This is a genomic window from Sphaerisporangium sp. NPDC049457 (assembly GCF_055586705.1).
This window is the reverse complement of record NZ_JBVJHR010000025.1, coordinates 61483-117582: the sequence shown is the minus strand read 5'-3', so window position 1 is coordinate 117582 and position 56100 is coordinate 61483. Positions and strand designations below refer to the sequence as shown.

Annotated in this window: 54 protein-coding genes (2 of these 54 cut by a window edge); 32 read left to right on the top strand and 22 right to left on the bottom strand. The window is 70.3% G+C overall.

All coding sequences use genetic code 11. The annotated features are described in order from the left end of the window. Window positions 1-118, bottom strand: the beginning of a protein-coding gene (locus ACZ6QO_RS32875) for a DUF4328 domain-containing protein (RefSeq protein ID WP_465856511.1). Its footprint begins 560 nt before the window's first position; the window shows 118 of its 678 coding nt (coding positions 1-118); its start codon is at window positions 116-118; its stop codon lies off the left edge, out of view. Between the two features lie 199 nt (window positions 119-317). Here ACZ6QO_RS32875 and ACZ6QO_RS32870 point away from each other — a divergent pair, with 199 nt between their 5' ends. Then, window positions 318-638 (top strand): antibiotic biosynthesis monooxygenase, encoded by a 321-nt coding sequence (locus ACZ6QO_RS32870; protein ID WP_465856510.1) that lies wholly within the window; start codon window positions 318-320, stop codon window positions 636-638. 58 nt (window positions 639-696) lie between these two features. On the opposite strand, the gene ACZ6QO_RS32865 is transcribed toward ACZ6QO_RS32870, so the two are convergent. Further along, window positions 697-1341: a response regulator gene (locus ACZ6QO_RS32865; protein ID WP_465856508.1), complete on the bottom strand. Its 645-nt coding sequence runs from the start codon at window positions 1339-1341 to the stop codon at window positions 697-699. Window positions 1342-1465: 124 nt separating this feature from the next. On the opposite strand from ACZ6QO_RS32865, the gene ACZ6QO_RS32860 reads away from it, so the two are divergent. From ACZ6QO_RS32860 to ACZ6QO_RS32845, 4 genes are all read left to right on the top strand, one after another. Further along, window positions 1466-2206 carry an ABC transporter ATP-binding protein gene (locus tag ACZ6QO_RS32860; protein WP_465856506.1) on the top strand — a complete coding sequence of 247 codons (741 nt, stop codon included), beginning with the start codon at window positions 1466-1468 and terminating at the stop codon, window positions 2204-2206. Then, window positions 2203-3930: an FtsX-like permease family protein gene (locus ACZ6QO_RS32855; RefSeq protein ID WP_465856504.1), complete on the top strand. Its 1728-nt coding sequence runs from the start codon at window positions 2203-2205 to the stop codon at window positions 3928-3930. Before ACZ6QO_RS32860 ends, ACZ6QO_RS32855 begins: the two co-directional genes overlap by 4 nt. A gap of 116 nt (window positions 3931-4046) precedes the next feature. After that, on the top strand, window positions 4047-4676 hold the full coding sequence (locus ACZ6QO_RS32850; protein WP_465856502.1) for a GNAT family N-acetyltransferase: 630 nt from the start codon (window positions 4047-4049) through the stop codon (window positions 4674-4676). Between the two features lie 114 nt (window positions 4677-4790). Continuing rightward, window positions 4791-6221, top strand: coding sequence for a hypothetical protein (locus tag ACZ6QO_RS32845; RefSeq protein WP_465856500.1), 1431 nt, complete (start codon window positions 4791-4793; stop codon window positions 6219-6221). A gap of 178 nt (window positions 6222-6399) precedes the next feature. Here ACZ6QO_RS32845 and ACZ6QO_RS32840 read toward each other — a convergent pair whose 3' ends face one another. Further along, window positions 6400-7224 carry a hypothetical protein gene (locus ACZ6QO_RS32840; RefSeq protein ID WP_465856498.1) on the bottom strand — a complete coding sequence of 275 codons (825 nt, stop codon included), beginning with the start codon at window positions 7222-7224 and terminating at the stop codon, window positions 6400-6402. 56 nt (window positions 7225-7280) lie between these two features. Between ACZ6QO_RS32840 and ACZ6QO_RS32835 the strand changes: the two genes are divergently transcribed. The 4 genes from ACZ6QO_RS32835 (at window position 7281) to ACZ6QO_RS32820 (ending at window position 9638) form a co-directional block, all read left to right on the top strand. Next, window positions 7281-8186, top strand: a complete 906-nt coding sequence (locus ACZ6QO_RS32835) for a sensor histidine kinase (RefSeq protein WP_465856496.1) — start codon at window positions 7281-7283, stop codon at window positions 8184-8186. Then, window positions 8183-8362, top strand: a complete 180-nt coding sequence (locus ACZ6QO_RS32830; protein ID WP_465856558.1) for an ATP-binding protein — start codon at window positions 8183-8185, stop codon at window positions 8360-8362. The genes ACZ6QO_RS32835 and ACZ6QO_RS32830 overlap by 4 nt, the downstream gene beginning before the upstream one ends. Further along, window positions 8359-9015 carry a response regulator transcription factor gene (locus ACZ6QO_RS32825; RefSeq protein WP_465856494.1) on the top strand — a complete coding sequence of 219 codons (657 nt, stop codon included), beginning with the start codon at window positions 8359-8361 and terminating at the stop codon, window positions 9013-9015. Before ACZ6QO_RS32830 ends, ACZ6QO_RS32825 begins: the two co-directional genes overlap by 4 nt. Window positions 9016-9329: 314 nt before the next feature. Further along, entirely contained in the window at window positions 9330-9638 is a 309-nt protein-coding gene (locus ACZ6QO_RS32820) for a response regulator transcription factor (RefSeq protein ID WP_465856492.1), read from the top strand. 30 nt (window positions 9639-9668) lie between these two features. Here ACZ6QO_RS32820 and ACZ6QO_RS32815 read toward each other — a convergent pair whose 3' ends face one another. The 9 genes from ACZ6QO_RS32815 to ACZ6QO_RS32775 form a co-directional block, all read right to left on the bottom strand. Next, entirely contained in the window at window positions 9669-10382 is a 714-nt protein-coding gene (locus ACZ6QO_RS32815; RefSeq protein WP_465856490.1) for a S26 family signal peptidase, read from the bottom strand. Further along, window positions 10379-12289 (bottom strand): ABC transporter ATP-binding protein, encoded by a 1911-nt coding sequence (locus tag ACZ6QO_RS32810; RefSeq protein ID WP_465856488.1) that lies wholly within the window; start codon window positions 12287-12289, stop codon window positions 10379-10381. Before ACZ6QO_RS32810 ends, ACZ6QO_RS32815 begins: the two co-directional genes overlap by 4 nt. After that, complete coding sequence (locus tag ACZ6QO_RS32805) at window positions 12286-12834, bottom strand: TlpA disulfide reductase family protein (RefSeq protein WP_465856486.1); 549 nt, start codon at window positions 12832-12834, stop codon at window positions 12286-12288. Before ACZ6QO_RS32805 ends, ACZ6QO_RS32810 begins: the two co-directional genes overlap by 4 nt. Continuing rightward, the gene (locus ACZ6QO_RS32800) at window positions 12831-13409 is read right to left on the bottom strand and encodes a MauE/DoxX family redox-associated membrane protein (RefSeq protein ID WP_465856484.1); all 579 of its coding nucleotides are present in this window, start codon (window positions 13407-13409) and stop codon (window positions 12831-12833) included. Before ACZ6QO_RS32800 ends, ACZ6QO_RS32805 begins: the two co-directional genes overlap by 4 nt. Window positions 13410-14288: 879 nt before the next feature. Further along, complete coding sequence (locus ACZ6QO_RS32795) at window positions 14289-16049, bottom strand: hypothetical protein (RefSeq protein ID WP_465856482.1); 1761 nt, start codon at window positions 16047-16049, stop codon at window positions 14289-14291. 135 nt (window positions 16050-16184) lie between these two features. Further along, the gene (locus ACZ6QO_RS32790) at window positions 16185-17204 is read right to left on the bottom strand and encodes an LLM class F420-dependent oxidoreductase (protein WP_465856480.1); all 1020 of its coding nucleotides are present in this window, start codon (window positions 17202-17204) and stop codon (window positions 16185-16187) included. A 102-nt stretch (window positions 17205-17306) separates the two neighbouring features. Next, on the bottom strand, window positions 17307-18263 hold the full coding sequence (locus tag ACZ6QO_RS32785) for an MBL fold metallo-hydrolase (RefSeq protein WP_465856478.1): 957 nt from the start codon (window positions 18261-18263) through the stop codon (window positions 17307-17309). Continuing rightward, a complete protein-coding gene (locus tag ACZ6QO_RS32780) occupies window positions 18247-18843 on the bottom strand; it encodes a helix-turn-helix domain-containing protein (protein ID WP_465856476.1) in 597 nt (198 codons plus the stop codon). Before ACZ6QO_RS32780 ends, ACZ6QO_RS32785 begins: the two co-directional genes overlap by 17 nt. 155 nt (window positions 18844-18998) lie before the next feature. Then, the gene (locus ACZ6QO_RS32775; RefSeq protein WP_465856474.1) at window positions 18999-19784 is read right to left on the bottom strand and encodes a FadR/GntR family transcriptional regulator; all 786 of its coding nucleotides are present in this window, start codon (window positions 19782-19784) and stop codon (window positions 18999-19001) included. A gap of 105 nt (window positions 19785-19889) precedes the next feature. On the opposite strand from ACZ6QO_RS32775, the gene ACZ6QO_RS32770 reads away from it, so the two are divergent. The 12 genes from ACZ6QO_RS32770 to cobA all read left to right on the top strand — a co-directional run bounded on the left by ACZ6QO_RS32770 (window position 19890) and on the right by cobA (window position 32443). Continuing rightward, entirely contained in the window at window positions 19890-20666 is a 777-nt protein-coding gene (locus ACZ6QO_RS32770) for a (Fe-S)-binding protein (RefSeq protein WP_465856472.1), read from the top strand. Between the two features lie 73 nt (window positions 20667-20739). Then, entirely contained in the window at window positions 20740-22140 is a 1401-nt protein-coding gene (locus ACZ6QO_RS32765; protein ID WP_465856556.1) for a lactate utilization protein B, read from the top strand. Further along, entirely contained in the window at window positions 22137-22754 is a 618-nt protein-coding gene (locus ACZ6QO_RS32760) for a LutC/YkgG family protein (protein WP_465856470.1), read from the top strand. The genes ACZ6QO_RS32765 and ACZ6QO_RS32760 overlap by 4 nt, the downstream gene beginning before the upstream one ends. Before the next feature lie 183 nt (window positions 22755-22937). Next, window positions 22938-23408, top strand: coding sequence for a hypothetical protein (locus ACZ6QO_RS32755; protein ID WP_465856468.1), 471 nt, complete (start codon window positions 22938-22940; stop codon window positions 23406-23408). Further along, entirely contained in the window at window positions 23405-23725 is a 321-nt protein-coding gene (locus tag ACZ6QO_RS32750; protein ID WP_465856466.1) for a winged helix-turn-helix domain-containing protein, read from the top strand. The genes ACZ6QO_RS32755 and ACZ6QO_RS32750 overlap by 4 nt, the downstream gene beginning before the upstream one ends. Continuing rightward, window positions 23718-24632: an ABC transporter ATP-binding protein gene (locus tag ACZ6QO_RS32745; RefSeq protein WP_465856464.1), complete on the top strand. Its 915-nt coding sequence runs from the start codon at window positions 23718-23720 to the stop codon at window positions 24630-24632. Before ACZ6QO_RS32750 ends, ACZ6QO_RS32745 begins: the two co-directional genes overlap by 8 nt. Next, the gene (locus ACZ6QO_RS32740; RefSeq protein WP_465856463.1) at window positions 24629-25801 is read left to right on the top strand and encodes an ABC transporter permease; all 1173 of its coding nucleotides are present in this window, start codon (window positions 24629-24631) and stop codon (window positions 25799-25801) included. The genes ACZ6QO_RS32745 and ACZ6QO_RS32740 overlap by 4 nt, the downstream gene beginning before the upstream one ends. Before the next feature lie 214 nt (window positions 25802-26015). Then, window positions 26016-27125 carry a GNAT family N-acetyltransferase gene (locus ACZ6QO_RS32735; RefSeq protein ID WP_465856461.1) on the top strand — a complete coding sequence of 370 codons (1110 nt, stop codon included), beginning with the start codon at window positions 26016-26018 and terminating at the stop codon, window positions 27123-27125. A 232-nt stretch (window positions 27126-27357) separates the two neighbouring features. Beyond that, complete coding sequence (locus tag ACZ6QO_RS32730; protein WP_465856459.1) at window positions 27358-28401, top strand: sirohydrochlorin chelatase; 1044 nt, start codon at window positions 27358-27360, stop codon at window positions 28399-28401. A 396-nt stretch (window positions 28402-28797) separates the two neighbouring features. Continuing rightward, window positions 28798-29937 carry a nicotinate-nucleotide--dimethylbenzimidazole phosphoribosyltransferase gene (cobT, locus tag ACZ6QO_RS32725; protein ID WP_465856457.1) on the top strand — a complete coding sequence of 380 codons (1140 nt, stop codon included), beginning with the start codon at window positions 28798-28800 and terminating at the stop codon, window positions 29935-29937. A gap of 171 nt (window positions 29938-30108) precedes the next feature. Further along, complete coding sequence (speB, locus tag ACZ6QO_RS32720; RefSeq protein WP_465856455.1) at window positions 30109-31152, top strand: agmatinase; 1044 nt, start codon at window positions 30109-30111, stop codon at window positions 31150-31152. 55 nt (window positions 31153-31207) lie between these two features. Then, window positions 31208-32443, top strand: a complete 1236-nt coding sequence (gene cobA / locus ACZ6QO_RS32715) for a uroporphyrinogen-III C-methyltransferase (protein WP_465856453.1) — start codon at window positions 31208-31210, stop codon at window positions 32441-32443. Between the two features lie 179 nt (window positions 32444-32622). On the opposite strand, the gene ACZ6QO_RS32710 is transcribed toward cobA, so the two are convergent. Next, window positions 32623-32934, bottom strand: a complete 312-nt coding sequence (locus ACZ6QO_RS32710; protein WP_465856451.1) for a hypothetical protein — start codon at window positions 32932-32934, stop codon at window positions 32623-32625. A gap of 12 nt (window positions 32935-32946) precedes the next feature. On the opposite strand from ACZ6QO_RS32710, the gene ACZ6QO_RS32705 reads away from it, so the two are divergent. The 5 genes from ACZ6QO_RS32705 (at window position 32947) to ettA (ending at window position 41303) form a co-directional block, all read left to right on the top strand. Next, the gene (locus tag ACZ6QO_RS32705) at window positions 32947-35211 is read left to right on the top strand and encodes a GTPase (protein ID WP_465856450.1); all 2265 of its coding nucleotides are present in this window, start codon (window positions 32947-32949) and stop codon (window positions 35209-35211) included. After that, a complete protein-coding gene (locus tag ACZ6QO_RS32700) occupies window positions 35208-36854 on the top strand; it encodes a GTP-binding protein (RefSeq protein WP_465856448.1) in 1647 nt (548 codons plus the stop codon). The genes ACZ6QO_RS32705 and ACZ6QO_RS32700 overlap by 4 nt, the downstream gene beginning before the upstream one ends. Window positions 36855-37051: 197 nt before the next feature. Continuing rightward, window positions 37052-37669 carry a single-stranded DNA-binding protein gene (locus ACZ6QO_RS32695; RefSeq protein WP_465856446.1) on the top strand — a complete coding sequence of 206 codons (618 nt, stop codon included), beginning with the start codon at window positions 37052-37054 and terminating at the stop codon, window positions 37667-37669. A gap of 496 nt (window positions 37670-38165) precedes the next feature. Then, a complete protein-coding gene (locus ACZ6QO_RS32690; protein WP_465856554.1) occupies window positions 38166-39485 on the top strand; it encodes a GGDEF domain-containing protein in 1320 nt (439 codons plus the stop codon). A gap of 153 nt (window positions 39486-39638) precedes the next feature. Continuing rightward, window positions 39639-41303 carry an energy-dependent translational throttle protein EttA gene (gene ettA, locus ACZ6QO_RS32685; protein ID WP_465856444.1) on the top strand — a complete coding sequence of 555 codons (1665 nt, stop codon included), beginning with the start codon at window positions 39639-39641 and terminating at the stop codon, window positions 41301-41303. Between the two features lie 280 nt (window positions 41304-41583). Here the strand turns inward: ettA and ACZ6QO_RS32680 are convergent, their stop codons facing one another. From ACZ6QO_RS32680 to ACZ6QO_RS32665, 4 genes are all read right to left on the bottom strand, one after another. Continuing rightward, a complete protein-coding gene (locus tag ACZ6QO_RS32680) occupies window positions 41584-43125 on the bottom strand; it encodes a glycoside hydrolase family 13 protein (RefSeq protein ID WP_465856442.1) in 1542 nt (513 codons plus the stop codon). A gap of 30 nt (window positions 43126-43155) precedes the next feature. Beyond that, on the bottom strand, window positions 43156-43545 hold the full coding sequence (locus ACZ6QO_RS32675; RefSeq protein WP_465856440.1) for a globin: 390 nt from the start codon (window positions 43543-43545) through the stop codon (window positions 43156-43158). Between the two features lie 14 nt (window positions 43546-43559). Continuing rightward, complete coding sequence (locus ACZ6QO_RS32670) at window positions 43560-44549, bottom strand: mechanosensitive ion channel family protein (protein ID WP_465856552.1); 990 nt, start codon at window positions 44547-44549, stop codon at window positions 43560-43562. A 612-nt stretch (window positions 44550-45161) separates the two neighbouring features. After that, a complete protein-coding gene (locus tag ACZ6QO_RS32665) occupies window positions 45162-45431 on the bottom strand; it encodes a hypothetical protein (protein WP_354850584.1) in 270 nt (89 codons plus the stop codon). 511 nt (window positions 45432-45942) lie between these two features. On the opposite strand from ACZ6QO_RS32665, the gene ACZ6QO_RS32660 reads away from it, so the two are divergent. From ACZ6QO_RS32660 to ACZ6QO_RS32650, 3 genes are all read left to right on the top strand, one after another. After that, a complete protein-coding gene (locus tag ACZ6QO_RS32660; RefSeq protein WP_465856550.1) occupies window positions 45943-47325 on the top strand; it encodes an XRE family transcriptional regulator in 1383 nt (460 codons plus the stop codon). Then, window positions 47322-47819: a GNAT family N-acetyltransferase gene (locus ACZ6QO_RS32655; RefSeq protein ID WP_465856438.1), complete on the top strand. Its 498-nt coding sequence runs from the start codon at window positions 47322-47324 to the stop codon at window positions 47817-47819. The genes ACZ6QO_RS32660 and ACZ6QO_RS32655 overlap by 4 nt, the downstream gene beginning before the upstream one ends. A gap of 177 nt (window positions 47820-47996) precedes the next feature. Then, the gene (locus tag ACZ6QO_RS32650) at window positions 47997-50036 is read left to right on the top strand and encodes a tetratricopeptide repeat protein (RefSeq protein ID WP_465856436.1); all 2040 of its coding nucleotides are present in this window, start codon (window positions 47997-47999) and stop codon (window positions 50034-50036) included. Window positions 50037-50150: 114 nt separating this feature from the next. Here the strand turns inward: ACZ6QO_RS32650 and ACZ6QO_RS32645 are convergent, their stop codons facing one another. The 3 genes from ACZ6QO_RS32645 to ACZ6QO_RS32635 form a co-directional block, all read right to left on the bottom strand. Beyond that, entirely contained in the window at window positions 50151-50606 is a 456-nt protein-coding gene (locus ACZ6QO_RS32645; RefSeq protein WP_465856435.1) for an NUDIX hydrolase, read from the bottom strand. Window positions 50607-50617: 11 nt separating this feature from the next. Continuing rightward, window positions 50618-51070, bottom strand: a complete 453-nt coding sequence (locus ACZ6QO_RS32640; protein WP_465856433.1) for a hypothetical protein — start codon at window positions 51068-51070, stop codon at window positions 50618-50620. A 102-nt stretch (window positions 51071-51172) separates the two neighbouring features. Next, complete coding sequence (locus ACZ6QO_RS32635) at window positions 51173-51337, bottom strand: hypothetical protein (RefSeq protein ID WP_465856431.1); 165 nt, start codon at window positions 51335-51337, stop codon at window positions 51173-51175. Window positions 51338-51591: 254 nt separating this feature from the next. Between ACZ6QO_RS32635 and purU the strand changes: the two genes are divergently transcribed. Then, window positions 51592-52440 (top strand): formyltetrahydrofolate deformylase, encoded by an 849-nt coding sequence (gene purU, locus ACZ6QO_RS32630; protein ID WP_465856548.1) that lies wholly within the window; start codon window positions 51592-51594, stop codon window positions 52438-52440. 200 nt (window positions 52441-52640) lie between these two features. Here the strand turns inward: purU and ACZ6QO_RS32625 are convergent, their stop codons facing one another. After that, window positions 52641-54713 (bottom strand): prolyl oligopeptidase family serine peptidase, encoded by a 2073-nt coding sequence (locus ACZ6QO_RS32625; RefSeq protein ID WP_465856429.1) that lies wholly within the window; start codon window positions 54711-54713, stop codon window positions 52641-52643. A 369-nt stretch (window positions 54714-55082) separates the two neighbouring features. On the opposite strand from ACZ6QO_RS32625, the gene ACZ6QO_RS32620 reads away from it, so the two are divergent. Further along, complete coding sequence (locus ACZ6QO_RS32620; RefSeq protein ID WP_465856427.1) at window positions 55083-55592, top strand: HNH endonuclease; 510 nt, start codon at window positions 55083-55085, stop codon at window positions 55590-55592. Window positions 55593-55713: 121 nt separating this feature from the next. Further along, window positions 55714-55926 (top strand): FmdB family zinc ribbon protein, encoded by a 213-nt coding sequence (locus ACZ6QO_RS32615; protein ID WP_465856425.1) that lies wholly within the window; start codon window positions 55714-55716, stop codon window positions 55924-55926. Window positions 55927-55956: 30 nt separating this feature from the next. Here the strand turns inward: ACZ6QO_RS32615 and ACZ6QO_RS32610 are convergent, their stop codons facing one another. Next, window positions 55957-56100, bottom strand: the end of a protein-coding gene (locus ACZ6QO_RS32610) for a helix-turn-helix transcriptional regulator (protein ID WP_465856423.1). Its footprint extends 384 nt past the window's final position; 144 of the gene's 528 nt are visible here — the last part of the coding sequence; its start codon lies beyond the right edge, outside the window — the gene reads right to left on this strand; the stop codon is at window positions 55957-55959.

The window sequence follows — 56100 nt, the reverse complement described above, 5'->3', positions numbered from 1 at the left end:
GCAGCTTGCCGCGTGCTTCCTCGAACACGACCAGGCAGGTCAGCGTGGCGATCTGGGCGGCCAGCGCCAGGTAGACGCCGACCGCCGACCGGCTCACCGCGGATCTGGCATAGCGCATGAGTGTCTCCCCCCGGCATGCGCTGAAAGTCGTGGTTTCATGTGCGACGTAGCGCGACGCCTGACTCACTCCTATCCCGCGCGCCTCTCCGTTAATCGGCGGTGCGGCGGAGAAGATCCTGGATCTCCACGAGATGATCTATGGTTTGCCCGACCCTGCCCAACCCCCGGCGAAACCATCCGAATCGGAGGAGAGCGTGATGATCGCGAGAATCTGGCGTGCGACCGCCACCACCGAGGGCGCGCACGCATACCAGCGGCACTTCACCCAGGCGGTTCTGCCCGCGCTGCGCGGCCTTGAGGGCCACCGGGGCGCCTACCTGCTCAACCGCGACAGGGACGGCCAGGTCGAGATCGAGGTGATCAGCTTGTGGGCGTCCATGGACGCGGTGCGCGACTTCGCCGCGCCCGACGTGGACGCCGCCGTCGTCGAACCCGAGGCGAGGGAGGTGCTCACGGGCTTCGACACGACCGTCACCCACCACACCGTCGTCAGCGACACCGTCACCGCCCAGTCCTGACCGGCCCGCGAGCCCGGACCGGTGCCGTCGGTGGCCGAGCCGTCAGCGGACATGCCCGTCAGCGGACGATGCCGGCCTCCCAGGCCCAGGCGGCGATCTCCACGCGGTTGCGGGCGCCGAGCTTGGCGAAGATGCTCGCCAGGTGCGTCTTCACCGTGGACAGCGAGATGAACAGCTCCCCGCAGACCTCCTGGTTCGTCCTGCCCCGGGCGACCAGCCGCACGACGTCCATCTCGCGCTCGGTCAGCGGCTCGCGCGGCGGCCTGGACTGGACGGGCATCGGCGCGGCCAGGTGCGACAGCAGGCGCACGGTGATCGACGGTGAGACCAGGGCGTCACCGTTGGCGGCGGCCCGCACCGCCTCGATCAGCAGCGTGGGACCGCTGTCCTTGAGCAGGAACCCGCACGCGCCCGCGCGCAGCGCGCCGTAGACGTACTCGTCGAGGTCGAAGGTCGTCACGATGACCACGCGCAGCGGCTCGGGCACCCCCGGGCCGGCCAGGATCCTGGTGACCTCCAGGCCGTCCAGCCGGGGCATCCGGATGTCCAGCAGGCAGACGTCCGGACGCAGGCGGCGGGCCTGCTCGACCGCGGCGACGCCGTCGGCGACGGCCGCGACCACCTCGATGTCGGGTTGGGCGTCGAGGATCATCTGGAAGCCGGTGCGCACCAATTCCTGATCATCCGCGACGAGTACCCTCACCCGCCCGATTCTGCCAGTAAGCGGCGGGCGCCACGCCAGATCGGCATTTCGGCCGATGGGCCCACCCGAGGATCGGGCGGCCGGCCGATCCGGCGGCCACCGGCCGCGGGAGAGGCTCTGCTCCATGTCGTCGCAGAATGTTCTCCACGGACTCGGCCTGAGGAAGAGTTTCGGCCCCACCGTCGCCCTGGCGGGCGTGGACCTGGCCATCCATCGAGGTGAGGCCGTCGCCATCATGGGGCCGAGCGGCTCGGGAAAGTCGACCCTGCTGCACTGCCTGGCCGGGATCATGAGACCGGACGCCGGCGAGGTGTACCTGCTCGGGGAGCGCATCGACACCCTGGGGGAGCGCCGGCGCAGCGCGCTGCGGCGCACCCGTTTCGGGTTCGTCTTCCAGTTCGGCCAGCTCCTGCCCGAGCTGCCGGCCGACGAGAACGTCGCGCTCCCGCTCATGCTCGGGGACGTCCAGCGCGCGCAGGCCGTGCGGCAGGCCCGTTCGTGGTTCGGCCCGCTGGGGCTGGCCGGCATGGAGGGGCGGCGACCGGGCGAGCTGTCCGGCGGGCAGGCCCAGCGGGTCGCCATCGCCCGCGCGCTCGTGACCCGGCCCGCGGTGGTCTTCGCCGACGAGCCCACCGGCGCGCTCGACCAGGCCACCGGGCACGACACGATGCGCCTGCTGGTCGAGGCGACCAAGCACAACGACGCGTCGCTGGTCGTGGTGACGCATGATCCGCACGTGGCCCGCTGGTGCGACCGCGTGATCGAGGTCCGCGACGGCCACATCCTGCCCACCGCCGGCGCCGGGCACGCCGAGCCGCCCGCCCCGCACGCTTCCCTCCGCGGAGCCGAAGGGAGCGGACGATGAGCAACCTCCTCGGTCTCACCTGGCGGCTGCTGCGCGGGGGCGGGCGGCGCGGGCTGCTCGGGTCGTCGCTGATGCTGGCGGCCGTGGGCGTGTCCACCGCGCTGCTGCTGTTCGCGGTGGCGATCAACTTCGCCTTCGCCGGACGGGCCGAACGGGGTGCCTGGCGCAACCCCGAGCCGCCGCCCGGGGCGCGGATCGGCGGGCCGCCGCGCGCGGTCGAGGCCGTACGCAGCGACTTCTCCGGCGGCCGGCGGATCACCGTGGTGCACCTGGCGGTCCTTTCTCCGGGCGTCCGCCCGCCCCGCGGGATCTCCCGCCTGCCCGAGCCCGGCGAGGTCGTGATGTCGCCCGCGCTCGCCGCGCTGGCCAGGGACGACGGCTCGGTGGGCCGCCGCTTCCCGCAGAAGAGGGCCGGGACGATCGGCGACGAGGCCCTCGTCCACCCCGGCGAGCTGGTCGCCGTCGTCGGCCACGCGCCCGGCGACGACATCATGACGGCCGGGTGGAAGGGGGACCATCGCCTGGGCACGGCCGCGACGAAGGTCCCCGACCTCACCGGGAGCCCGTCGCCGGACGCCGGGGCGTACCAGGCGCTGGCCGCCGTCGCGAGCGTGCTCATGGTCGTGCCGCTGCTGGTGTTCGGCGGCGCGGCGGCCCGGTTGAGCGTCGCCCGCCGCGACCGGCGGCTCGCGTCCCTGCGCCTGGTCGGCGCCACGCCCGGTCAGGTCGTCGCGATGACCGTGGCCGAGGCGGTGATCACGGCATTCGCGGGGGCGGTGCTCGGGTTGCTGCTGTACGCGGTGGCCATCCCGCCGCTCAGCCAGGTGACGATCGCCGGGGGCACCTGGTTCGCCTCCGACATCTGGCCGGGGCCGCTGCCCATCGCGGCCGTGCTGCTCGCGGTGCCGCTGCTGGTCGGCCTGTCGGCCGTGGTGGGACTGCGGCGGGTCGTGGTCAGCCCGCTGGGAGTGGCCCGGCGCGAGACCCCGCCCGCGATGCGGTTCCTGCGCGTGGTCGCCCTGCTGGCCTGCCTGGCCGCCGTGCCCGCCTTCGGCGCCGGGGTGAGCGTGACGGTCGTCGTGGTCGTGCTGAGCCTGTGCTTCCTGGCCGTCAACCTCGTCGGACCGTGGGTGGTGGGGATGATCGGACGGCTCACCGCCCGCACCGCGAGACGGCCCGCACGGCTGCTCGCCGGGCGGCGCCTCGTGGACGACCCCAGGTCCGCCTGGCGCACGGTCAGCGGGGTGGCGCTGACCGGGTTCGTCGCGGGGTTCATCGGGCTGCTCACCCCGAGCGCGTCCCTGTCCGTCGAGGACGACCCGGTGTCGGCCTGGCTCCTGCAGGACATCAGAACGGGGACGCTGATCGTTCTGGTGGTGTCGTTCCTCGTGGCCATCGTGAGCGCGGGCATCACCGCCGCCTCCTCGGTCCTGGACCGCAGGCAGACCTACGCCCTGCTCCGCCTGGCCGGCACCGACCTCGACGTGCTCGACAGGGCCCGCCGCCTGGAGACCCTCATCCCGCTGACCGTCATGGGCGGCGGCTCCATCGCCACCGGCATGTTCTGCGCTGCCCCGTTCGCCAGTCTGGGCATGAGCGCGACCGGCGCGCTCACCCTCGTGGTCTGCGCCGTCCTCGGCTTCGCCGGCGTCATCGCCGCCGGCGCCCTCAGCCGTCCCCTCCTGCGCTCCGTCACCACCGACCCGGCCCCCCGCCCCGACTGACCTTCCTTTCCCGCGCATCGCCGTGAATTCCGGCCCACGAAAGGGGCGGATCGGCTTTTCTATGACAGATCGGCCGTTCTATGTACGAGCCGGGCGGCAGCGGTACGGTTCTCCTCATGAGCCGGGGCGATTATGTCGACGCGGTCGCGCGGACGACGGCGGAGATCGAGGCGTTCCTGTCCGACCGGCCGGAGGACTCCTCGCGGGTCACCTTGCGGGCGCTGACCCCCGGCGACCAGGAGGAGTTCACCGCGCTCACCCGGGCCAGCGCGCGCCTGCACCATCCGTGGGTGTCGCTGCCGGACACGCCGGAGGACTACCAGGCATACCTCGGCAGATTCGACCACGTGACGGCGCAGGGCCTGCTGGTCCGCCTGCGCGACACCGGGGCGCCCGCCGGCACGGTTTTCCTCAACAACATCATCCGGGGCCGCTTCCAGAACGCCTCCCTCGCCTACGCCGCCTTCGCGCCCACCGCCGGCAGGGGGTACATGTCCGAAGGAGTGCGCCTGGTGATGCACTACGCGTTCGAGCGGCTGCGGCTGCACCGGCTGGACGCCCAGATCCAGCCCGGCAACCACGCGTCCCTGAAGCTGGTCCAGCGGCTCGGCTTCCGCTACGAGGGCATCTCACCGGCCCTGCTCTTCATCGACGGCGTCTGGGAGGACCACGAACGCTGGGCCATCACCAACGACATGTTCGCCCCCGGCCCCTGGCCCCCGCACCCATCCCAGCCCGCGCGCTGACCCTGTCCCGGCTCAACGGAACAGCCCGCCAATCCGGACGCGAGCGCGACGCACACCTTGCCGACCGCCCCGGCCGAAGCCGTGAGTCGCGTCGTATCCGGGAGGCGTTGAGCGATGTCAGGTGAGGGGATTCAGGTGCTGCTCGAATGCCGGCGGCGCAGTGAGGCGTTGCGTGCCAAGGGCTACGGCTTCGAGCACTGGCCGAGGCGCGGCAAGCGGCCCACCGCGCGCACGGTCGCGCTGTTCGCGCAGGTCTACCAGACCGCCGCCCGGCGACTGATCACCGACGAGGTGTACGCCTCCTACAGCGTGCGCGACCGGCAGCTCATCGACCGGACGGATCACCGGAACCTCCCGGCACAGCGGCCTTCTCGCGTCCCGAGCCCGATTCCCGGTCATGTCACCATGAGTCTGGAAGCGGCACGTGACATGGTCCCTGCCCCCACGCCGCAGGACTGCGCCTCGTTGCTGCGTGCCCTCGGAGCCGAGGAGGCCGATGTGAAGCGCCGCGATCTGCTGTTCGAACTGGCCCTCGCGCTCGGCGGAGCTCCCGCTCTGGTCCTGCTCAGGCACCTGTCCCCGCCGGAGAAGGACCGGCTCGCGTCGGCGGTCCGAGCCGCCACCCGGGTGGACTCCGGCACCGTGGAGGTGATCGAGAAGCTCACCGCCCGATGCCGCCGCCTGGACGACGACTTCGGCCCCGACACCGTCCTGCCCATCGTCGACGGCCAGCGCCGCCTCGTCGCCGACCTGCTGCGGCGAGAAACCTTGCTTCCCGGCCTCCGCGACCGGCTCACCTACGCCTACGCCGAACTCAACCAACTTGCCGGCTGGCTCCACCACGACTTGATGGACTATGCCGGAGCGCATCAGCGCTACAAGGAGGCACTGACGGCGGCTCACGAAGTCGGAGATCCTACGTTGATCTCATACCTGCATACCTGTTTGAGTGGGATGTCTCTTCATCAAGGCCGCGTAGGGGAAGCTCTCGATCATGTATTCGCGGCACAGGGTTGGGCACGACAGAGCGCGAGCACGGTCTTGAGGTCGGTTCACGCGATAGACCTGGCGCGAGCATTGGCCACAGGCGGCAGCGTCCGAGAAAGCGAGCGCGCGCTCGCGCAGTCGCGGCATTTCATCGACCAGCCGAGAAGTGAGGCGGACCCTTCATATCTCTACTGGTGGACTTCGAACGGGGTGCGGAAGAACACTGCTTTCTGCATGCTCGCCTGGGGGCGCCCCGATGATGCGATCGACGCGGTCGAGAGGACCTTGGCGGCACCCATCACGCGCAAGCTGGCGCGCGGTGAAGCCCTGCTGTACTACGCCAGGGCTCTGACCCAGAAGCGTGAGATTCCCGCTGCGGTCGACAAGATCCGTGGGGCGGCTCAGATCACGGTGGGGCACAGCTCTGGCCGGCTCGCCGATTCCGTGCGGCAGGCGCGTGCCCGTCTCCGGCCGTGGGCGGGCAACAAGCATGTCCGCCTCCTCGACGAGGAACTCCGCTCGCTCGGCATCGTCACCGGCGTCTCGCCACTCACCTGAGGTGATCCTTATGGGTGACGCTGCGACGCCACCGCGACGTCCTACCGGAGCTTGCGGTCCTGGCCGCCGATGAATCGCCGCACCCGCGCCCGAGGAGGCGACCCTGCCCGGCGCTGCCGGCGGCGGTGGCATTTCGCTCTCTGTTGGGCGATGCGGGGCCCGCTGTCCCACACGTCCACTATCGCCAGTCGGTGTCCGCGGCTGGTTTCCGGCCGAGGGCGATCCACATTACGATCACTGTGCAGACGCTGCACAGGGTGAGCCCGGCCCACCAGGGGAACGGGAAATAGCCGGCCGACGGCGCATAGTGCGCGGTCACCTGCGGGTACTCGGTCATCGTCTGCTGCACGGCGAAACCGGCGGCGGGGGAGAGCCGCAGCAGCCACTCCGAGACGGAGTCGGGCAGCAGCGGGAGCGTGGCGACCGTGTAGGGCAGGGCGATCAGTGACAGCCCGATGAGAATCGCTGTCCAGCCGTGGCGCAGCCGCAGACCTTGTCCGAAGGTGAGGATCGCGCAGAGGGCGATCACGACGGCGAGGCCGACGACCACGCGTGCGCCGGTCAGCAGGGGCACCGGCGCCAGGATGCCGTTGCCCTTCAGGATCACCATTCCCACCGGCACGACGATACCGACGGCCACGAGACCGGTGACGAAGGTCGCCGCGGCGACGACGATCGTCCGGGCGGCGATCACCTGCCGGGATGACGTCCGGCGGGCTGTGCGGGTGCCGTAGCGGGCCGCGACGATGAGCACGATGATCAGCCCGATCGGTAACCCGAGCAGGACGGCCTGCGCAGCCTCGCCGCCGGACGGCCCGATGTCGCCGCTGCCGCTGACCGTGATGACGCCGTCCTTCTCCACGGCCCCCGACGGGTTGTGCTTCTCCCAGTCGGCCGTGCTCCCGCCGCCGACCATCTCGGTGTGCCACGCGCCGGTGACGGCACCGTCGACGGTGACGTTGTCGAAGACGCCGACAGCTTGGGTATGCCGTTGCTGCCCCATGGCGCCGCCAAGACCGACCTCCCGGCCGCGGGACCGTCGGGCTACGGTTCACCATCTTGTACGCCGTCGTGTTCCTCCTTTCCGGTGTCGGGCTGCTGGGACTGACCTTCCTGTTCTCCGGTGACCGCAGGAGCAACGGCCCCGCTGGGAATCCCGCCGGCCAGGCGCAGCGCGTCCGGCAGCTGGAGGAGCAACTGGCCGCCATGAACGAGCAGCAGACGCGCCAACTCCTGGTCGGCGCGTTAATGGCGCTGGCCGCGATGGCGCTCGTTTCGCTGCTGCTCGGGCGAGTGCTGGCGAAGCGCGTGCTGAGGCCGTTGCGACTCATCACGAGCGCCACACGGCGCATCACCGCCAACGACCTGGACCGGCGGCTGGCCGTCACCGGCCCTGCCGACGAGGTGAAGGACCTCGCCGACACCATCGACGAGCTGCTCGAACGGCTGGAGGCGTCGTTCACCGCGCAGCGCCGCTTCGTTGCCAACGCCTCCCACGAGCTACGTACCCCACTGGCGACGATGCGCGCGTCGCTGGACGTCGCGGTCGCCAAGCCCGACCCGGCCGCCTCGACGGTGGCGCTCGCGGACCGGCTGCGTATGCAGCTGGACCGGGTCGATCACCTGCTCGACGGGCTCCTCGTGCTGGCCCGGGCGCAGCACGGCGCGCTCGCCGAAACCGCTCCGGTCGAGCTTGGCGACCTCATCGGCGCGGCGCTGCGCGAAAGGTCCGCCGACATGCAGGCCAAAGGGCTGAACGTGACGGTGGACGTGCCACCGCCGATGGCGATCCAGGGCAGCCCGGCGCTGCTGGCGCGGCTTGTGGGCAACGTCGTGGACAACGCCGTGACGCACAACGAGGACGGCGGATGGATCGAGATCACCGGCTGTGCGAGCGAGGAGCGGACGGTGTTGGTCGTTGAGACCGGCGGGCGGCTCCTCGACCAGCGGGAGGTCGACCGCTGACGCAGCCCTTCGAGCGGCTCGGCGTCGAGCGTACCGGCTCCTCTGGGCTGGGTCTGTCCATCGTTGCCGCGGTCGCCGCCGCGCACGGGGGCAGGCTCGCGCTGCTCGCCCGGCCCGAAGGCGGCCTCCGCGTGTCGATCACGCTTCCGGCTGCCAGGGTGGCGGTAGCGGCATGAGGGTCCTCGTCGCCGAAGACGAACACGCCCTGGCCGAGGTGATCGCCGAGGGGCTACGCGACCAGGGAATGGCCGTCGACCTCGCCCACGACGGGCTGGCCGCCGCAGCCAAGCTCGACCTCACCCCGTACGACGTGGTGGTCCTGGATCGGGACCTGCCCGGCCTGCACGGTGACACAGTGTGCCAAATGATTACCGACCGGGTGACCCGGCCGATGGTGCTGATGCTGACCGCAGCGAGCGCACCCGGCGACCGGGTCAGCGGGCTGACCCTCGGCGCGGACGACTATCTCGCCAAGCCCTTCCACTTCCCAGAACTCGTCCTGCGCGTCCACGCCCTGGCCCGCCGCAAGCCTGACGCGCGGCCCCGGACGCTGCGCGCGGCCGGGATCGAACTGGACCCGGTCCGCCGCACCGCCGTTCGCGACGGGCGACAACTGGACCTTTCGGTGAAGGAGTTCGCCGTGCTGGAGGCGCTGCTACGGACGAGCCCCGGCTTTCTGAGCGCCGAAACCCTGCTCGAACAGGTGTGGGACGAAAACGCCGACCGGTTCACCAACACCGTCGCGGTCACGATAGGCCGGCTGCGGCGCAAACTCGGCGACCCGCCGGTCATCGCGACAACGCCCGGAGTGGGCTACCACATCGCCTAGTCGATGCACGCTCATCTCGGCAGAAGCGCGCATCGGCCCCTTCCGTCCGTCACCGTTCGGACCGAACCGGTCCGAAAAGTGCGCCATGATGCCTTCCACCAGCGAAAACACCCTGATCAACACCCGGCGAAGCCGCACAGGCGCCAGACCTGTGCGTCAATCGGTGCGACATCGGCACCACGTGATCTTCGCCCGGCGTCGTAGGCGAGACCATCGCCGACGAGACGACGAACAGGGCGCACGTGAGCAGGGGGTAGTCCACTCCTCATCGTCCGACAGCAGCATTCCCACCACCTGGCTGGAGGAATGGAACCATGAGCAGCAGGCAAGCGGAACCGCAACTTCGGGTGGAAATGGCCTTGGCTCGGATCGAAAGGCTGTCGCCCCGCCAGTTCGAAGTTCTCATGCTCTTCGGCAAGGGATATTCGGCGAGACAGATCGCGACTCGACTGCACATCACCGAGAGCACGGTGAAGCTGCATACGGGCCGGATTCTGGAGACACTCGGCCTGGAGTCGCGGCTTCAGGCGGGGCTCGCCGCGTACGCCTACTCGTGCGCGTGTTCCTGCGGTGGCGTCCGAACCCGCCACCCCGGCGCGCCGGGGCAGCGGCTTTCCGCCTGACAAGGACGGGCCGGGCTCCGAACATGCGGGTCACGTGCCGGGCGTCGTCGGCGGAAAGCTGCGAACCACCACGCCGAGCACTCGTTCCATCGGGAAGTAGCCGATCTGGCGGGAATCGAAGCTCCGGTCCCGATTGTCGCCGACCAGCACGAGTTTTCCCGCAGGCACATGACTCTCGGGTACATGGGCCAGAGCCGGCACCTGCCCGCGGGGCACACGGTCCCCGGGCGCGGCGACGACCCTTTTGATCATCCAGGAGCGATGGGACACGGCGACGCCCCCGGCCTTCCCCGGCTTCGGCGGAGTGAGCCACTCGGCGCCGCGGGCGGGACTCTCCACGACGACGATCTGACCGGACACCGGCGATCGAGTGCGTCGCACCAGCACTCGATCGCCGTCGTGATAGGTCGGCTCCATGCTCATGCCGCGTACGGTCACCGCGACCAGCCGGCGGCCCAACGTCACGAGCGCGGCGGACACAAGGGTGAACGCCAGGGCCGGCACGCCGTAGACGAGGGTCCACACCGTGGCGGCGGGAAGCGAACGCCACACGGCCGCCCACAGCGACACGGCGGTCACCACCGACGCGATGCGCGCGAACAGCAGGATCCGCTCACGGCCTCTGAAACTCCGCGGAGCCCTCGGCGCCGGCCATGCGCGCGGCGGAACGTGCGGCCGTTCATCCGGGTGCGCCCCACGCGAGGCGCTGACTTCCGCACGCCCGGGTTCTACGTCGGCGGTCATGGCCCTCCTACCGACGCCGTTCGATCATCGGCCCCGCTCTCGTAGCCGGATGCCTGCAGAGCGAACAACCGCGCGTACGCCCCGCCGGACGCCATGAGGGCCGCGTGGTCCCCCTGCTCGATGATGCGCCCGTCCGCGAGTACGACGATGAGGTCGGCGCCGCGCACGGTACCCAGGCGATGCGAGATGAGCAGGCTGGTCTGCCCGCGGTGGTGCCGCAGGAGCGAGGAGTGCACCTGGTGCTCGGCCTCGGCGTCGAGCCCGGAGGACGGCTCGTCGAGAATGACGAGGTCACGCTGGGCGCGGAAGAACGCCCGCGCCAGCGCGAGTCGCTGCCACTCGCCGCCGGAGAGCACCACACCGGTGGCCGGGTCGTCTTTCTCGGACTCCATGAAGAACAGTCGCGTCAGCAGAGTGTCGTAGCCGAAGGCCAGGCCCGACAGCTTCTCGTGAACACCCGCGCGCTGTGCGGCGACGCACACGCGATCGCGGTCGTGAAAGGCTTCGATGTCACCGATCGCGATGTTCTCGGCGGCGGTCATGTCGTAGTTCATGTAGTCCTGGAAGACCGCCCCGATTCGTCGGCGCAGCTCTTTGACATCGACCTGGGAGATGTCCACGCCATCCCAGAGGATCTTGCCGCGAGTGGGGTCGTAGAAGCGGCACAGGAGCTTGACGAGGGTCGATTTCCCCGCACCGTTCAGCCCGACCAGCGCCAGCGCCTTTCCCTGGGGGATCCACAGGTTGACGCCGCGCAGCACCCACGAGTGCTCTGTGGAGTAGCGGAACCACACGTCGCGCAGCTCGATGCCCTGTCGCATCGGCGGCAGCCGGCGTAGGTCAGCGGCGACCGGCAGATCAGGACCGGCGGTCGTCACCGCGACATAGTGGTCGAACATGAGCAGAGCCTGATGCGATCGGGCGACCTGCATCGCCAGCGTGGTCAGCGCGCCTTGGACCCCGGCCACCGCCGCCACGAACATCGTGATGTCACCGACGGAGAGCAGGCCTTGGCGTGCGGCGCCGACCGCCCAGAGCAGTCCTCCACCGGAGACCGTCGCCGCCAGCAGCCCCAAGGCCGCCTGTACGGCGAGCTGCCGCCGATCCATCGACCGAAGAGCGGAGTTGGCCGTTCGGCGCTCGGTCAGCATCCGTTCGCGCAGGAATGCTCCGATGCCGAGGAGCCGCACCTCCTTCGCCGCGGAGACGCTGGACAGCAGTTCCCTGTAGAGGAACTCGCGTCGCTCCGCGGGCCCGATCTTCCACAGCGTCCGGGCCCGCCTCTTCGACAGCGCGAGCTGGGCGACGAGTGCCGGCACGCCGGCCGCGAATACAAGAGCGGTCATGAACGGGCTGAGTATGAGCAGCGAGCCCAGAAATCCGGTGATGGTGATGGCGGCTCGGACGACGCTGAGGAGACCGTCCGTGAACTGGGTGGAGGTCATTCCGCCGGATTGCTGCGCGAGCCGCACCCTGTCCAGAAACTGAGGGTCCTCAAAACGCCCCAGGCCGGCGAAACCGTCCACAGCGGTGAACAGACGCTCCTGAGCCCGCAGGCTCACCCGGCGGTCCATTCCCACACGCAGGTACTCCGTGACGTGCGGGGTCAGGCCGGCGATGATTCCGACTACGCAGAGTCCCGCGGCCAGGGCGGGCAACGTCGTCGACGGCGCCCCGCCGAGCAGGCCCTCGAGGAGGAGCTTGGTGAGCCAGGCCACCGTCACCGGCAGGATGCCGGTCGTCAGAGACAGGACGACGTACAGCGCCGCGACGCCCGGGGCGGCTTTGACCACCAGCGAGCACGCCATGCCCGCGCGCCGTGCCGCACCGCCGGGGTGGTGCGGCACGGCGACGTCGGCCACCGCTTCCGATCGCCGCGCCTTCGGCCGGGACCTGGTGTCGCTCATGCTGCCCGAGCGGCCGGCGATGCCAGATCCACGGTGTTGGCCGTGACCACCAGTCGGCCGCCGCCGTCGGACTCGACCATGAGCACGGTCGGGAAGGCTTGTACCTTGAACGCCTCGACGATCTCCGAGGCGCGGTCCGCGAGCACGACGTTCGCCACGGGACGCAGGTCGGCGACGAACGAAGCGGCCTCGTCGGGACTCCCGACCACCGCCGCCACGACCTGGCTCCGTCCGCCCGGCATCGATCGCGCGTACTCCACGAACCTCGGCAACTGCTCTCGGCACGGCCCGCAGGTCGGGGAGAAGAACGCGACCAGCGTCTCGCCGAACAGCAGATCGCGGTCCAGTGGTTCACCGTCGACCGTGACCGCCGCGAACTCGGCGATCTCCGTGCCCACCTCGATGAAGGGCGACGAGTTCGGCCCTCGGTTGCTCGACAACAGTTCCGTATGCTCACGCAGGCGCTTTATCACGCCCAGCGTGAGAATCAGATCGAGTATGCAAAGAGAACCGACAAGCGCCATGGCGGCGATCAGAGCGGTCATATCACCCTCACCTTCTCCCGGTATTCAGCGGCTGGATCTGGTTCGCGGTCGACGGGCAGGAACAATTCGAGGACGTCATCGAGCACGGTGACCACTCCGCCCGCCACCAGACCGGCGAGAAGAGCGACCAGTGCCCCGCTCATCTCGACGGGTCCGTAGGCCGTCAGCGTGGTCACCAAGCCGAGGGCCGAAAGAGCCGCGAGGCCGACATTTCTTACCACGTGGCGAATTCCGAGCGGGGTCGTCGACCGGCCGAAACAGCGGCAGCGAGCCTGTTCCCCTCGGCGTACGGTGAGTGCTATTCCGACGGCGAGACCGGTCAGCAGTCCGATCGCGCCGGTGAATCCCAGTAATCCGGACAATGGCCCGGGAATCGCGAGCGTGACGCAGATCGACAACTCGGCGGCCACCAGGAGGAATCCCGCCGGGCGAACCAGTGCCGACGGCAGCAGCGCCGTCTCCCGCAACGACGCGACGAATTCATCGAACGCGTTCCTCCCGGTCAGCTTGCTGATGGACGAAGCCAGGAAGACCACGTCGATCAGACATCGAAGTGTGATCGACAGGTACTGCACCAGAGAACCTCCATTCACGGCGCGCACGGTGCCGGCAGGACAAGCCCGGCTGCGGCATTCTGCGCGGCCGAGCCTGTCCCGCCCGACGGAACATACAGTGAGCCGCACGCCGGGTAAAAGCGCTCAGCGCCTGCCAAAAGTGTCTATTGCCACCGCTTCCCCTGGTTCGCCATCTTGGGCGAGAAAGTTGCCGTAAGGCATCGTCGATCTCCTTTAGGAGTGTGATGTACAGGAAGCTGGAACAGCTCGGAGCCGGCCTTCTCGGCCTCTTCGTGCCCAAAGTGGAGGCATCCGCCAGCGCTACCGGCTGCGGCTGGAGACTCTTCGCTTCATGCTGGGAGTGCAGGGGCGGCCCGTGCACGTCCTACTGTTGCGATGGCCAAGGGTGCGACCACGAGAGTACGGTCTGCGGAATCTGATCGCCCAGATCGTCCGCCGTTCTCGCTGACGCCGGGCGGCCGCATGCGACTGCAGCGCAGGCGGTTTCCCGGATAACGGGGTGGAAGTGCCTTCCGGACACAGCGGTCCGGTACACAGCGGTCCGGTACGAAGTGGTCCGGTGCTCGCACGAGATCGGCTGCTGTTCCGGAAGACACTCTCCGTGCGCGCGGGACGCGATCCGCCCGGCCTCGGCGGCGGCGCCACCTTCACCCGGCGACGCACTATCCATTTAAAACTAGTAGGGATAGTTGCAAATCTGGGCGCCGCCGCCTACCGTTGGACATGTGGATCGGACAATCCGCTGATGACCCGGGTCACGGCGTAAGAGTGGGGCGCGCTCTACGAGAATGGCCGCCGTGCCCGCGAGCACCGGGGGAGAGGGCGTGACCGGGGCCGGCCGCCCTCCCTCCCGATGCTCACACCCGCGCCGGCGGGACGTCAGCTCAGCACCAGCACGTCGTAGTAGTCGAGGCGGTCGACGGTCACCGTCAACTCGCCCTGACGGCACGAAGAGGCCGGCGTCTTCGACCCGGTGAAGTCGGGAGAGACCAGGGACACCTTCCGCGGGCACCGCGGCAGCCGCACCTGCACGCCGAAGCCGCTCTGCGGGACCACCCCCTGGTCGTAGTTGTGGTTGACCAGGTGAAGCGTGCGCGCCCCGCCGCCGCGCCGTACGAGCAGGCTCGCCGACACGTTGCCCGCCGTCACGCTCACGGCCTGGGTGCCGAGGTCGTTGCGCTGGTAGAGCGAACGGTGCTCCTTGTAGAACCGGGTGTAGGTCTGGAAGAAGTCGAGCATGCCGTACTGTTCCGCCGTCGGGCTGCCGACCGTGTCCTTCAGGTGGAAGGCCGGGAAGAGGCCGTTGGCGTAGGCCTCGGCGCCGAAGATCCGCCAGTAGTCCTGCTTCTCGGCGAGCGGCAGGTTGAGGTAGCCGGTCATCATGTCGTTCGGCCAGTCGATGAAGACCGTCACCGGGACGTCGCCCGCGATCTGGCGGCTCTTGTCCTTCAGGTACCGGTAGTTGGCCTGTAGCGACTTGGCGCCGTTGAGGTGACCGCCGACCAGGGGCACATAGTCGGCGCCCCGGTAGTCGGGCGTCTGCTCGTCGGGGTTCCACGGGTACATCCCGACGCTGTTGAAGTCCACGTACGGCAGGAGACCGTTGGAGGAGATCAGGATCTTGCGATGGGCGGTCCTCAGCGCGTAGGCCCGCAGTTCGTCCACCATCTGCTTCCAGTAACGCCGCAGGTAGGTCGCGGTGAACGACGTGTCATCGGCGTACATCCGGTTGGCGGTCACCCGCCCCCATTCGCCGGCCAGCGGATTGGCGGAGTTGAGCGGGTCGGTGTTCCAGCCGTTCGCCTTGAGGTACGTCCGGTAGTTGAAGTTGCGCGTCAGGTCGCTCGCAGGGACGTCGCGCCTCGGGAGGTTGCCGTCGGCCATCCCGAAACGACTCTTCCAGTCGGCGGCCGTGAAAGCGGGGTACTTGTTCAGCAGGTACCGGTTGAAGTCCGCGAGGGCATAGTCGTCGAATCCCTCGTTGCCGTTGAAGCCGTACTTCTGCCCGCCGCTGAACCCGGCGTTCACCTCGTCGAAGTTGACCCCGTCCACGCCGCCGTCGACCTGGATCTTGGCCCAGTCGAGCAGGTATCGGCGATATCTCGGGTTGAACATGTTGCCCCGGCGCGCGGGCTCGGGAAATCCGAACTCGTCGTGCGGGACCGGATCGCCGTTAGCGTCGCGGGTCGACATGTCGTCGAAGGTCGCGGCGTCGGCGAAGTCCTGCGGGAAGATGACGCTGGCCGTCCCGCTGCCCATGAACGCGATGCCCTGGTTGTGATAGCGCCTGATCTGGGCGAAGTTGTAGTCGGCGGCCTCGTCGCCGTTGGTGGACCATTTCCCGATGGCGCGGATGGTGATGTCCGGATCCAGCCGGTAGACCTGCGGATCTTCCTGGTTCACGTCGGACTGGCTGAAGGCGAACACCGTGAGATCGGCCGGCCGCACCGGGACCGCGCCGTGGGAAGCGATCGCGCCGGCGGCAGGGCGGACGAGCCCGTGCGCGGAGGCGGAGCTGAAATGGGGAGCCGAACGGGAAACGGGGGCGGAAACGGAGGCGGAGGCGGGCGGCACCTGGGCCAGGATCGCCAGCCCCATGGCGCAGGACGTCCATTTCAATGCTGCGGGTCGCCGTGGCATCGTGTTCCTCCTTGGGCCGTTTCCCGGCGCTGTTCTCAAGGCGGGCTCTCCGGAGGAAGACCTGCCGCTCGGCGGTGCTCGCCTGTCCGGAACATTCTCGGGTGCCACGTCAGGAAATCAATGCGCCACCGGTATTCAGCCGAGGACGACGTCGCGGACGGCGCGCAGCTGCGATTCGTCGCGGGGGCCCATGACGAGCAGGTTGGTCACCGGGCTCGCGCGCCACGGCGCAAGCCGTTCGCGGATGCGGCCGATCGGCCCGACCAGCGAGATGCCGTCCGCCAGCTCGTCCGGGATGGCGCGGAAGGCCTCGTCCCTGCGCCCGGCCAGGTACAGCTCCTGGATCTTGTGGGCGGCGTCCGCGAAGCCCATGCGGCCGACGATGTCGGCGTGAAAGTTGCGCGCCTTGGCGCCCATCCCGCCGATGTACAGCGTGAGCATCATCTTCACGCCGTCCAGCGCCGCCTGGACGTCGTCGGTGATGGCGACGTAGACCATCGCCGCGACGTCGAAGCCCGGCCGCGCCGCGGCCAGCGACGCGCCGTACATGCTCTCGATCTTCTCGGGGAAGGTGAACAGCGGCAGCCAGCCGTCGGCGAGCTCGGCGGACAGGGCGACGTTCTTCGGCCCCTCGGCGCCGAGATATATGGGGATGTCGGGCCGCAGCGGGTGGGTGATCGACCTGAGCGGCTTGCCGAGCCCGGCGCCGCCCGGGTAGGGGAGCGGGTAGTGCGGTCCGTCGTTGGTGACGGGCCCCTCGCGGCGCCACACCTTGCGCATGATGTCGACGTACTCGCGGGTGCGGGCCAGCGGCATCGGGAACGGCGCGCCGTACCAGCCCTCCACCACCTGCGGCCCGGACGCCCCTACGCCGAGCAGCAGCCGGCCGCCGGTGAGGTGGTCGAGCGTCATCGCCGTCATCGCCGTGGTCACCGGGGCGCGCGCCGACATCTGCGCCACGCTCGTGCCCAGTTTGATCGTGCTGGTGCGCGCGCCGTACCAGGCCAGCGGGGTGAACGCGTCCGACCCGTACGCCTCGGCGGTCCACACCGAGTCGTACCCGAGCCGCTCGGCCGTCTGGACGACCTCGGTCGCGTCGTCGGCGTTCCGCTGCCAGTATCCGAGGTTCAACCCCAGCCTCAGCTCACCGCTCATGCCCACCCTCCAAGCTCCGCCCGGCGCCCGTAATTAGAACACGTTCTACCCGCAGGGTCGAGGGCTGCCCGCAGGGATGGAGGGCTCGCTCACAGCGAGGGTTCACCGCCGCGTGAGCGCGGCGCGGGCCTTGTTCGCCAGGCCGCGGGCCATGAGCCCGAGCATGTCGCGCCGGCGGGGCTGGTTGTAGATGAGGAAATCGTCGAACCGGTGGACTCCTCGCCTGCCCGCGACGGAGGCCGCCGCGTCACGGACGGCCGCCAGGTGGGCCGCAGTCAGCTCGGGGGCGCGCTCGTCGGGCTGGTAGGCGGCGCCGAGCGGGTAGTCGCGGCCCGGGCGGCTCGCCATCTCGACGTGGCAGCCGAGCACGTGGGTCACGGGGTGCGTCCCGGCGAAGGCGACCAGGCGGTCGAGCGTCGCCAGGTAGGCGGGGAAGTCGAAGGCGTACAGCCTGCCGGGCAGGACGGTGTCGCCCGTGAGCAGGATCGCGGTCCAGGGGTCGTAGACGGTGATCGCCGCCTGGTGGTGGCCCGGCGAGCCCAGGATCGACAGAACTCGGCCGCCCAGGTCGAAGGCGACGGTCTCGGCCGGCCAGCCCTCGCCGAACCCGAAGAACGACCGCACGGCGTCCGCGTCCCGGGGCACCACGGTGGTCGACGGGCGGCCGGCGAACTGCGGGTCGGCGGCCACGTGGTCGTTGTGCCCGTGGGAGTGCGCGACGACCAGTTCGTACCCTTCGCGCGGGTGCTCATCGAGCCATGCGGCGATGAGCCGGTCGGCCGTCTCACGCAGCGGGAACAGGCCGGGGTCGGCGGTGGCGCCGGTGTCGAGCAGCAGGGCCCGGTCGTTGCCGAACAGCAGGTAGAGGAACGGGGCCTCGTAGTTCACCGACTTGCTCTGGCGCATGATGACGGTGTGCTCGTCGTAGTGGTGGACCTGGATCAGCGGATCGCGGGCGGGCCGTCCGGGGGGCGCGCCGTGGCTCCACGCGACGTCCAGGGAGCCCGTGGTGGGGGTCGCGCTCACGAAGTCGATCAGGCCGTCAGTCGTCGGAGTCATGCTCGCCGTCCGTTGGGTCGAAGTCTGGTAGCGGGGTCGCCGCCATGAAATATCGGACATGACGCTGTCCGGGGCGGGGCCGGCGGACGCCGGTCTCGGTCCTCGCGATGTAGGGCTCGAGGAGCGCCTTCCACTTCTCTTTGATCTCGGCGGCCTCGTCGGCGGACAGGACGGCCACCGCGGTCACCATGCCCGCCTTCTCGTCCCACGCCCGTTCGTCGCCGTCCCCGCGGTCGACGCGGTCGATGTGGTCGAGGATCGCCCGCGTCTCGCGCTCGACCACGACCCGCTGGAGCTGCCGCGCGACGACGGCGTCGCCGCCGGCCGCGATGCGCAGCGCCGGCCGCCGATCGGGGACCCGCCACCGCCGCTCGCGCCGGTCACGCCCCGGGCCGGCGTCCTCCACGAAGCCGTACTTGGCGAGCTGGCGCAGATGGAAGGAGCAGTTGGCCTGTGAGGAGCCGAGGACGCGCCCGCACCGAGCGGCCGTGGCCGGGCCGATCGTGGCGAGCAGTTCGAGCAGGTCGAGGCGGAGCGGGTGGGCCAGGGCCCTGATCGCCTTCGGATCGCTGATCTGCATATGTCAAAGAATACTTTGGCATTGGCAGATGTCAAACACTTCTTTGGCTTTTGGTCGTGCTCGCGTCCTGCGTGATCCGCTCTCGGTGCTCGGTGCTCGGTGCTCGGTGCTCCGGCGTCCTGGTGCTTCGGGACGCGGGGCGGGGAGCGGAGGCTCTAGAAGAGCTCGGGGTAGGCGTGGGCCAGATGCGCGGTGACGGCGTCGACCGCGGTGGCGGCGTCGCCGGCGACGATGGCGTCGTGGATGCGGCGGTGGTCCTCGCGCAGCACGCGCGTGTCGCCGAGCCGGTCGACCGCTTCGATCGCGTACTTGCGCATCGCCCCGCGCAGCGCGCGCATCACCGCGGCGACGAGCCGGTTGCCCGACGCCTCGGCGATGGCCACGTGGAAGGCGATGTCGTGCCGCACGAACTCCTCGGCGCTCCCGGCGGCCTCCATGGCGAGCATCGCCGCCATCAGCTCGGGCGCGGGCGCCGAGCCGGACGACGGGGAGCGTCCGGCGGCATTGGCCGCCCGTTCGGTGGCCTGTTCAGCGGCGCGGGCGGTGGCGCGTCCGGCGGCGTGGGCGGCCTGTTCGGTGGCGCGGGCGGCGTGTTCGGCGGACCAGCGTTCGATCATCAGGCGGGTGTCGATGACCTCGCGCAGAGAGAGGCTGGACAGGCCGAGGCTGAGGCGCAGCAGGTCGGTCAGCGTGCTGTCGGGACGGGAGGTGAGCACCGCCCCCGCGTCCGGGCCGCGGCCCACCTGCGAGGACACCACCCCCAGCGTCTCCAGGACGCGGATCGCCTCGCGGACCGAGGACCGGCCGACCCGGAGCTGCTCGGCCAGCTGCCGCTCGCCGGGCAGGCGGTCTCCCACCTTGAGGCCGTCGTCGGCGATGCGCCGTTCGATCTGGAGGAGCACCTCTTCGAAGGCGCGCGTGCGCCGCGTGCCGTCCGCCACCTGATCGCCCTTCTCGCCTGGAGTATGGTCTGACCATACTCGGTCCCACCACCGGCCACCGGGGGCGGTTCCGGGCGAACCCCGGCAGCTGGAAGAAGGGTCGCGATGCGGGTCGCACTGTTCATCACGTGTGTCAACGACACGCTCTTCCCGGACACCGGCAAGGCGGTCGTGACGTTGCTGCGCCGCCTCGGTTGTGACGTTGACTTCCCCGCGGCCCAGACGTGCTGCGGGCAGATGCACGTCAACTCCGGCTACCGCGACGAGGGGGTGCGGCTGGCGCGGCACTTCCTCGACGTCTTCGCCGGCCACGACGCCGTGGTGGCCCCGTCCGGGTCGTGCGCCGCCATGGTGCGCGAGCAGTACCCGAAGCTGGCGGCGGGCATGGGGGCCACGCGGGCCGGGGCCTTCGCCGGCGTCCACGCGGGGCGCTCGCCGTTCGCGCGGGCGGTGGCCGAGACGGCGCCGAAGGTGTACGACCTGTCCGAGTTCCTGGTGGACGTGCTCGGCGTCACCGACGTAGGGGCATATTTCCCACACCGGGTGACGTATCACCCGACGTGCCACTCGCTGCGCGGGCTGCGCGTGGGCGACCGCCCGACCACCCTCCTCCAGCACGTACGCGGCCTCGAACTGGTCCCGCTCCCGGCCGCCGACGAGTGCTGCGGCTTCGGCGGCACGTTCGCGGTGAAGAACGCCGCCGTCTCCTCGGCCATGTGCGCCGACAAGGTCGCCAACGTCGTGACCACCGGCGCCGAGGTGCTGTGCGCGGCCGACAACTCCTGCCTGATGCACATCGGCGGCACGCTGAGCCGCCAGCGGGCGGGCGTCCGGGTCATGCACCTGGCCGAGATCCTCGCGAGCACCGAGGACGACCGGTGACCCCGGCCCCGTCATCTCACACCTGCGAAGGAGACGCGCGATGAGCGGACCCGGATCGGGCGCCTTCCTCGGCATGCCCTCGTTCCCGCGGAACGCCGAGAAGGCCCTTGCCGACTCCCAGCTTCGGTTCAACCTGCGCAAGGCCACCCACACCATCCGCGCCAGGCGCGGGGCCATGGTGTCCGAGCTGCCCGACTGGCAGGAGCTGCGAGCGGCCGGCCGTTCCATCAAGGACGACGTGCTGCGCAACCTCGACCGCTACCTCATCCAGGCCGAGGAGGCCGTCGTGAAGGCCGGCGGCCGCGTCCACTGGGCCGCGGACGCCGCCGAGGCCGGCCGCATCGTCACCGACCTGGTCAAGGCCACCGGCGAGAACCAGGTCATGAAGGTCAAGTCCATGGCGACCCAGGAGATCGGCCTCAACGAGGCGCTGGAACGCGAGGGCATCACCGCCTACGAGACCGACCTGGCCGAGCTGATCGTCCAGCTCGGCGACGACCAGCCCTCGCACATCCTGGTCCCCGCCATCCACCGCAACCGCTCGGAGATCCGCGAGATCTTCAACGAGCGCATGGGGGAGTGGGGCCGCCCGGCGCCCGAGGGCCTGAGCGACGACCCGCCCGCCCTTGCGGACGCCGCGCGGCTGCACCTGCGCGAGCGCTTCCTGTCCACCAAGGTCGCCGTCTCGGGCGCCAATTTCCTGATTGCCGAGACCGGCACGCTCGTCGTGCTGGAGTCCGAGGGCAACGGCCGCATGTGCCTGACCCTGCCGCGGACGCTGATCAGCGTGGTGGGCATCGAGAAGGTCCTGCCGACCTGGCGCGACCTGGAGGTCTTCCTGCAGCTGCTGCCGCGCAGCTCCACCGGCGAGCGGATGAACCCCTACACCTCCATGTGGACCGGCGCCGCCGAGGGGCAGGAGTTCCACCTGGTGCTGCTGGACAACGGCCGCACGAAGGTCCTGGCGGACGAGATCGGACGCCAGGCGCTGCGCTGCATCCGCTGTTCGGCCTGCCTGAACGTCTGCCCGGTCTACGAACGGGTCGGCGGCCACGCGTACGGGTCGGTCTATCCGGGGCCGATCGGGGCCATCCTCACGCCTCTGATGCGCGGCATGGACTCCGAGCTGGACGCCTCGCTGCCGTACGCCTCCAGCCTGTGCGGGGCGTGCTACGACGTGTGCCCGGTGGCCATCGACATCCCCGAGGTGCTCGTCCACCTGCGGTCCAAGGCTCCGCACGCCCCGGCCGAGCGCGCCGGGCTCGGCGCCGCCGGGTGGGTCCTGGACAAGCCCACGCGGCTGCGGACCGTCCAGCGCCTGGCCGCGCGCGTGCGCGGGCTGGTGCCGAAGAGACGGTTGCCCGGCCCGGGGGCGGCCTGGACCGCCACCCGGGACGTGCCCGAGGTGCCGCGCGAGTCGTTCCGCGACTGGTGGCGGCGCACAGAAGAGGGCACAGAGGAGGGCGGCCGATGAGCTCGCGCGAGGCGATATTGGCGCGCATCCGGTCGGCGGTGGCCGGCGCGCCGGCGGCCGAGGTGACCCGCGGCTACCGCGCCGCCGGGCAGGAGTTCGGCGACGTCGAGCTGTTCGCCGGACGGGTCCGCGACTACCGGGCGATCGTGCACGTCGTGCCCGCGGACGAGGTGGCGGACACGGTCGCGCGGGCGCTGTCCGGCCGTGGCGTCCGCCGTCTGGTCGTGCCCGCCGGGCTGCCCGATGAGTGGCTGAGCGGGGTGCCCGCCGAGGTCGAGCGGCTCGGCGACGCCCCGCCGCTCTCCGCCGCCGGCCTGGACGCGGTGGACGGCGTGGTGACCGGCTGCGCGGTGGGCATCGCCGAGACCGGGACGATCGTCCTGGACGCCGGCCCTGGTCAGGGGCGCCGGGCCCTCACCCTGGTGCCCGACTACCACCTGTGCGTCGTCCTCGCCGACCAGGTCGTGCCCGGAGTGCCGGAGGCGGTCGCCCGTCTCGACCCGGTGCGGCCGATGACGTGGATCAGCGGCCCGTCCGCGACGAGCGACATCGAGCTGAACCGCGTCGAAGGGGTGCACGGCCCCCGCGCGCTGGAAGTGGTCATCGTGATGTAGCACCCGTCTCATCCACCCCGGTACGGCCTTCGCCGGGATGGACCGAGCACCGGATCCAGTCCACCGGCCCCGGCACGGCTTCGCGCGGTGCCGGGGTTTCGTCATGCTCGAACGTGAGTGAAGCACTTGAATGGCGGTTGAGTACTTGTTAACTTGTTGAGTACATGAAGGAGGGGTGAGCGGATGAACGCCGGTGACGATGTGGGCACGGGTGGCGGCAAGGGCGCCGAGGCGGGCATGAGCGCTGACGACGCGCTCGCCGAGATCAGCCGCGTGCGCAGGAGCGTCGTGCGGTCCGCCGCGTCGATGGGCTGGCTCTACCTCGTCTGGGGCGTCGCGGCGCTCCTGTACTGGCCGGCGCTGTTCTTCGGCACGTCCCCCGTCTCGCGCGTCGCAGGGTACGGGTGGCTGGCGATGACGGTGCTGAGCTTCGTCTACGCCTACCGCCTCGGCGCGTACGACCGCGGCCGCCTGCATTCGCGCGTCGCCTTCGTCTGGGTGGCCGTCATGGCCGGCGCGGCGCTCTTCGGGTACGTCATGCCCGAGCGGCCCGCAGGCTGGTGGGTCGCCGGCGGCCTGGCCGCCACGGTCGTCGCGGCCCTGCCCATGCTGTACGCGGCCTGGCGGCTGCACCCCTGGAAAGGCGCCAGGTGACCGAGAGCGGGACCCACCCCCGCCACGACCTGGACCAGCTCATCCACACGCCGGTCCGGCTGTCGATCATGGCGGCGCTGGCCGCGGCCGAGAAGGTGGAGTTCCGGTTCCTGCGCGACACCATCGAGGTCAGCGACTCTCTGCTCTCCAAGCACATGCTCACCCTCGAAGAAGCCGGCTACGTCGCGGTCGAGAAGGCCTTCATCAGCAAGAAGCCCGGCACCTGGCTCTCGCTGACCCCGAAGGGGCGGCAGGCCTTCCACGAATACGTCTCCGTCCTGGAGAAGATCATGAAGGGAACATCCCCCCATGCTTGAGATCGACGGGCTCAGGAAACGCTACGGGGACACCGTGGCGCTCGACGGGGTGAGCCTGACCGTGCGCCCCGGCGAGATGTTCGGCTTCGTCGGCGCCAACGGCGCGGGTAAGACGACGACCATGCGCATCGTGATGGGCGTGCTCGGCGCCGACGCCGGGCAGGTGCGCTGGAACGGGGTTCCCCTGAACCACGACACCCGCCGCCGGTTCGGCTACATGCCCGAAGAGCGTGGCCTGTACGCCAAGATGCGGGTGGCCGAGCAGATCGAGTACTTCGGCAGGCTCAGCGGCATGAGCGCGGCGGGCGCGGCCCGTTCCGCGCAGGCCCTCATCGAACGGCTCGGCCTCACCGAGCGGCGCGGCGACGACGTCGACGCGCTGTCCCTGGGCAACCAGCAGCGCGTCCAGCTCGCCGTCGCGCTCATCCACGACCCCGAGGTGCTCGTCCTGGACGAGCCCTTCTCCGGCCTCGACCCGATCGCGGTCGACGCGCTGGCCGGCGTGCTCGCGGACCGCGCGGCAGCCGGCGTGCCGGTCGTCTTCTCCAGCCACCAGCTCGACCTGGTCGAGCGGCTGTGCGACTCGGTGGGCATTATCAAGGCCGGGCGCATGGTCGCGATGGGCACCGTGGCCGAGCTGCGGGCACGCGAGTCGCGCAAGCGCCTGCGCATCGTCGTCACCGGCGCCGAGGACGGCTGGGCCGACCGGCTGCCCGGCGAGATCGTCGCCAAGTCCGGCCGTCCGCCGCTCGCCCACCCCGGCGACCAAGAGCGCTATGACGAGGTGATCCTCGTCCCGGCCGACGACCAGGAGGCGCTGCGCCTCGCCTCTCAGGCCGGACGGGTCCAGCACTTCGGCTGGCAGGAACCCGGCCTGGCCGAGATCTTCCGTGAGGTGGTCGCGTGAACGCCGTCGTCCTGGTCGCCCGCCGCGAGATCAACGTGCGCGGCCGCACCAAGGGATACCGCTACGGCCTCCTCGTCACCGCCGTGCTGGTCGCCGTGCTGGCCATGCTCCCCAAGTTGTTCGGCGGCGCCGACGACCACACCATCGGGGTGGCGGGCGCGAGGGCCGACCGGTTGCAGGCGGCGCTCGGCGCCCAGGCCTCGCAGGACGCCGGCCTGTCGATCGAGGTCAAGCGTTACGCCGACGAGGCGGCGGCGCGCCGGGCCGTCGCGGCCGGCGACGTCGAGGCGGCGATCGTGGACGACACGACCGTCGTCTCCAAGACCGTCGTCGACGGCGGGCTGTCGGTCATCCTCGACACCGCCCATCGCACGGTCGGCGTCGACCAGAACCTCGCCTCCGCCGGCCTCGACCCGGCCAAGGTCGCCCAGGCCCAGCAGGTGCCTGCGATGACCGAGGTCACGCTCAACGGCACCGGCGAGGACGCCGGCGTCCGCCTGGCGATCGCGCTGACCATCGTCGTCATCCTGTTCATGCTGCTCATCCAGATCTGTTCCTGGGTGGCCATGGGCGTCGTGGAGGAGAAGGGCAGCCGCATCGTCGAGATCCTGCTGACCTTGGCCCGGCCATGGCAGCTGCTGACCGGCAAGGTCATCGGCATCGGCGTGCTCGGCCTGTCCCAGCTCGTCGTCATCGCCGCAGTCGGGCTCGCCGCCACGCAGCTCTCCGGCGCCGTTCCACGGCTGCCCGACGGCACGTACGGGGTCGTGGCGGGCGTGGTCGTGTGGTTCCTGCTCGGCTACGCCTTCTACGCGGCGATGTTCGCGGCGATCGCCTCGCTGGTGTCCCGGCAGGAGGAGCTGAGCGGCGTGCTCACCCCGGCCACGATGCTCCTGATGGTCTCCTACCTGGTCGGCTTCTTCGCCGGCCAGGAACCCGACAGCGTCCTGACGCGCGTGCTGTCCATCGTCCCGCCGTTCTCCTCGATGGTCATGCCGGTGCGGTCCACCGTCGTGCAGGTGCCGATCTGGGAGACCGCCCTGGCCATGGGGCTGATGCTGGCGGCGGCCGCGGCCGTGCTCTACGCCGGCGGACGCATCTACCAGCGTGCCGTGCTCCGCACGGGCGCCCGCGTGCGCTGGAACGAGGTACTGCGCCCCTCCTCGTGAGCACGCGGCTGAAAGTCGGCCACTTCTCCTGAATCCCTTCCTCGTCGGATGGCTGGGCGGGGACGTCCGCTCGACACGTCCTGGGACGGCTGTGACGGGAGGTGGCGGGCCCAGGGCCGAATCGGCGAGATCGCGCCGGTTCTCCAGGGCCCGCCAAGTTGCGGACGGCCCCGATGTGCGATGAGCTGATGTGTCCGCACAAGGGGGATGAGAGTTGACCGGCTTCGACCAGCACCTGACGATCACCACGCGACGGCTGCTCCTGCGGCCGTTCGGTCCCAAGGACGCCGACCGGGTGCGCGCGATCCTCGAGTCGGGGGCGCAGTTCCTCCCGCCCGGCGTGCCCGGCCACCCTTCCAGCGTGTCGCAGTGGTTGTCGTACGGCGTCCACGAACTGTGGCGGGCCGGCCAGGGCATCCACCTGGCCATGGTCGCCGAGGGCACGATCGTCGGGGCCATCAGCCTGTTCAAGACCGTCTGGGGCGCGGGTACGGCCGAGATCGGATACGGCGTGCACCCCCTGCACCGCGGCCGCGGGTACGCCCCCGAGGCCGTCAGCGGGCTGACCGAGTGGGCGCTCACCAAGGGAGGGCTGCGCCGCATCGAGCTGCGCGCCAACCTGGACAACACCGCCTCCCTGCGCGTCGCGGAGAAGTCGGGGTTCACCCGCGAGGGCCTGCTGCGCGGCGCGGGCTTCGAAGACGACGGCCCGCACGACCTGGTCGTGTTCGGGCTGCTGGCCCGCGACCTCGCGATGGGGCCGCCCACGATGAACGGCCGCGGCTTCGGCACGGGCGTGCGCCTGGAGAGCGAACGGCTCATCCTGCGCCCGTTCACCGGCACCGACGCCAAGGACGTCTTCGACGCGGTGGACGGCGATCCCGAGATCAACCGCTGGATGCCCTGGGCTGAGGGGTACGACCTGCAACGGGCGTACGACTGGTGCACCAAGTTCGCCCATACCGACTCGGTGAACGGCGTGCAGTTCGCCATCGAGCCCAAGGACGGCGGCCGCCTCGCCGGGTCGGCCGGCATCCAGCGGGCCGACTGGGAGCGCGGCGACGTCGAGGTCGGCTACTGGATCTCACCGTGGGCGCGTCGCCGGGGGTTCGCCTGCGAGGCGACGCGCGCCGTCAGCACGTTCCTGATGATGCGCGGCTTCCACCGCGTCACGCTGCTGGCCGCCGTCGGCAACGTCGCAAGCCAGGGCGTGGCGCGCAAGGCCGGCTTCACCGAGGAGGGCGTCCTGCGCGGAGCCCTCCCCATCTCCGGGGGCATCTCCGACGCGGTGCTGTTCAGCCTGCTCAAAGGCGAGGCCCGCTGATGCGCGCCGTCCGGCGTCCCGCTGACGGCGCACACACGCTGACGTGCGTCGGGCACGGTGCGTAGCGCTACGGCGCGCTTCCGAGGGTACGTAACGGCCGCGGGCCGGACGACCATGAACGGATGGTCTGGGTTCCGCCAAAAGGTGGGCAAAGGCATGTCCAAGCGTTGACAGATTCAGATATCCTCGCGACCCGACCAGATAACCGCAGGTCAAAGGATCGGAGATCCATATGAAGCCGCCGCTTCTGCTCATAGGGCACGGCGCCCACGATGACACGGGCGCGGCAGAGTTCGGCCGTTTCGTCCATCGACTGCGGTGCCGCCTCGACCAGGTCGCGGCGGACGTGTCGGGCGGCTTCGTCGCCAAAGGACGGCCGTCGCTGAGCGACTCCGTCGCCTCGCTCCTCGCCCGCGGTCACCACCGTCTCGTGTCCGTGCCGCTGGCGCTCGGCGACACCGGTGACATTCCCGCCGAGATCGCCCGCGCGCAGGTGATGCACCCGACCCTCAGCTGCGACCTCGCCCGGCCGCTCGACGCCTCGCCGCAGGTGCTGGCGCTGATGGCCGAACGGCTGGCCGACGCCCTCGCCGAGATGCCCCGGCTCGCCTCGGTCACCATGGGCGACGACCACGGCTACGCCGCGTGGGAGCCCATCTCGCCGGCCGACACGGCCGTGGTGCTCGTCGGGCACGGGTCCGCGGACACCGCGGCGAACGCCGAGGTGCACCGCGTGTCCCGCCTGTTCTGGGAGACGCATGCCGCCGACCTGCTCACCGTCGAGACCGCGTACGTCTCCGACGCCCCGCCGTCGGTCGCGCAGGGCATCGAGCGCTGCCGCCGTCTGGGCGCCAAGCGGGTCGTCGTCCTGCCCTACCTGCTGTTCGCGGGCGGCGTGCTCGAACGCATCTGGGCCGAGGCCCTGGCCTACGCCGCCGGGCACATCGACCTGGACGTGCGCTGCGCCGAGGTCATCGGCGACTGCGAAGGACTGGCCGACCTGATCATCGCCCGCTACGAGGAATCCCTCAACACCACCACCGAACCACGCCCCCCACACGAGGCACCCCCCTTCACCACCCCCCGGCCCGCCTTCGCCGCCCCCGCCGAAGACCTGCCGGACACCTCAGACGAGTCTCTTTCCCTGGAGGAGCTCGACTCCCTGCCGGCGGCCGAGATTCTGGAAGAGGCCGGCGACGGCGCCCTCCGCGGCGACGACGCTCCCGCCCGAACCCTGACCCGCGACCACCCCACCATGGCCGAAGGCCTGGTATGACCGAACACCCCACCCTTTAACACGGCGCCCCCCGCCCACCCCTCCCCGCTCGATGTGTGCTGGTTGTGCCCGGCGCCGGGTCGGCGGGTCGTGGTACGGCGAAGCTTGTCACCGGGATGCCGTTCCGCCTTCGGTGCGTGCTGGGTGTGATCGGCGCCGGGTCGGCGGGTCGCGGTACGGCGAAGCTTGTCACCAGGGGTGCCGTTCCGCCTTCGGTGCGTGCTGGGTGTGATCGGCGCCGGGTCGGCGGGTCGTGGTACGGCGAAGCCGGCGCCGTCGTACGGCGAGCGACCCGGCGTACCTTTGTGGACAGTGCGTTGAGCGCACCCCCTGACGGAACCGCTGGCGTGCCATGCGAGCCCGTTCCTTACCCCACCCCCGATGGAAGGGCCCGGCATGATCGTGCGAGACGACTCCTTGGCGCAGACCCTGGCGGCGATCCGACCCGTCGACCAGGAGGCGATGAGCCAGGCACGGGCCCACCAGGACCGCCTGACCAAGCCGCGCGGAGCGCTCGGTGTGCTGGAGGAGGTCGCCGTGCGGCTCGCCGGCGTCACCGGCGCCTGTCCGCCCCCGCTCCCGGCGCCTGCGGCCCTGGCGATCTTCGCCGGTGACCATGGTGTGCACGCCCAGGGGGTGACCCCGTGGCCGCAGGAGGTCACCACCCAGATGGTGGCGAACTTCCTCGCCGGCGGTGCCGTGGCGAACGCCTTCGCCGCGCAGGCGGGCACGTCGGTGACCGTGGTGGACGTCGGGGTGGCCGCCGACCTTCCAGCAGGGCCGGGCCTTGTCTCCCGCAAGGTCGCCTACGGCACGGCCGACCTGTCGCGGGGGCCCGCCATGACCGTGGACCAGGCCGTCGCCGCGCTGGAGGCGGGCATCGCCGTCGCGGCCGAGTTGATCGGCGCGGGCGCCGCCTGCCTGATCACCGGGGACATGGGCATCGCCAACACCACGGCCTCGGCCGCGCTCATCTGCGCCTTCACCGGTCACGACCCGGCGCTGGCCACCGGCAGAGGCACCGGAGTCGACGACGCCACCCTCGACCGCAAGATCGCCGTGATCCGCCGCGCCCTCCAGGTCAACGGCATCACCACCCCCGATTCCACCCTCCCCGGCCCCTCCGCTTCCACCGTCCCCGCTGCCGTTAGTGAGGCCGTTCGCAGGTTGGCGGCCGTGGGTGGGCTGGAGCATGCGGCCCTGGCGGGGTTCATCCTCGGCGCCGCCGCGTCCCGCGTCCCTGTCATCCTGGACGGGGTCATCGCCGGTTCGTCCGCTCTCGTGGCCGCCGCGCTGGCGCCGGACGCCGTCGACTACTGCGTCGCGGGCCACCGTTCGGCCGAGCCCGGGCACGCGCTCGCGCTCGACCACCTCGGCCTCCGTGCGCTCGTCGACCTGGAGCTCCGTCTCGGCGAAGGCACCGGCGCGCTGCTCGCCTACCCTCTGGTCGGTTCGGCCGTCCGCGTCATGCATGACGTGGCCACGTTCGACTCCGCCGGCGTCACGGACAAAGACGCCCAGAACCCCGACGCCTGATCCGTCCAAGAATCCAGGGGCGCCGAACCCGGCCGACACGAAAGGGCGGCCAAAATCGGCCGACACGACAAGAACCTTCCATGACGCCAGAGAGCGGTAAGTCGGCTAGCGGGGGCCTTTGCCGACAATGCGGTTAAATGAGGACGTTCTGCTGTCAGGCGTGATTGGACCATGATGCGCTACGGCCCGATGTTCGGACCCGACATCACCTTCCTCGGCGTGGAGCGCTGCGATCTGGACGACGCGGCCACCTTCGAGGGAGCGGACGTCGTGATCGTCGGGGCCCCGTTCGACGGAGGCACGAGCAACCGTCCCGGCGCGCGATTCGGCCCGATGGCCCTGCGGCAGGCGTGCTACCTACCTCACGACGGTTCACGTCCCAGCCTCGCCCTGCGCGTCGACCCGCTCAAGGATCTCAAGGTCCTCGACGCCGGCGATGTCGAGTGCTACTCGGGCGACATCGAGACCTCCATCGCCAACATCGAACAGGCCGTGTACGCCATCTCGGCGTCCGGGGCGATCCCGCTGGTCCTCGGCGGCGACCACACCGTCGCCCTGCCGGACGCGCGCGGCGTCGCCCGGCACCACGGGTTCGGGCGAGTGTCCATGATCCACTTCGACGCGCACGCCGACACAGGCGACGTCGAGTTCGGCAACCTGTACGGGCACGGTCAGCCGATGCGGCGCCTCATCGAGTCCGAGGCGATCCGCGGCGACAGGTTCCTGCAGATCGGGCTGCGCGGGTACTGGCCTGGCCCGGACACCCTCGACTGGATGGCCCGGCAGGACATGCGCTCCTACGAGATGACCGAGATCGTGGAACGCGGGCTCACCGAGTGCCTGACCGAGGCGTTCGCCATCGCCACCGACGAGTGCGACGGCGTGTTCCTCTCGGTGGACATCGACGTGTGCGACCCCGGCCACGCGCCCGGCACCGGCACCCCCGAGCCCGGCGGGCTGTCCTCCCGCCAGCTTCTCGACGCCGTCCGGCGCGTCTGCTACGAGCTCCCCGTGGTCGGCATGGAGGTCGTCGAGGTGTCCCCGCCGTACGACCATGCGGACATCACCGCCTATCTCGGCAACCGCGTCATCCTTGAGGCTCTGTCGGCCATCGCGCGCAGACGCGAGGTGTCGTCGGGAGGCGAGCCCTGGGACCCGCGCAAACCGCTTCTGCAAGGCAGGCAAGCTGTGCCCCGCGCCGCCACAGGCCTGTAGGTTTACCTCACGGACAGCGGGTTTCGCCTCTTCCAGGGAAAGGGAACACCGTCCAATGTCGTCGCCCTACCTGCTCGGTCTACGTCTCAGCGGCAGGCGCGTGCTCGTCGTCGGCGGCGGTCGCGTGGCCCAGCGCAGGGTGCCCACCCTGCTCCAGGCCGGCGCCTCGGTCACCCTGGTGTCTCCGAGCGTGACGCCCGCGCTGGACGACCTCATCGCCGACGGCCTCGTCACCTGGGAGCGCCGGCCCTATCAGGTCGGTGACTGCGATGGAGCCTGGCTCGTCCAGGCGTGCACCGACCAGCGGTCCGTCAACGCCGCGGTCGCCGCCGAGGCGGAGGCCAAGCACATCTGGTGCGTACGCGCCGACGACCGCGACGCCTCCGCCGCGTGGACGCCGGCGAGCGGGCGCGTCGACGAGATCAGCGTGGCCGTCACCGCCGGAGGCGATCCACGCCGCGCCGCGGGCATCCGGGACGCCGTGGTCGACGCGCTGCGCGACGGCACGGTGGACGCTCGGCGCAACCGCACCAAGCCCGTCGGCGTCGCCCTCGTCGGCGGCGGTCCCGGAGATCCAGGGCTGATCACCGTACGCGGGCGCCAACTCCTGGCCCAGGCCGACGTGGTCATCGCCGACCGCCTCGCCCCCCGTTCCGTGCTGGACGAGCTGGCGCCGGACGTCGAGCTGATCGACGCCGCGAAGATCCCCTACGGCCGCTATCTCGCCCAGGAGAAGATCAACGAGTTGCTGGTCGACCACGCGAGGCAGGGCCGGTTCGTCGTGCGCCTGAAGGGCGGCGACCCCTTCGTGTTCGGCCGCGGCGGCGAGGAGGCCCTGGCCTGCGCGCGGGCCGGCATCCCCGTCATCGTCGTGCCCGGCGTCACCAGCGCGGTGGCCGTTCCCGCGGCCGCCGGCGTGCCCGTCACCCACCGGGGGGTGAGCCAGGAGTTCCACGTCATTTCCGTCCATGTCGCGCCGGACGATCCGAAATCAACTGTTGACTGGGCGGGACTGGCGAGATCACAGGGAACCCTGGTACTTCTGATGGCTGTTGAACGAATAGCCGTGATCGCTGACACACTGCTACGAGAAGGACGTTCGCCGGAAACCCCCGTGATGGTGGTACAGGACGGTACTCTTCCGACGCAGCGAGCTCTTTATGCCAACCTCTCCACGGTGGCGGAGCGAGTGACCGCCGCTGGGACGCGGCCTCCGGCGATCGTGGTCGTCGGTGACGTCGTCAGGGTCGGCCAGGAGATCGAGATGGTTCGAGCGGAGCGGGTTCCGTGAAATCGGCTGCGAAGAAGACGGAGCGCGCCGATGAGCACACCGAGCAGTCGGGTGAAGCGGTGATCGAGGGCAAGGACTCCCCGGAGGCCCCGGGGGAGCAGACGGTAACGTTCCAGGCGATCCGGGCCGACGACGGTCCGGTCGCGGGCGTGTCCGCAGACGCCCAGGCCGCTGACGACTCACCTGCCCGCTCCGGCTCCGCCGTCGAAGATTGCGAGCACCGTGAGGATGTCTCGGACACCGGAGATCTCCCGGGCGCCGAAGACACCGATCTCAACGATCGCGCCCAGGACTCTGAGAGCGCCCAGGACTCTGAGAGCGCCCAGGACCCTGACAACGCCCAAGACCGGGACGATGTCCAAGACCAGGACGACGTCCAGGACACTGAGGATGTCCAGGACACTGAGGATGTCCAGGACACTGAGGATGTCCAGGACACTGAGGATGTCCAGGACACTGAGGATGTCCAGGATGCTGAGAGTGTCCAGCACACCGACGCGACCATGAGCGGCGCGCCGGCGGAGATTCACACCACCGAGTCGTCCGACGCCACCACCTCCGGCACGGTTCAACCTGCCGGCGCCGAGTCACCGGAAATCGACCCCTCCATGACGGATCCGTCCGACAGTGCCGAGACCGCCGGCATCGACGCCGCCAAGCCGTCCGAGCCGTCCGAGCGGTCAGACTCGTCGGAGCCGTCGGAGCCGTCCAAGGCCTTGGCATTCTGGGAGTCGGCCGAGGTGACGGACGCCGAGGCGCCTTCGGCCGCCGGTTCCACTGACGCCCCTTCCCCGGAGTCCGCCTCCGAGCAGGTCGCGGGCAGTCTGTTCCAGCCGGCGCGGTCACCAGGGCAGACGCCTCCGCAGCCTCCCGCCACCTCTGAGCCGCCCTCGCTGTTCGCGCCGCTTTCCGCGTCCGAGCCCCGCCCCGAGCGGGACGCTCACCCGCGGCCGAACCCCGAGCCCGGCCTCAGGCCTGAGCCTGGACCCAAGCCTGGTCCCGGACCCGGGCCCAAGGCCGAGTCCAAGCCCGCGCCGACGCCCGAGTCCACATCCGAGCCGCTCAAGCACGTGCGCGAGGTGCCCTTCCCCAAACCGGTCTCGCGGGCGCTGACGGCGGCGCTGTCCGGACTGCGAGACAGCGTCGGCGGGGTGCGGCTGGGCCTGGAGGTTCCCGGCGTCGAAGAGGCGCGCAAGGCGCAGACCGAGATCCTCGCCCAGATCAAGAACTACGTCATCCCCCGGGTGCACATGAGCACCGCGCCGGCGCTCATAGCCGTCGCCGGCTCCACCGGGGCCGGAAAGTCCACGCTGGTCAACACCCTGGCCGCGGCCAAGGTGAGCGCGACGGGCGTCCGCCGCCCGACCACCGGCACGCCCGTCCTGGTGTGCCATCCGGACGACGGAGACTGGTTCGCGAAGGGCGACGTGCTCGGTGGCCTCGTGCGCCTCGACCGGCCGGCTCCGAACAGCGGTCTGGACAGCCTCGTGCTCTCCATGAGCGAACGGCTGCCGCCGGGCCTGGCGCTGCTGGACACCCCGGACATCGACTCCGTGGTGGAGACCCACCACGAGGTGGCCCAGCGCATGCTCGACGCCGCCGACCTGTGGATCTTCGTCACGACCGCGACCCGATACGCCGACGCGCCCGCCTGGAACCTGTTACGGCTGGCCAAGGAGCGCGGCGCACGCATGGCGATCGTGCTGTCCCGGGTCCCGCCGAAGTCCCGTGATGTGATCGACAAGCACTTCGCCCGGATGCTCCAGGAATATGGTCTCGGCGAGGTGGACCGGTTCGTCATCAACGAGGTCACGGTCACCGCCGGGCGCCTCCCCGAAGATGAGGTCGCCGAGCTGCGCATGTGGCTGACCGAGCTGTCGGTCGACGACCAGCGCCGCGACCAGGCCGTCCGGGCCACCCTGGAGGGGGTCCTGAACAGCTTCCGCGGCCGCATCCCCGCGCTGGCGCGGCACATGGAGGCCCAGGTCGCCTTCCGGGCCGAGCTGCGGACGGACGTGGACGCGGCGTACATGGGCGCGCTCGCCGAGATCGACGACGCCATCGGCAACGGTTCGCTGCTTCGCGGCGAGGTCCTGGCCCGCTGGCAGGACTTCGCGGGTTCCGGCGACCTCATGAAGACCCTGCACCTGCGCCGCCCCGGCCGTCTGGCCGCCAAGTCGGCCCAGCAGACCCCCGCGCGGCTGCACGCCTTCCGCGCGGCGCTGCGCACCGGGCTGGAAGCGGTGATCGTCTCGGCTGGGCAGCGGGCGGCCGAGGAGGTCGTCACGAGGTGGCGTCAGCGTGACGGCGCCGGTGAGGTCCTCGCCGAGACGCCGGGCCTCGGCAGGCCGTCTGATGAGTTCGCCCGCCGGGTCGGCCGTACGATCGGAGCCTGGCAGGAGCATGTCGCCGGACTGGTCCGCTCCGGCGGGGTGACCAAACGCTCGGTCGCCAAGGTCGTCGCGTTCGATGAGGAAGCTCTCTCAATGGTCTTCATGATGGGCCTGCTCGGCTACGGGAGCTCGCAGGTCGCGGCCGTCTCAGGCACCGGCACGCTTCCCGAGCGGCTGCTGCGCGGCGTGCTCGGTGCCGAGGCGCTGCGCACCATCGGGACGAAGGCGCGCAGCGACCTGCGGGCCCGCATCAGCGTGCTGTTCGATGAGGAGACGTTCAGATACGTGCAGGTGCTCGACGAGGCGGGAATCCCCGACGAGGCCGCGTCCAAGCGGCTCTACCAGGCAACGTACAACCTTGAGGTCGCCCGATGAGTGTCAGCGTGCGAGCGGGGACGCCGGAGACGCGGAACGATCTGGGGCATCGGCTCTCGGCCCTGGCGAAGATCGTCGAGCTCGGTCCCGGCAGGGTCGACCCCGCGCTGATCGCGGAGGCAGGGAAGTTGCTGCTGCGCGCGGGCGACCGGCTCAAGCTTTCCGGCGACCACACCGTCGTCGCCCTGGCCGGCGGCACGGGCAGCGGCAAGTCATCGCTGTTCAACCGCATCTCCGGGCTCGAACTCTCCCCGACGGGAGTGCGTCGTCCGACGACCGCGCGCACGCACGCCTGCGTCTGGGGCCTGGACGGGGCCGGGCCGCTGCTCGATTGGCTGCAGGTGCAGTGGCGTCACCGGTTCGCCCGGGCCAGCGCCCTGGACCGGGGGGAGAGCCAGCTCCACGGCCTGATCCTTCTCGACCTGCCCGACCACGACTCGATCCGGGCCATCACCGACCACGAGGCCGACCGCCTGATCCAGGTGGCCGACCTCATCGTGTGGGTGCTGGACCCGCAGAAGTACGCCGACGCCGCCACGCACACCAAGTACGTCTCCGAGCTGGCGGGGCACGAGGCGGTCACCGTGTTCGCGCTCAACCAGGCCGACCGGCTCGCCCCGGAGGAGCTGGCCGAGTGCGTCGTCGACCTGTCCGACCTGCTGAAGCGCGAGGGCGTGCAGCATCCGCGCATCGTGCCCACCTCGGCGACCACGGGCAGGGGTGTCAACAGCCTCAAAAGCGTGCTCGCCGAGTCCGTCGTCCAGCGGCGGGCCGCGGTCCAGCGCCTTGAGGCCGACCTCAACCGCCTCATGACCAAGGTCGCCAAGGTCATGCCCGCGCGGGAGGCCATGGCCGTGCAGCCGACCGTCGACCTCGCCCGGCAGGAAGGGCTCACCGACGCGCTCTGCGACGCGGTGGGCGTCCCCGCCGTGGGCGAGGCCATGGAGAACGTGTACGGCGTGCGCTCCATCGACTGGGTCGGCTGGCCGTACGCCCGCTGGGCCGCGCGGCTGCGCCCCGACCCGCTGCACAGCCTGCGCCTGGGGAACGTCCGCGACGAGATCAAGGCCGTGACCGCGGCCTCGGTGAGCGCCCAGCCCGCCGAGGTGGAGAACGCCGTCCAGTCGCTCGCCGACGGCCTCAGCGCCGGCATGCCCGAAGCGTGGCGGAACGGCGTGAAGGACGCCGCCCGATCTCAGCTCGGCAGGCTGCCGGAGGTCCTGTCCAGCGAGCTCGCCGAGATCGCTCCGAACCTCGACCGGGTCCCTCGCTGGTGGTGGCTGCTGAAGATCTGGCAGTACCTGCTCGTCGTACTGTTCGTCGCCGGAGTCGGCTGGGCCGGAGCCATTTTGATGTACGGCGTGTTCAAGATCGGCCGTGCGCCGGCCGAACTGCTGGGCGACGTGACCACGCTGCCATGGCTGGGCCTGATGATCGTCAGCGTGCTCGGTCTGGGGCTGCTGTCGGCCATCGCGAGCCGCAATTTCGTGGTCCTCGGGGCCGGCAACGAGCGGGTGCAGCTCGAACGGGAGATGCGCCGTCGCATCTCGGCGGTGTCCAAGGAAATGGTGGTCAAGCCGGTGGAGCACGAGCTGCGCCGCTACAACGAGTTCTTCGCCGCCCTCCTTACCGCCCGCCGCTGACCTCACCTCATCCCACGATGGCCCCGTGAGCACGATATGTCGACCTCGGTGTCGATCGTGATGTCGTATGCGTGTTCGTGCTCGGTCCTCACCTGAGTCCTGTAGTTCTCCACAGTGGAGCGCCCGGCGTGGCGACTTATCCACAGAACGGAGTTCGGCAATCATGGAGAGTGACGGGCCGGACCACACTGGCTCCCATGTCAGCGGAGACGGTCCGCCGGCCCGCCATGGGAGGCACGATGAACGACACCTACGTCACGTTGGTCGGGAACGTCACCGCCGATCCCCGTCAGCACAGCTACAACGACGGTTCCCGGGTCACATCGCTACGACTCGCCTCGACGCGGCGCGTGTTCGACCGGGCTTCCCAGACATGGCATGACGGCGAGACGACGTTCTACTCCGTGCGGTGCTACCGGTCCCTCGCCGACAACGTCGCCCAGTCCATCAAGCTGGGGCATCCGGTCGTCGTCCACGGCAGGCTGCGCATCCGGTCCTATGACCGCGACGGCGAGCGCCGGTTCGTCGCCGAGGTCGAGGCCACATCGGTGGGTCACGACCTGAGGCGCGGCGTGAGCACCTTCCAGCGATCCCGGCGAGGGCCCGCGTCTCCCGCCTTCGACCAGGTGGCGCACGACCAGCTGGTGGACACCACCCGCGACGCCGGCCCCGCCGATACCGTCGCCTCCGCTGACGCGATCGCCACGGCGCGGGGTGAGCAGGGCTCGCCCATCGCCACGGCGCGGAGTGAGCCGGGCTCGCCGGATGACCTGGCATGGGCAACGCCCGACCCTGCCCACCGCCTCGCGGCCTGAGCCGGCGCAAGGGCGTGTGGTCGAGGCGGCGGTGTTACCGAGGGCGAGGTAGCGGTCAGGGTGAGGACCGGGGGAGCCGTGTTGCTGAGGAGGAGGGGGCGGCGTTGCCGAGTGAAGGGGCGGTTTTGCTCAGCTGAGGCGCGGTGTTGCTCAGCTGAGGCGCGATGTTGGTGGTGAGGCTAAGGCGATGCGGGCCGGATGGGGGGAGTTCGTGCTGGCTGATCTCTGGGGTAGTTCGTGCCGGCTTGAGGGAGAACGTTCTGGGCGGGTGGGCGCCTTGTCAGGTCCAGATGATGCCTCGCACCACGGCTGCTCCTTTCCCGCGGGGGTCGCTCAGCGCAGAGCGTCGAATCAGGGCCAACGGACGGAGATGGCCGCAGTGCTCAACGTAGCGGTTCCCATCACGGGCCGCACACTCTGCGACTATTGTGTTACACATCGTGAGACGTAGAGTCGAGGCAGCGAAGCGGTCCGGATGATGTGAGCGTTGGGGGATGTGATGACGGCGTCCGGTGAACTCTCGGTCGAGCCACGCGGCGGCATGCTCTCGCTAGCCGACCGATGGCCCCTGCTGGCACAACCCGCCGCCCTGGTCCTCTATCTCTGCGGCACCGTGGGCCTCGCGTTCGGCGCGGCGGGATACCTCGCGGCCTCCACAGGATTCCGCTGGTCCGAGCTGCTGACCTTCGTGGCGCTCATGGCGTGCGGCGCGGTCTGCATCGAGGCGACCCGTCGTCTCGGCATGCCGGCCGGTGTCTCCCGCGACCTGCTCTCGGCGTGGTGGCTGCCCGTCGCCTTACTGCTGCCACCGGTCTATGCCCTTCTGGCGCCACTGCCGTTGCAGTTCCTGCTGCAGATACGCGTCCGGGCGACCGTCCTGTACCGGCGCGTGTTCAGCGCGGCCGCGATCGGTCTCGCGGCCGGGGTCGCGTCCTTGATCTTCCATGCCGTGGTGCCGGGCGGTACGGGGGTGCCGCTCGGTTCGAGTGGGCCACTGGCGGTCGCGGTGGGGTGCGCGGCGCTCTTCACGGTGCTGAACACCGCGCTGATCGCCATCGCGTTGCACATGTCCGATCCGGACACCCGCTGGCGTGACGTCCTGTGGGACCGCGAGCGCGTCCTGCTCGACGTCGTCGAGCTGTGCCTCGGCGTGCTGGTCGCCGTCGCCTGCAACCTCAGCCCGGTTCTGCTGGCGTTGACCCTGCCTCCGGTGGTCCTCCTGCAACGCAGCCTGCTGCACGCCCAGCTCAAGGCGGCCGCCCGTACGGATGCCAAGACCGGGCTGCTCAACGCGACCGCCTGGCAGCGGGAGGCCGACACCGAGATCGTCCGGGCGCGGCGCACGGGGGAGACGCTCGCGCTCCTGATCGTCGACATCGACTACTTCAAACGGGTCAACGACACCTACGGTCACCTGGTCGGCGACCAGGTCCTCGCGGGTGTCGCCACGGCTCTGCGCAGCCAGCTCCGCGACTATGACGTGGTGGGCAGATTCGGCGGCGAGGAGTTCGTGGTGTTGTTGCCGCGCGCCGACGTGGCCGAGGCCCGGCGGGTGGCCGAGCGTCTGCGGTCCCGGGTCGGCCGCATGGCCATACCCGTCGAAGACACGATGATCTCGGTGACCGTGTCCGCCGGCGTGGCCATCATGAGCCTCCACGGCGACGATCTGATCGAGCTGCTCGCCGCCGCCGACCTGGCCCTCTACCGGGCGAAGGAACTCGGCCGCGACCGCATCTGCCTCCCTGTCGCGCCAGAGCCCCCGCCGCAGGCGCCGCCGCGCGCACGAGCCGACAACTCCGACGGCGGCGCCGTCTGAAACCGGACGGCCTCAACTGCCCGGCCCAAGTCCCCGGTCAGGGGACACGCTGGGGTGACGGAAGGTCGTGGTCGCGGGGCGTGCCGAGGGTCGCCGTTGGCGGGATGAGTGTGAGGGACAACTCCGATGGCGGAATCCCCTAGTCTTAGGAGCATGCCCGAGTACATCTATACGATGCAGCGCGTCCGCAAGGCGCACGGCGACAAGGTCATCCTTGATGACGTCACGCTGCATTTCCTGCCCGGAGCCAAGATTGGTGTGCTGGGCCCCAATGGCACTGGTAAGTCCACGCTGCTGAAGATGATGGCCGGCCTTGAGCAGCCGTCCAACGGTGACGCCCGGCTGATGCCCGGCTTCACGGTGGGCATGCTGCAGCAGGAGCCGCCGCTGAACGAGTCCAAGACGGTTCTGGGCAACGTCCAGGAGGGCGTCGCCGAGACGCTGGCCATGCGCGCCCGCTTCGAAGAGATCGCCGAGCTCATGGCGACGGACTACAGCGACGAGCTCCTCGACGAGATGGGCAAGCTGCAGGAGGCGCTGGACCACCGCAACGGGTGGGATGTCGACAGCCAGCTCGAGCAGGCGATGGACGCCCTCCGCTGTCCGCCGCCGGACGCCGAGGTCACCAAGCTGTCCGGTGGTGAGCGCCGCCGGGTCGCGCTGTGCAAACTGTTGCTGGAGCAGCCCGACCTGCTGCTGCTCGACGAGCCCACCAACCACCTCGACGCCGAGAGCGTCCAGTGGCTGGAACAGCACCTTGAGAAGTATCCCGGCACCGTCCTGGCCGTCACCCACGACCGGTACTTCCTCGACAACGTGGCGACGTGGATTCTCGAACTCGACCGGGGCCGCTGCTACCCGTACGAGGGCAACTACTCCACCTACCTGGAGCAGAAGGCCGCCCGCCTGAAGGTCGAGGGGCAGAAGGACGCCAAGCGCAAGAAGCGCCTGGAAGAGGAGCTCCAGTGGGTGCGCTCCAACGCCAGGGCCCGCCAGACCAAGAGCCGCGCGCGTCTGCAGCGGTACGAGGAGATGGCCGCTGAGGCGGACAAGTACCGCAAGCTCGACTTCGAGGAGATCCAGATCCCGCCGGGCCCGCGCCTCGGCACCACGGTCATCCGGGCCACCGGCCTCACCAAGGGGTTCGGCGACCGGCTGCTCATGGAAGATCTGTCCTTCGACCTTCCGCGTAACGGCATCGTCGGCATCATCGGCCCGAACGGCGTGGGCAAGACGACGCTGTTCCGCATGATCATGGAGGGTGAGAAGCCCGACGGCGGCGACATCCTGGTCGGCGACACCGTCAAGATCTCCTACGTGGACCAGGGCCGCAGCAACATCGATCCCGCCAAGAACGTCTGGCAGGTCGTCTCCGACGGTCTGGACCACATCAAGGTCGGCCACGTCGAGATGCCCTCGCGCGCCTACATCGCGGCCTTCGGTTTCAAGGGCCCCGACCAGCAGAAGCCCGCCGGCATCCTGTCCGGTGGCGAGCGCAACCGCCTCAACCTGGCGCTCACCCTCAAGCAGGGCGGCAACGTGCTGCTGCTGGACGAGCCGACCAACGACCTGGACACCGAGACGCTCTCCAGCCTGGAGAACGCACTGCTCGACTTCCCGGGTTGCGCGGTCATCACCTCGCACGACCGGTGGTTCCTCGACCGCACCGCGACCCACATCCTCGCGTGGGAGGGCGGCTCCAACTGGTTCTGGTTCGAGGGCAACTACGCCGACTACGAGAAGAACAAGATCGAACGGCTCGGCCCCGACGCGGCGCGTCCGCACCGCGTCACCTACCGGAAGCTGACCCGCGACTGACCGATTCCGGGTCCTATGCGGGAGCGAAGCGGGTGTCTTCGGGCCGGCATGGGGCCCGGGCTCCATCCCGGGGGTGGGGTTTTTCCCACCGGGTAGGGGTGGAGCCCGGGGCGCGATCATCGGGAGAGGTTCTTTTCCACTCGGCACCGAGCGTGGTGATATTTCGCCCTCCTCGGTGGGATTCCTTCCTCCCCGGTGTGCCCGGCCGAGCCGGCCCGCCCACCGGGTGGATTCTTCGCCACCATTGGACGCACGTATCCACGTGGCGCGGTGGTGGGCGTCAGGTGGTGCGGAGCCAGACGGCGGTGTCCGGGGGGAGGGACGTGTCGTCGGGCTCGCCGCTGGACAGCAGGATCTCGCGGTGCGGCGGCAGCGGGACGGCGGCCTCGCCGCAGTTGACGGCGCAGGTCAGTTCGCCGCGGGTGAACACGAGCGTGTCTTCCGGCGAGTCGAGCCAGGCGATGGCGCCGGGCAGCGTGGCCCGCAGGTATCGCCGCAGCTCCAGGGCGCGACGGTAGAACGACAGGGTGGAGGCCGGGTCGTCGGCTTGGCGTTCGGCGGTCAGCGCCGCCCATGAGGCGGGCTGCGGCAGCCACGGACGCGTGTCGCCGGGAGAGAACCCGTACGGCTGCGCGGGGCCGGACCACGGCATCGGGACCCGGCACCCGTCCCGGCCGAGCAACTCGCCCTTGGAGCGCTCGAAGATCGGGTCCTGACGGGACTCCGGGGGAAGATCCTTCACCTCGGGGAGGCCGAGTTCCTCCCCTTGGTACAAATATGCCGACCCGGGCAGGGCCAGCATGGCGAGCAGGGCGGCGCGTCCGCGGGCGAGGCCGGCCCCGGCGTCCAGGGAGCCCTCGCCGTAGCGGGTGATGTGGCGCACCACGTCATGGTTGGACAGCACCCAGGTCGGCGCCGTGACCGCGACCAGCGTGTCGTCGATGATCTTCCGGAAGGCGGTCGCCGACCAGGGCGCCTCCAGCCAGGCGAAGTTGAAGCTCTGGTGCAGCTCGTCGGGCCGGACGTACAGGGCGAGGTCCTCGGCGGTGTCGGTCCACACCTCGCCCACGGCGGCGCGGTCGCCGGGGTAGGAGTCGAGCACCTTGCGCCATTCGCGGTACACCTCGTGCACCTCGGGCTGGCTCCAGATGGGCGAGCGCGACTGGAAGCCCTCTTCAGAGGGAGGAACGTCGGCCAGGTCGGCGTCCTTGTACAGGCCCATCGCCACGTCGATGCGGAAGCCGTCCACGCCCCGGTCGAGCCAGAAGCGCAGGATGTCCAGGAACTCCTCGTGGACGGCGGGGTTGCGCCAGTTGAAGTCGGGCTGTTCGGGGGCGAACAGGTGGAGGTACCACTGCCCGTCGGGCAGGCGGCTCCACGCGGGCCCGCTGAACACCGACGTCCAGTTGTTGGGCGGCGCGTCCCCGTCCCGGAAGACGTAACGGTCGCGCTCGGGGCTGCCCGGCGGCGAGGCCAGCGCGGCCTGGAACCACGGGTGGGCCGAGGAGCTGTGGTTCGGCACCACGTCGACGATCAGCCGCAGACCGTGGGCGTGGGCGTCGGCGACCAGCGCGTCGAAGTCGGCCAGCGTGCCGAACAGGGGGTCGACGCCGCGGTAGTCGGCGACGTCGTAGCCGCCGTCGGCCATGGGGGAGGGTTGGAACGGGGTCAGCCAGATCGCGTCCACGCCGAGCGCCGCGAGGTAGGGCAGGCGGGAACGGATCCCCTGGAGGTCGCCGACGCCGTCTCCCGAGGCGTCGGCGAAGCTGCGAACGTAGATCTCGTAAACGACGGCGTCACGCCACCAAGGGGAGTTGTTCACATGTTCTTGGCTGCCCCCCGAGGCGGGCACTTATGCGTTCACCATGCTGTGGGCCGCGTACTCCAGGTAGGTCCAGAGCTTGGCGGACAGGTCTTCGGGCAGTTCGAGGGACTCGACGGCGTCGCGCATGTGCCGCAGCCACGCGTCGCGCTCGCGCTCGCCGATGACGAACGGCGCATGCCGCATGCGCAGCCGCGGATGCCCGCGCTGCTCGCCGTAGGTCGAAGGGCCGCCCCAATATTGGATGAGGAACAGGCGCAGCCGCTCTTCGGCCCCGGTGAGGTCTTCCTCGGGGTAGAGCGGGAGGAGCAGCGGATCGTCCTTGACCCCCTGGTAGAAGCGGTGCACGAGGCGCTCGAAGGCCTCTGAGCCGCCTACGGCGTCGTAGAAGGACATGGGTTCGGCAGGCGTAGCGGACACGGTCTCCAGCCTACTCAGACCCCGGCGAGGGTGATGCCCGCGCGGTCGAGCGCCCACTTGACGCGCATGCGCAACTCGCGCGCGACCTCGGCCTGGTGGGCCGGGACGGTCTTCACGGTCATCCTGAAGATCATCGCCTTGTCGGAGATCTGCTCAAGGCCGTAGACCTCGGGCTCTTCGACGATCGCGGCGTCACGGAACGCCGGGTCCTGCCAGACCTCCTCGGCGACGCCCTTGAGCAGGTCGCGGATGGCGGCGATGTCGGCGTCGTAGGCCACCGGCACGTCGACCAGGGCGCGCGACCAGCCCTGGGACTCGTTGCCGATGCGGTTGATGGTGCCGTTGCGCACGTACCAGACCCGGCCGTCGGCGTCGCGCAGCCGGGTGATGCGCAGAGTGACGGCCTCGACGGTGCCCACGGCCGCGCCGGTGTCGATCATGTCGCCGACGCCGTACTGGTCTTCCATCAGCATGAACATGCCGGCGATGAAGTCCTTGACCAGTTCCTGCGCGCCGAAGCCCACCGCCACGCCCAGGATGCCCACGCTGGTGAGGATGGGGGTGAGGTTCAGGCCGAACCGCCCGAGAATCATCATCGCGGCCGTGCCGAAGACGACGACCGAGACCAGGCTGCGCAGCACGGAGCCGAGGGTCTCGGCCCGCTGGCGGCGCCGTTCGGTGAGCAGGGCCGCGGCGCCGTCCACGCTCGTGCCGTTCCTCATGCGCAGGCGCTCGGGCAGCACGCCGTCGGCCGCGCGCCGGATGACCCGGTCGATGAGCCGGTGCAGGATCGCCCGTGCGACCAGCGCGGACGCCGCGATGAGCACGACGCTGATCAGCCACGCGAGGGGGGAGGCCCACCCGGGCGACAGCCAGTTGAGCAGGAACGTGCACGTCACGTCGTCCCCGCCGGCGCTGACACAGGTGCCCGTCACCTGCTTGCCCATGTCGGACAGGACAGACAGGTCGGACGCCGGTGGGGCGGTGGGGTCGACGGCCAGCATGAACACGCGGAGGGCACCTCTCGGATCGGGTCGGTCGGCGGAGACAATTATCGGTCCTCGACCTAGACGGAACGGTACTTGAACCGACTGGCTCCGCCGACCGGCCCGGCCGCCGTCACGTGACGCCGGGGAAGACGGGAGTGCCCGGGCCCGGGGCCGCGGAGGGCGGGCCCGGGCACCCCGGTGACGAGCGGCCCGGGACGGGGCACGCACCCGGAAGCGTGCCCCGCTCCGTTTCCGATCGGGGAGATCCCCGATCACCATCGGGCCAGGATGGAGGCTCGGACCCGATGGCTGCTCTGGGATGCCGGCGTGCGCCGCGTGGCGCCGCCGTGCGGTGCGCCGAGGACGGCCCCGGCGTCGTGCCGGAACCGCCCCGGCGGGTGTGCCGGAGAATTCCTCACCTGGCGTGCCGGTGGCCATCTCGGGCTGTCGCCGGGCGATGGTCGTGGCATGTGCCAGGGATGCGGAGCCGGCGGGATGCCCAGCGTCCGGGCGGCCGTGTCTCCACGGACGCCGGACGCTCCGCACCGGGCACCCCGCCGACCCCGAAGAGCCGCGGTGTCCACGGCGGACGGCGGTGACTGCGCTGCACCGCGTCCGTCACGTGTCTTACTCGCTCACCGCGGCCAGTACGCGGGCGACCTTGGTCGCCGCTCCCGCCGGATCGTCCACCTGGTGCATGCGCTCTCCCCACGACCACCAGTAGTAGGCGGGGGTGGCCTGCGGCCGGCAGGTGACGTTCTCGGCGAGACTGGTGGCGTTCGGGTTGATCACGCGGACGAACGCCCGTCCCGACTGTGTGTGCACCACCCGAGCGAGCAGCCCCCGTGCGTCGAGCTCGTCGGCCAGGCGTTCCAGATGTTGGAAGCTGTCGTCCACTTCGAGCCTTCCTCTAGACCGATTCACCGGTGATCACACCGGTGAATCGGGGCTGGTTGGCCAAATCTGACTCACCCGTGCCGATGGGTCAACGAAGGTTCGAAGCGCCATGGGTAAGGGGATGTTTCATGTGGGTTGAAAGAACGTCCCCGGCGGGGGACGATCCTATGCCAGAAGCTTCGATCGTCCTTTCAGGGCCGGTCATTACTGGTCCATCATTCTCGTAAGGCGCAGCGTGACATGGGCATGATGCTGCGCCGCGCAGGTGGGACCGGTCGGGTTGGTGACCAGGATGGCGACTGGCCGCGAGAGAGGGGCCGGGATGTCCGGCAGACAGCACAAGGAAACGGAGTTAGCGCGGCGAACTCGGGCGCGCGGCCTGGCGATGGGACGCACTACCGCCCGAATCGCCGAGGAGATTTTCGAAGAGTGCGGCCCGCATTTCGGGACAACTCGAATCAAATCTCACCGTCTCGCCCACGGTATCGCTCTCGCCGACGTGGTCGAACAGGTGCGCGCCTTGTTCGAACGCGACGGGAAAGCGGTGCCCGGCATCGGAGAGACGCTTCTGAGCGCTTACGAGAGCGGGCTCAAGCGGCCCGGTCCCGAGTACCTCCATTACCTCTGTTCCGTCTACCGGGTGGAGCCGGCCGCTCTCGGATACGACGGCCCGTGCATCTGTGGCCACGGCCACCGGATGCCCGGCGTCGTACGGGGCGGCCAGCAGGAGGCCCAACCCGACAGTCCCCCCGAATCGCGCGAGCTGTGGGTGAAACCGCTCAGCGATCCCTCGTCGGACGGGGGTGAGGAGGACGAGAACATGTTACGCAGGACGCTGCTGCAGATCATCGCGGGCGGTGCCGCCGTACCGCTGAACGCGTCGGTGCTCGGCGCCGCCGACGGCATCCGGCGCCGGATGGACGAGACCCTTGTGTCGACCACCGTCTCACCGGCGATGCTCGACCACTGGGAGGAGGCTGCGGCCTCCTTCGGCCGGCAGTACATGAACACGCCGCCGATGCGGCAACTGTGCGACGTGCTGCTGGAGTTCGCCAACGTGCGCCAGGCGATGGAGCGCCACCAGCCGATCGACCTCCAAGAGCGCCTCTGCGCCCTGGCCGCCCGCCTCTCCGGCCTCGCCGGCATCATCATGATCGACCTTGGTGACCAGCGGATGGCCCGGTCGTTCTTCCGCACCTCCCGGATGGCCGCCGACGAGACCGGCGACCGCGCGCTGCGCGCGTGGGTCACCGCGCGCGAGGCCCTGGTCCCGCTGTTCCTGGGCGACCCGCGCGAGGCGCTGAACCTGGCCAAGAAGAGCCGCGACCTGGCCGGGCAGACGCCGTGCGCGGCCAAGGCCATGGCCCCGGTCGTGGAGGCCCGCGCGCTTTCGATGCTGGCGAACTCCGGCGGCAAGAAGGACGTCGTCGACCAGGCCAAGCGGGCGCTGTCGCGTGCCAGGGCGGCCTTCGCCCAGATGACGCCCTCCCAGCAGGAGGACACGGTGTTCGGCTACACCGAGCGCCAGCTCTACTTCCACCAGGGGGACGCGCTCACCCGGCTCGGCCAGACCATCGAGGCCGATCTGATCCTGGAGCAGGCGCTGGAGAAGTACGAGGGGGATCTGCTCGACCAGACGCTCATCCGGTTCGACCAGGCGCACTGCAGGCTGCTGGAGGGCGATGGCGACGAGGCGTTGCGCATGGGCATGGAGGCGGTGCGTCACGTCGGCGAGAGCTTCCGCACCGACATCATCCTGAGGCGGGCCAACGAGCTGGTCCGGGCGATTCACGCCAAGTGTGGTGATATTCCGGGGTTGCAGACGTTCAGCGACATCCTGGCCTCGCCACCGCCGCCTTCCACCCCGGTCTCCACCGTGGAGGCCGATGTATGACGCTTTCGCTCAGGCGGTACCGCTGGTCTGATCGGGAGGCCGTCTGTGAGCTCCACCGCACGTGCCTGGCACAGGTGGGCATCACCGAGGGGGACGGCGTGTACTACGAGGACGACATCCCGCGGATCAACCAGATCTACCTGGCCGATCGCGGTGAGTTCCTGGTCGGCGAGACCGGCGGCTCGGGCATCGTGGCGATGGGCGGGTTGCGGCGCATCGATGACGAGGCCGCTGAGATGTGCCGGCTGCGGGTGCACCCCGACTTCCAGCGGCGCGGGTTCGGCACGCTCATGCTGGAGGCGCTGGAGGAGTCCGCGATCCGCCTCGGCTACCGCGCGCTGCGCGGGGACACGACCCTGCGGCAGGGCGCCGCTCTCGAGCTGTACCGCAAGTACGGCTGGCGCGAACTGCGCAGGGAGGACAGGGGTGGTCTCGTCGTTGTTTACGGGGAGAAGCGGCTTGTCGCCCACCCGTCCACACAACTAACTCATTAGCGACAACATTCACTTATCTAGAACAAACCATGTGGAATGCTTGCGGATGCCGGATTTTCGTCCTGATAATAGGGTCTTTGCTGCTGAGGACCTGAGAGGACATCCGATGAAAAAGATCATCGTCCGTAAGCCGGGAATGGTTCACCTGACCGGCACGGCCAGCGTGATTCACAAGGGGTGACCGGCCGCACCGGTCACCACCTCTGGATCCACGGAGGGCGCTCCCAGGACCGCCGGGCCACGCTGCGTTCTCTGAACGAGCTGGCCGCCCTGGGCGCCGACCCTCGGCGGATCCCGGTGTTCGACGCCCATCGGCGCCTGCGAGGCCCCTACACCTTCGGCGGTTCCCTGCTCGCCCACCTGCTGCCCTCCGCTTTGGAGCGCTCCCGCGAGGTGGTCGCCCGGCATGACATCGAGATCCGGGCGGCGGCGCCCGATCTGCGTGACCAGGTGGCCGCCGGGCGGGAACCTCTCGGCGCGAGCCTCTCCGCCGAAGAGCGCATCCTCGTCCCGGCGCCCCGCCGCACTCTCCGCATAGCGAACGGAATCGCCGAATTCGTCCGTGACTGCGGGGTGGCCGAGGGCGTCGTCGCGGTGGACAACGTGGACGAGGCGGATGGCACCGACCGCGAACTCATCGCCACGCTTGTCCGCCGTATTGACCCGAGGCGATTGACAATTGTCGCGTGTTCCAGTAACCCGCCACCCGAGTTTTTCCATGGTTACGGCATAAAGGCCGATTTATCCACTTCTGTGGAACCGGAAAGCCTCGCGGGCGCCTACGTCGACTCCGACGGCGTCCTCGACGACCCCCGTGCACTGGAGGCGTACCTGGCGCTGCCCGAGGCCGAACGCGCCCGCATGCACGACCGCAGGGCGGACCGGCTCGCCGCCACCGGGCGCGCGTCGTGGTCCCTGGGCGCCGTCCCCTACCACCGCGAGCACGGCGGCGATCCACGGGGAGCCGGCGTGGAGGCCCTCTGGGCGGCGCTCGACCACTGCATGCGGGAAGGCTTCCTCGACGCCGCCGCCGACCTCGGCGAGCGCGGCCTGCGGCTCGCCGAGCCGGGCGGGCCGCGCTGGTGGAACCTCCTGCACGGCGCGGCGACGGCCCTGGCGGGCCTGGGACGCAGGGACCAGGCGCGCGATCTGTACGACCAGGCCCGCCGCGCCAGCGCGGACCCCGAGGTGCACTCCGCCTCGGCGTACGGCACGGCGATGCTCGACGCCCGCCATCCCGACCCTGCCCAGCGCGACCTCGGCCGCGCCCGGGGCTGGGTCAACGAGGCCATCGCGATCTCCAGCCTGCTGCCCGACCGGGCCGTGCGCGCGTTCAAACTCGGCTTCGACCTCAACGGCAAGGCGCTGATCGAGATGCGCTCCGGCCGCGCCGACCAAGCGCTCACACTGGTGGAGGAGGCCATCGAGCTGGCCGAGCGCGACCTGCCGCCGGGCAGGCACCCGATCCACCGCATGGTGCTGCGCGCCAACCGCGCGCAGCTCCTGGCGATGCTGGGGCGGCCGGTGGAGGCGCTGGCCGACATGGACGCCGCGGTCGCCATCGACCCCGCCTACCCCGACCACCGCCTCGACCGCGGCAACCTGCTCTACCGGATGGGCCGCCCGGACGCGGCGCTGGCCGACTACGACGAGGCGATCCGGCTCAGCCCGCCCCTCCCCGAGGGGTACTACAACCGCGCGCAGCTCCGCATCGCCACCGGAGACCTCCAGGGGGCGAGAGCCGACCTCGACCACGTACTGGAGCTCGACCCCGCCTACCTGGACGCCTACATCAACCGGGCAGGGCTGCTCGTCCAGCTCGGCCTGGACGAGCAGGCGCGCGCCGACGTGACGGCGGGTCTGGCGCTGGCCCCGGGCAACCCGCACCTGTCGTGCGTCCTCGGGCAGCTGGAGGCCGCGGCGGGGCGGCGCGAGGAGGCCATGGCGGCCTTCGACCTGGCCGTCTCAGGCGCCCCGCGCCTCGCCTCCGCCTGGGCGAACCGGGCGATCGTGCGGCACGAGACGGGGGACGTCGAGGGCGCCGTGGCCGACCTCACCACGGCCATAGAACTGGGGGAGGACGCCGCGCTCTACTACAACCGGGCGGTCGCGCTCAGGGACCTCGGACGGCCCGCCGAGGCCGTGCGCGACCTGCGGCGCGCCCACGACCTCGATCCGGAGGACGCCGACATCCTCAAGGCCCTCAGCGAGTCCTGACCGGCCGATGTCCCGACTTCGGCGAGATGTCCAGGCGGCCCTCAGCGGGTCCTGACGGCCGCGTCTGAGGGCTCCCGGCGACGCGCGCGTCCATGTCCGGCCGGCGGCCGAGTCTCATCGCGGGTAGGGGAGGCCGGTCAGCAGGGCGACCACTTCCGCGAGGGCGGGGGGCTCGACCGGGTCGGGCAGCGCGGCGAGCTCGGCCGGGGTGAACCAGCCGTACCCGAGGAAGGTGTCCTGTTCCTCGCTGGTCAGCGTGGCCGGCACAACGCCGGGGGTGGCGGCGAAGCGCGCGAGGTAGAACGGTTCGACCTTCGCGTAGTGGACGCCCAGCCAGTGGTAGTCGCGCTCCACGGGGACCCACATGTCGATCACGGCGTCGCCCGGCAGGCCGGTCTCCTCGGCCAGCTCGCGCCGCGCGGCCTCCAGCGGGGTCTCGCCTGCGTCGATGCCGCCGCCCGGCGGCTCCCAGAACACCACGCCGCCGACCGGGTCGTGCCAGCGCAGCAACAACACCCTGCCCCCGCCGTCCACGCAGACGACGCGAGCGGCGGGACGGTCGCTGATCATCGGGCCGGCGCCTAGGACCGGCCGTCCTTGGGCCCGTGCAGATCATCGGGCCCGGCGAGATCGTCCGGACCCTGCAAATCGTCCGGCCAGCTGTTGGCGTTGACGATCTCCCAGAACTCGTCCGGGCGGCCGGCGGCCCGCTGGACGCTCTGCTCCTGCAGCTCGGCCGCGATGGCACGCTGCTCTTCGTAGGCGCCCTTCATCGCGTCGAGCCACTCCACCGGGTCGACCCCCGCCCGCCGGGCGGACCGCATCGCCATGTCGGCGTACTGCTCGGGGGTCGCGTTGAAGGCCCAGCCGGTGCGTTCCATGAGCTGCTCGTCGGTCAGCTCGCCGCGCTGCCAGGCGATGGCCTCGGCCAGATGCTCGGCGACGAACACGGCGTTGATGTAACCGGGCAACATGGCCGCCAGGGCGACGGCCGCGCGCTTCTCCCCAGGTGACAACTCGTCCCACTTAAGCACCCGCCGGCTCCTTCCGCTCCTCGGGCGCCACTGTACGCCCCGCCCGGGCGGGCCGGCGGCGGCACCACGGGCATGCGGCGTCCGTGGGCGATCAGGCGGTGGTCATTCGGCGGTGACGACCAGGTCGGTCAGATCCAGGTGCCGGGCCAGTTCCGCGACGTCAGGGTAGTAGGCCACGTACTGGCGCCCCTTGCGCACGCGAAGGCAGGGCTGGTTGCCGACGACCAGCGCCTCGACCGTAAATCCCCTGCTGTCGACCCATTTCACGTCATAAAGGGTATGAAGTCCCAGGTCAACGGCGGGCAAGACCGAGCGCGGGTTTGCGTCACCTTAGCGTCGGTCGACCGTAATGCGGGTTGATGTCGGCTATACCGGGACATGTAGGTCGGTATCGCCGGACGCCGTGACCTTGGCACGCCCGTGCCGGACAGGCCGCCGGGCGGGACCTGTGGAAGATGGCCCGGCGACGACGGCTCGGAGCGATAATCTGCCTCCACGTGAGCGAAGAGGTGAGTGGCGCGATGATCTCCGAGTATGTTCTGACGCTGTCCTGCCCCGACAGGCCCGGGGTCGTCGCGGCCGTCTCCGGGCTGCTGGCCGCGCGCGGGTGCAACATCACCGAGAGCCAGCAGTTCGGCGACCGGGGCGCCGGGCGCTTCTTCATGCGCGTCCAGTTCACCTCCGACCTCGCCGAGGACGAACTGCGCGCCGCCTTCGCCGGGCTCGCGCCCGACCTGGCGATGGATTTCCGGCTGCACGACCTCGCGGTCAAGCCGCGGGTGCTGGTCATGGTGAGCAAGCTCGGCCACTGCCTCAACGACCTGCTCTACCGGGTGCGCTCAGGGCTGCTCGACATCGAGATCGTCGCCGTCGTGTCCAACCATCCCGACCTGCGCCCGCTCACCCAGTCGTACGGCATCGACTACCATCACCTGCCGGTGACGCCGGAGACCAAGCAGCGGCAGGAGGCCGAGGTCCTCACGCTCGTCGAGCACTATCGCGCCGAGCTGGTCGTGCTCGCCCGCTACATGCAGGTGCTCTCAGAAGACCTGTGCTCCAAGCTCTCCGGCAAGGTGATCAACATCCACCACTCGTTCCTGCCGTCGTTCAAGGGCGCCAAGCCCTACCACCAGGCCCACGCGCGCGGGGTGAAGCTCATCGGCGCCACCGCGCACTACGTGACGGCCGCCCTCGACGAGGGCCCGATCATCGAGCAGGAGGTCGCCCGGGTCAACCACACCCACTCGCCGGAAGACCTGGCCGCCATGGGCCGCGACGTCGAGTGCCTGGCGCTGGCCCGCGCCGTGCGGTGGCACGCCCAGCAGCGGGTGCTGCTCGACGGCCACAAGACCATCGTCTTCCCCCGCTGAGAGGGGCGCCTCCGCGGGGCCGCCCTCCGGGAGGACGACCCGCGCCACGGCGTTACCCGGCACGGTGACCCGCCACGGCGTGACCCGGCACCGTGAAACGGGGGCGCTGTGCGGCGCAGGGCGGGCCGTGGGACGGCGGGGCCGTCCCACGGCGACGGAGAGCTCCGGCGGCGGACGCTGAGTCCCGACCCCGGCCGCACTCAGATGGTCAGGCCGGTGTGCTGGGCGAGGAAGGCGAGCTGGTCGGCCATGAGCTCCACCGAGCGGCTGACCGCGCGGGCCCCGTGCCCCACCTCGCTCTCGTTGCGCAGCAGGATGGGCCGGTCGTCGGCCGTCTGGGCGTGCTGGAGCGCGGCGCACATCTTCCACGCGTGCAGCGGGTGCACGCGGGTGTCGGAACCGAAGACCATGAACAGCGTCGCCGGGTAGCGTACGCCCTCGCGGACGTGGTGGTAGGGGGAGTAGCCCCACAGCCAGGAGAACTGCTCGGGGTCGTCCGCCGTGCCGTACTCGACGTTCCACGTGGCCCCGAGGCCGAACTTCTCGTACCGCACCATGTCCAGCAGCGGGGCCGCGCAGGCCACCGCCGCGTACAGCTCGGGGCGCTGCGTCAGCGCGGCGCCGACCAGCAGGCCGCCGTTGGACCCGCCGGAGATCGCGAGCTGCTCGGAGGTGGTGACGCCCGTGGCGATCAGATGCTCGGCGGCGGCGTGCAGGTCGTCGAAGACGTTCTGCTTGTGGCCGAGCATGCCCGCGCGGTGCCACTCCTCGCCCTGCTCGCCGCCGCCGCGGAGCTGCGCGACCGCGTAGACGCCGCCGGCCTCGACCCATGCCAGCGTCGCGACGGAGAAGCCCGGCGTCATGGGCAGGCCGAACCCGCCGTAGCCGTACAGGATCGTCGGCCGGGGCCCGTCGCCGGGCTTGGACACCACGATCATGTGGACCTCGGTGCCGTCGGCCGACCGGTAGACGACCTGCTCGGTGTTCACCTCCGGGATCTCCACGGCTCCGGGCGAGGCCGCCCAGAGTGTGGTCTGGCCCGTGCGGGCGTTGTAGCGAAGGATGCTCGTCGGAGTGGTGTTGTCGGTGTAGCCGAACCACGCCTCGTAGCCGCCCTCGGGCCGCTCGTGGATGCCGCCGATCGTGCCGAGCCCGGGAGTGGGCACCTGGCCGACCTTGGCGCCGGTGGCCAGGTCGTGCACGGTGATCTCGCTGACGGCGTGCCGGGTCCAGCCGACCAGCATCACCGGGTGCTCCAGGTCGTCCAGGATGGCGAAGTCGGACATCACCGCCTCGGGGTCCTCGGGGATGAGGTCGCGCCAGCTCTCGTAGCCGATCTCCTCCGGAGAGGTCACGCAGACGCGGGCGCGAGGGGCGTCGCGGTCGGTGAAGACGTACAGGCGCCCGTCGCGGCCGTACAGCAGGCTGGTCTGCGCGTCCACGTCCTGCTGGACGACGGTCAGCTCCGGGGAGTCGATCGACGAGGCCGACAGGTCGGCCGTCCACAGGTCGTTGCGCGGAGCAGTGCCCCGGGAGGCCGAGATGGTCAGCCAGCGGCCGTCCTTGGACACCCCGACGCTGTAGTAGTTCGTCTTCTCCAGCCCCTCGCCGAGGACCATGACGTCCTGCTCGGTCGGCGTGCCGAGGCGGTGCAGGTAGACCCGGCGGTGGAACTGCTCCTCGCCCTCGGGCACCTGGCCGGGCGCGAGCCGGCGCACGTAGTAGAACGCCTCCCCGCCGGGCAGCCAGGCGATGGGGGAGTAGCGGCACCGGTCGATCGGCCCGTCCACCCGCTCGCCCGAGACGACGTCGATGACGTGCAGCCTGGACTCCTCGTCGCCGCCGACCGAGATCTGGTAGGCCAGCCGCCGGCCTTCCTTGTCCGGCTGCCAGGAGTCGACGGTGGTCAGACCGGACGGATCCATCGCCATGGGGTCGAGCAGGACGTGCTCCTCCCCGGCGGGGTCGACCGTGTAGAGCACGGCGTGCTCCTGGTCGGGGGTGCGGCGCATGAAGAAGCTCCGCTCACCGCGCCACACCGGGGCGCCGACGGTGCCCGAGCGCACGAGCTCGGCCAGGCGGTCGCGGAACGCGCCCCGCCTGGGTGACGAGGCCATCGTCTCGCCGAACAGCTCGCCCTGGGCGTCGAGCCACTCTTTGACCTCGGGCTGCTCGGCGTCTTCCAGCCAGCGGTATGGGTCGGGCACCGGCGTGCCGTGGTAATCGTCGACCACGTCGTCACGGCGTGCCTTCGGGTACGGCATTCGGGTCATGGAGCCGAGCCTATGGCAACCGGTTACCCGACGTGAGCCATCGATTCCGGTCTCGTGGCCTGGTGACGGATATGACGGATGTTCGCCGATCTGTAGAGATCTTTCGTTAATAGGTTTGCTTAGCGGGGTGAGCCGGACATAAACCGGGAGGCGGGGTCTGGAAGACACGACCGTTAATTGGGGTGGCGGGAGAGTCGACCGAGAGGCCACACTTGCTGAAGGGCGGTGCCGTGGAACCCATCCGCTGGGCCGTCCGGCGGAGGTGCACGTGACGGAAGCATCCGGAGCCCAAGACGACGGGCCGCAAGCCGGGATGTGCCGCGGCACATCCCAACCGATGGGGGCGCTCGCAGCGGGGAAGGCCCGCTGATGCGCCAGGTGCTGCTGCTGAACGCCACGTTCGAACCGCTCACCACCCTCAACCTGCATCGAGCCGTGGTGCTCGTGATCAGGGAGAAGGCCGACGTCGTCCATCGCGATGGCCGGGGCGCCGTGCTCCGCTCGGCCTCGCGCACGGTCGACGTGCCATCGGTCATCCGGCTTCGGCGATATGTACGTATTCCTTATCGTTCTCGTATCCCGCTGACCCGGGCCGCGCTGATGCGCAGGGACGACTACCGCTGTGCCTACTGCGGCCAGCGGGCCGAGACCATCGACCACGTGCTCCCGCGCTCTCGCGGCGGGTCGCACACCTGGGAGAACTGCGTCGCCTCGTGCATGACCTGCAACCACCGCAAGGCCGACCGGCTCCTTGAGGAGATCGGCTGGACGCTGCGCGTGGCTCCGGTGGTGCCCCGAGGCGTCCACTGGCGGCTCATCGGCGCACAACTCGACGGCGACCCCCAATGGGCGCCCTACCTGACGGAGAACGCCGCCTGACCGTCCTCGGCGGTCACGACCCAGACCGGCGATGACGATCCGGGGCCCGGCTGAGGAGCGGACCTGCCTTTGTCGGACCAGGTCTCCGCATGCCGGCCGGGCGACGTCGTACCCTTTAGGCATGCCGCGTTATGACTATCGATGCCGCGCCTGCGGTTCGACCTTCGAGCTTTCCCGGCCCATGTCAGCAGCGGGCGACACCGCGGTCTGCCCTGAGGGCCACGACGACACGGTGAAGCTGCTGTCGACGGTCGCCGTCACCGGCGGCGCCGCCGCGCCCCGCGCCACGGGTGGCGGCGGGGGAGGCTGCTGCGGCGGCGGTTGCTGCGGCTGACCCTCACCCCACCCGTGGCGGCCTTGAGGGTCAGGCGGGGCGGCGGGTGGTCAACGGGGTGACGGCGCGGGCGGGACGCCGGTCGGGAGCGGTTCTGCGCTGGAACGGCAGGTAGCGTTCGGCGCGGTGCGGCCGGGCGGGCACCAGGGTCGGCTCCACCGCGACGATGCGGTC

Bases quoted from the DNA above. Each gene is read 5' to 3' on its own strand.
- speB (WP_465856455.1), top strand. From the start codon at position 30,109: ATGATGCGCTACGGCCCGATGTTCGGACCCGACATCACCTTCCTCGGC.
- ACZ6QO_RS32850 (WP_465856502.1), top strand. From the start codon at position 4,047: ATGAGCCGGGGCGATTATGTCGACGCGGTCGCGCGGACGACGGCGGAG.
- ACZ6QO_RS32805 (WP_465856486.1), bottom strand. From the start codon at position 12,834: ATGACCGCTCTGATCGCCGCCATGGCGCTTGTCGGTTCTCTTTGCATA.
- ACZ6QO_RS32625 (WP_465856429.1), bottom strand. From the start codon at position 54,713: ATGACCCGAATGCCGTACCCGAAGGCACGCCGTGACGACGTGGTCGAC.
- ACZ6QO_RS32700 (WP_465856448.1), top strand. From the start codon at position 35,208: ATGAGTGTCAGCGTGCGAGCGGGGACGCCGGAGACGCGGAACGATCTG.
- ACZ6QO_RS32760 (WP_465856470.1), top strand. From the start codon at position 22,137: ATGAGCTCGCGCGAGGCGATATTGGCGCGCATCCGGTCGGCGGTGGCC.
- ACZ6QO_RS32840 (WP_465856498.1), bottom strand. From the start codon at position 7,224: ATGGGGCAGCAACGGCATACCCAAGCTGTCGGCGTCTTCGACAACGTC.
- ACZ6QO_RS32855 (WP_465856504.1), top strand. From the start codon at position 2,203: ATGAGCAACCTCCTCGGTCTCACCTGGCGGCTGCTGCGCGGGGGCGGG.
- ACZ6QO_RS32825 (WP_465856494.1), top strand. From the start codon at position 8,359: ATGAGGGTCCTCGTCGCCGAAGACGAACACGCCCTGGCCGAGGTGATC.
- ACZ6QO_RS32870 (WP_465856510.1), top strand. From the start codon at position 318: ATGATCGCGAGAATCTGGCGTGCGACCGCCACCACCGAGGGCGCGCAC.
- cobT (WP_465856457.1), top strand. From the start codon at position 28,798: ATGATCGTGCGAGACGACTCCTTGGCGCAGACCCTGGCGGCGATCCGA.
- ACZ6QO_RS32620 (WP_465856427.1), top strand. From the start codon at position 55,083: ATGCGCCAGGTGCTGCTGCTGAACGCCACGTTCGAACCGCTCACCACC.
- ACZ6QO_RS32780 (WP_465856476.1), bottom strand. From the start codon at position 18,843: ATGCAGATCAGCGATCCGAAGGCGATCAGGGCCCTGGCCCACCCGCTC.
- ACZ6QO_RS32795 (WP_465856482.1), bottom strand. From the start codon at position 16,049: ATGCCACGGCGACCCGCAGCATTGAAATGGACGTCCTGCGCCATGGGG.
- ACZ6QO_RS32615 (WP_465856425.1), top strand. From the start codon at position 55,714: ATGCCGCGTTATGACTATCGATGCCGCGCCTGCGGTTCGACCTTCGAG.
- ACZ6QO_RS32645 (WP_465856435.1), bottom strand. From the start codon at position 50,606: ATGATCAGCGACCGTCCCGCCGCTCGCGTCGTCTGCGTGGACGGCGGG.
- ACZ6QO_RS32670 (WP_465856552.1), bottom strand. From the start codon at position 44,549: ATGCTGGCCGTCGACCCCACCGCCCCACCGGCGTCCGACCTGTCTGTC.
- ettA (WP_465856444.1), top strand. From the start codon at position 39,639: ATGCCCGAGTACATCTATACGATGCAGCGCGTCCGCAAGGCGCACGGC.
- ACZ6QO_RS32695 (WP_465856446.1), top strand. From the start codon at position 37,052: ATGTCAGCGGAGACGGTCCGCCGGCCCGCCATGGGAGGCACGATGAAC.
- ACZ6QO_RS32845 (WP_465856500.1), top strand. From the start codon at position 4,791: ATGTCAGGTGAGGGGATTCAGGTGCTGCTCGAATGCCGGCGGCGCAGT.
- ACZ6QO_RS32765 (WP_465856556.1), top strand. From the start codon at position 20,740: ATGCCCTCGTTCCCGCGGAACGCCGAGAAGGCCCTTGCCGACTCCCAG.
- purU (WP_465856548.1), top strand. From the start codon at position 51,592: ATGATCTCCGAGTATGTTCTGACGCTGTCCTGCCCCGACAGGCCCGGG.
- ACZ6QO_RS32815 (WP_465856490.1), bottom strand. From the start codon at position 10,382: ATGACCGCCGACGTAGAACCCGGGCGTGCGGAAGTCAGCGCCTCGCGT.
- ACZ6QO_RS32790 (WP_465856480.1), bottom strand. From the start codon at position 17,204: ATGAGCGGTGAGCTGAGGCTGGGGTTGAACCTCGGATACTGGCAGCGG.
- cobA (WP_465856453.1), top strand. From the start codon at position 31,208: ATGTCGTCGCCCTACCTGCTCGGTCTACGTCTCAGCGGCAGGCGCGTG.
- ACZ6QO_RS32820 (WP_465856492.1), top strand. From the start codon at position 9,330: ATGAGCAGCAGGCAAGCGGAACCGCAACTTCGGGTGGAAATGGCCTTG.
- ACZ6QO_RS32785 (WP_465856478.1), bottom strand. From the start codon at position 18,263: ATGACTCCGACGACTGACGGCCTGATCGACTTCGTGAGCGCGACCCCC.
- ACZ6QO_RS32810 (WP_465856488.1), bottom strand. From the start codon at position 12,289: ATGAGCGACACCAGGTCCCGGCCGAAGGCGCGGCGATCGGAAGCGGTG.
- ACZ6QO_RS32755 (WP_465856468.1), top strand. From the start codon at position 22,938: ATGAACGCCGGTGACGATGTGGGCACGGGTGGCGGCAAGGGCGCCGAG.
- ACZ6QO_RS32860 (WP_465856506.1), top strand. From the start codon at position 1,466: ATGTCGTCGCAGAATGTTCTCCACGGACTCGGCCTGAGGAAGAGTTTC.
- ACZ6QO_RS32705 (WP_465856450.1), top strand. From the start codon at position 32,947: ATGAGCGGCGCGCCGGCGGAGATTCACACCACCGAGTCGTCCGACGCC.
- ACZ6QO_RS32770 (WP_465856472.1), top strand. From the start codon at position 19,890: ATGCGGGTCGCACTGTTCATCACGTGTGTCAACGACACGCTCTTCCCG.
- ACZ6QO_RS32655 (WP_465856438.1), top strand. From the start codon at position 47,322: ATGACGCTTTCGCTCAGGCGGTACCGCTGGTCTGATCGGGAGGCCGTC.
- ACZ6QO_RS32730 (WP_465856459.1), top strand. From the start codon at position 27,358: ATGAAGCCGCCGCTTCTGCTCATAGGGCACGGCGCCCACGATGACACG.
- ACZ6QO_RS32745 (WP_465856464.1), top strand. From the start codon at position 23,718: ATGCTTGAGATCGACGGGCTCAGGAAACGCTACGGGGACACCGTGGCG.